The sequence below is a fragment of the Photobacterium satsumensis genome, assembly GCF_050336935.1.
In the GTDB taxonomy this organism is placed as follows: Bacteria; Pseudomonadota; Gammaproteobacteria; order Enterobacterales; family Vibrionaceae; genus Photobacterium; species Photobacterium satsumensis.
In genome coordinates this window covers 57,672-115,342 of record NZ_JAKJSK010000015.1, presented here as the reverse complement: position 1 = coordinate 115,342, position 57,671 = coordinate 57,672, and the positions used below count along the sequence as shown (strand labels likewise).

General features: G+C 51.8%; 47 protein-coding genes and 3 pseudogenes (1 of these 50 only partly in view). 14 read left to right on the top strand and 36 right to left on the bottom strand.

Annotation, left to right across the window (positions count from 1 at the left end):
* Positions 1-366: 366 nt before the first annotated feature.
* Positions 367-1,674, top strand: a complete 1,308-nt coding sequence (brnQ, locus tag L4D79_RS25315; protein WP_428655666.1) for a branched-chain amino acid transport system II carrier protein — start codon at positions 367-369, stop codon at positions 1,672-1,674.
* Positions 1,675-1,750: 76 nt separating this feature from the next.
* On the opposite strand, the gene L4D79_RS25310 is transcribed toward brnQ, so the two are convergent.
* Entirely contained in the window at positions 1,751-2,806 is a 1,056-nt protein-coding gene (locus tag L4D79_RS25310; RefSeq protein ID WP_428655664.1) for a CNNM domain-containing protein, read from the bottom strand.
* Between the two features lie 227 nt (positions 2,807-3,033).
* Here L4D79_RS25310 and hupA point away from each other — a divergent pair, with 227 nt between their 5' ends.
* Positions 3,034-3,306: a nucleoid-associated protein HU-alpha gene (gene hupA / locus L4D79_RS25305; protein WP_039458747.1), complete on the top strand. Its 273-nt coding sequence runs from the start codon at positions 3,034-3,036 to the stop codon at positions 3,304-3,306.
* A 39-nt stretch (positions 3,307-3,345) separates the two neighbouring features.
* Positions 3,346-4,047, top strand: a complete 702-nt coding sequence (locus L4D79_RS25300; protein ID WP_428655662.1) for a DUF1481 domain-containing protein — start codon at positions 3,346-3,348, stop codon at positions 4,045-4,047.
* A gap of 103 nt (positions 4,048-4,150) precedes the next feature.
* Here L4D79_RS25300 and purD read toward each other — a convergent pair whose 3' ends face one another.
* Complete coding sequence (purD, locus tag L4D79_RS25295; protein WP_428655660.1) at positions 4,151-5,443, bottom strand: phosphoribosylamine--glycine ligase; 1,293 nt, start codon at positions 5,441-5,443, stop codon at positions 4,151-4,153.
* Between the two features lie 244 nt (positions 5,444-5,687).
* Positions 5,688-7,280 (bottom strand): bifunctional phosphoribosylaminoimidazolecarboxamide formyltransferase/IMP cyclohydrolase, encoded by a 1,593-nt coding sequence (gene purH / locus L4D79_RS25290; protein ID WP_428655658.1) that lies wholly within the window; start codon positions 7,278-7,280, stop codon positions 5,688-5,690.
* Between the two features lie 210 nt (positions 7,281-7,490).
* On the opposite strand from purH, the gene zntR reads away from it, so the two are divergent.
* Both zntR and ppnP read left to right on the top strand, forming a co-directional pair.
* A complete protein-coding gene (gene zntR / locus L4D79_RS25285) occupies positions 7,491-7,961 on the top strand; it encodes a Zn(2+)-responsive transcriptional regulator (protein ID WP_428655655.1) in 471 nt (156 codons plus the stop codon).
* A gap of 93 nt (positions 7,962-8,054) precedes the next feature.
* Complete coding sequence (gene ppnP, locus L4D79_RS25280) at positions 8,055-8,336, top strand: pyrimidine/purine nucleoside phosphorylase (protein ID WP_428655653.1); 282 nt, start codon at positions 8,055-8,057, stop codon at positions 8,334-8,336.
* 61 nt (positions 8,337-8,397) lie between these two features.
* Here the strand turns inward: ppnP and L4D79_RS25275 are convergent, their stop codons facing one another.
* The 12 genes from L4D79_RS25275 to L4D79_RS25220 all read right to left on the bottom strand — a co-directional run bounded on the left by L4D79_RS25275 (position 8,398) and on the right by L4D79_RS25220 (position 20,775).
* The gene (locus L4D79_RS25275; protein ID WP_428655651.1) at positions 8,398-8,925 is read right to left on the bottom strand and encodes a fasciclin domain-containing protein; all 528 of its coding nucleotides are present in this window, start codon (positions 8,923-8,925) and stop codon (positions 8,398-8,400) included.
* Between the two features lie 206 nt (positions 8,926-9,131).
* Entirely contained in the window at positions 9,132-9,428 is a 297-nt protein-coding gene (gene fis, locus L4D79_RS25270; protein ID WP_005372656.1) for a DNA-binding transcriptional regulator Fis, read from the bottom strand.
* Between the two features lie 22 nt (positions 9,429-9,450).
* Positions 9,451-10,416: a tRNA dihydrouridine synthase DusB gene (gene dusB / locus L4D79_RS25265; RefSeq protein ID WP_428655702.1), complete on the bottom strand. Its 966-nt coding sequence runs from the start codon at positions 10,414-10,416 to the stop codon at positions 9,451-9,453.
* 149 nt (positions 10,417-10,565) lie between these two features.
* The gene (prmA, locus tag L4D79_RS25260) at positions 10,566-11,450 is read right to left on the bottom strand and encodes a 50S ribosomal protein L11 methyltransferase (protein ID WP_428655649.1); all 885 of its coding nucleotides are present in this window, start codon (positions 11,448-11,450) and stop codon (positions 10,566-10,568) included.
* 106 nt (positions 11,451-11,556) lie between these two features.
* Positions 11,557-13,014: a sodium/pantothenate symporter gene (gene panF, locus L4D79_RS25255; RefSeq protein WP_428655647.1), complete on the bottom strand. Its 1,458-nt coding sequence runs from the start codon at positions 13,012-13,014 to the stop codon at positions 11,557-11,559.
* Positions 13,007-13,288: a YhdT family protein gene (locus L4D79_RS25250; protein ID WP_428655645.1), complete on the bottom strand. Its 282-nt coding sequence runs from the start codon at positions 13,286-13,288 to the stop codon at positions 13,007-13,009. The genes panF and L4D79_RS25250 overlap by 8 nt, the downstream gene beginning before the upstream one ends.
* A 186-nt stretch (positions 13,289-13,474) precedes the next feature.
* Positions 13,475-14,818, bottom strand: a complete 1,344-nt coding sequence (gene accC, locus L4D79_RS25245; RefSeq protein WP_428655643.1) for an acetyl-CoA carboxylase biotin carboxylase subunit — start codon at positions 14,816-14,818, stop codon at positions 13,475-13,477.
* Positions 14,819-14,830: 12 nt separating this feature from the next.
* Positions 14,831-15,286, bottom strand: a complete 456-nt coding sequence (gene accB, locus L4D79_RS25240) for an acetyl-CoA carboxylase biotin carboxyl carrier protein (protein WP_428655641.1) — start codon at positions 15,284-15,286, stop codon at positions 14,831-14,833.
* Between the two features lie 19 nt (positions 15,287-15,305).
* A complete protein-coding gene (aroQ, locus tag L4D79_RS25235; protein ID WP_428655639.1) occupies positions 15,306-15,761 on the bottom strand; it encodes a type II 3-dehydroquinate dehydratase in 456 nt (151 codons plus the stop codon).
* A 349-nt stretch (positions 15,762-16,110) separates the two neighbouring features.
* Positions 16,111-18,060 carry an acetate--CoA ligase gene (gene acs / locus L4D79_RS25230; RefSeq protein WP_428655637.1) on the bottom strand — a complete coding sequence of 650 codons (1,950 nt, stop codon included), beginning with the start codon at positions 18,058-18,060 and terminating at the stop codon, positions 16,111-16,113.
* 264 nt (positions 18,061-18,324) lie between these two features.
* Positions 18,325-18,948 carry a 3'-5' exonuclease gene (locus L4D79_RS25225; RefSeq protein WP_428655700.1) on the bottom strand — a complete coding sequence of 208 codons (624 nt, stop codon included), beginning with the start codon at positions 18,946-18,948 and terminating at the stop codon, positions 18,325-18,327.
* Positions 18,949-18,972: 24 nt separating this feature from the next.
* Positions 18,973-20,775: a DUF294 nucleotidyltransferase-like domain-containing protein gene (locus tag L4D79_RS25220; protein WP_428655635.1), complete on the bottom strand. Its 1,803-nt coding sequence runs from the start codon at positions 20,773-20,775 to the stop codon at positions 18,973-18,975.
* Between the two features lie 229 nt (positions 20,776-21,004).
* Here L4D79_RS25220 and L4D79_RS25215 point away from each other — a divergent pair, with 229 nt between their 5' ends.
* From L4D79_RS25215 to L4D79_RS25205, 3 genes and pseudogenes are all read left to right on the top strand, one after another.
* The gene (locus tag L4D79_RS25215) at positions 21,005-22,189 is read left to right on the top strand and encodes a 3-phenylpropionate MFS transporter (RefSeq protein WP_428655633.1); all 1,185 of its coding nucleotides are present in this window, start codon (positions 21,005-21,007) and stop codon (positions 22,187-22,189) included.
* A gap of 140 nt (positions 22,190-22,329) precedes the next feature.
* A pseudogene (locus L4D79_RS25210) lies at positions 22,330-22,975 on the top strand (SLC5/6 family protein); the annotation flags it as partial.
* Positions 22,976-23,043: 68 nt separating this feature from the next.
* A pseudogene (locus L4D79_RS25205) lies at positions 23,044-25,797 on the top strand (hybrid sensor histidine kinase/response regulator); the annotation flags it as partial.
* 90 nt (positions 25,798-25,887) lie between these two features.
* Here L4D79_RS25205 and L4D79_RS25200 read toward each other — a convergent pair.
* The 7 genes from L4D79_RS25200 to aspA form a co-directional block, all read right to left on the bottom strand.
* Complete coding sequence (locus L4D79_RS25200) at positions 25,888-27,591, bottom strand: sodium:solute symporter family protein (protein WP_428655631.1); 1,704 nt, start codon at positions 27,589-27,591, stop codon at positions 25,888-25,890.
* A gap of 11 nt (positions 27,592-27,602) precedes the next feature.
* Complete coding sequence (locus L4D79_RS25195; RefSeq protein WP_428655628.1) at positions 27,603-27,869, bottom strand: DUF4212 domain-containing protein; 267 nt, start codon at positions 27,867-27,869, stop codon at positions 27,603-27,605.
* A 209-nt stretch (positions 27,870-28,078) separates the two neighbouring features.
* Complete coding sequence (locus L4D79_RS25190; RefSeq protein WP_428655625.1) at positions 28,079-28,714, bottom strand: response regulator; 636 nt, start codon at positions 28,712-28,714, stop codon at positions 28,079-28,081.
* A gap of 242 nt (positions 28,715-28,956) precedes the next feature.
* The gene (locus tag L4D79_RS25185; RefSeq protein ID WP_428655623.1) at positions 28,957-30,807 is read right to left on the bottom strand and encodes a protein-disulfide reductase DsbD; all 1,851 of its coding nucleotides are present in this window, start codon (positions 30,805-30,807) and stop codon (positions 28,957-28,959) included.
* A gap of 167 nt (positions 30,808-30,974) precedes the next feature.
* A complete protein-coding gene (locus L4D79_RS25180) occupies positions 30,975-31,907 on the bottom strand; it encodes a LysR family transcriptional regulator (protein ID WP_428655620.1) in 933 nt (310 codons plus the stop codon).
* Between the two features lie 516 nt (positions 31,908-32,423).
* Complete coding sequence (locus L4D79_RS25175; RefSeq protein WP_428655618.1) at positions 32,424-33,731, bottom strand: anaerobic C4-dicarboxylate transporter; 1,308 nt, start codon at positions 33,729-33,731, stop codon at positions 32,424-32,426.
* A gap of 102 nt (positions 33,732-33,833) precedes the next feature.
* Complete coding sequence (aspA, locus tag L4D79_RS25170) at positions 33,834-35,297, bottom strand: aspartate ammonia-lyase (protein WP_428655616.1); 1,464 nt, start codon at positions 35,295-35,297, stop codon at positions 33,834-33,836.
* A 459-nt stretch (positions 35,298-35,756) separates the two neighbouring features.
* Here aspA and L4D79_RS25165 point away from each other — a divergent pair, with 459 nt between their 5' ends.
* Entirely contained in the window at positions 35,757-36,308 is a 552-nt protein-coding gene (locus L4D79_RS25165) for an FxsA family protein (RefSeq protein WP_428655614.1), read from the top strand.
* Positions 36,309-36,398: 90 nt separating this feature from the next.
* On the opposite strand, the gene L4D79_RS25160 is transcribed toward L4D79_RS25165, so the two are convergent.
* Positions 36,399-37,790, bottom strand: coding sequence for an MATE family efflux transporter (locus tag L4D79_RS25160; protein WP_428655611.1), 1,392 nt, complete (start codon positions 37,788-37,790; stop codon positions 36,399-36,401).
* A gap of 207 nt (positions 37,791-37,997) precedes the next feature.
* Here L4D79_RS25160 and L4D79_RS25155 point away from each other — a divergent pair, with 207 nt between their 5' ends.
* Together L4D79_RS25155 and groL are read left to right on the top strand one after the other, a co-directional pair.
* Complete coding sequence (locus L4D79_RS25155; RefSeq protein WP_107351003.1) at positions 37,998-38,288, top strand: co-chaperone GroES; 291 nt, start codon at positions 37,998-38,000, stop codon at positions 38,286-38,288.
* Between the two features lie 41 nt (positions 38,289-38,329).
* Entirely contained in the window at positions 38,330-39,976 is a 1,647-nt protein-coding gene (gene groL, locus L4D79_RS25150; RefSeq protein WP_428655609.1) for a chaperonin GroEL, read from the top strand.
* 624 nt (positions 39,977-40,600) lie between these two features.
* Here groL and L4D79_RS25145 read toward each other — a convergent pair.
* The 3 genes and pseudogenes from L4D79_RS25145 to epmB form a co-directional block, all read right to left on the bottom strand.
* Positions 40,601-40,801, bottom strand: a pseudogene (locus L4D79_RS25145) (hypothetical protein); the annotation flags it as partial.
* Positions 40,802-40,903: 102 nt separating this feature from the next.
* Positions 40,904-41,809, bottom strand: coding sequence for a 30S ribosomal protein S6--L-glutamate ligase (gene rimK, locus L4D79_RS25140; protein WP_107351006.1), 906 nt, complete (start codon positions 41,807-41,809; stop codon positions 40,904-40,906).
* A gap of 625 nt (positions 41,810-42,434) precedes the next feature.
* On the bottom strand, positions 42,435-43,457 hold the full coding sequence (gene epmB / locus L4D79_RS25135; RefSeq protein ID WP_428655606.1) for an EF-P beta-lysylation protein EpmB: 1,023 nt from the start codon (positions 43,455-43,457) through the stop codon (positions 42,435-42,437).
* Between the two features lie 33 nt (positions 43,458-43,490).
* Between epmB and efp the strand changes: the two genes are divergently transcribed.
* Both efp and L4D79_RS25125 read left to right on the top strand, forming a co-directional pair.
* Positions 43,491-44,057 carry an elongation factor P gene (gene efp, locus L4D79_RS25130; protein WP_428655604.1) on the top strand — a complete coding sequence of 189 codons (567 nt, stop codon included), beginning with the start codon at positions 43,491-43,493 and terminating at the stop codon, positions 44,055-44,057.
* Positions 44,058-44,329: 272 nt separating this feature from the next.
* On the top strand, positions 44,330-45,646 hold the full coding sequence (locus L4D79_RS25125) for an SPFH domain-containing protein (protein WP_428655698.1): 1,317 nt from the start codon (positions 44,330-44,332) through the stop codon (positions 45,644-45,646).
* Positions 45,647-45,714: 68 nt separating this feature from the next.
* Here L4D79_RS25125 and frdD read toward each other — a convergent pair whose 3' ends face one another.
* The 5 genes from frdD to L4D79_RS25100 all read right to left on the bottom strand — a co-directional run bounded on the left by frdD (position 45,715) and on the right by L4D79_RS25100 (position 49,457).
* Positions 45,715-46,077: a fumarate reductase subunit FrdD gene (gene frdD / locus L4D79_RS25120; protein WP_428655602.1), complete on the bottom strand. Its 363-nt coding sequence runs from the start codon at positions 46,075-46,077 to the stop codon at positions 45,715-45,717.
* Between the two features lie 10 nt (positions 46,078-46,087).
* Positions 46,088-46,471 (bottom strand): fumarate reductase subunit FrdC, encoded by a 384-nt coding sequence (gene frdC / locus L4D79_RS25115; RefSeq protein ID WP_107351011.1) that lies wholly within the window; start codon positions 46,469-46,471, stop codon positions 46,088-46,090.
* 2 nt (positions 46,472-46,473) lie between these two features.
* A complete protein-coding gene (locus L4D79_RS25110; RefSeq protein ID WP_428655600.1) occupies positions 46,474-47,214 on the bottom strand; it encodes a succinate dehydrogenase/fumarate reductase iron-sulfur subunit in 741 nt (246 codons plus the stop codon).
* Entirely contained in the window at positions 47,214-49,028 is a 1,815-nt protein-coding gene (gene frdA, locus L4D79_RS25105) for a fumarate reductase (quinol) flavoprotein subunit (protein WP_428655598.1), read from the bottom strand. Before frdA ends, L4D79_RS25110 begins: the two co-directional genes overlap by 1 nt.
* A 291-nt stretch (positions 49,029-49,319) precedes the next feature.
* The gene (locus L4D79_RS25100) at positions 49,320-49,457 is read right to left on the bottom strand and encodes a hypothetical protein (protein ID WP_428655596.1); all 138 of its coding nucleotides are present in this window, start codon (positions 49,455-49,457) and stop codon (positions 49,320-49,322) included.
* Between the two features lie 206 nt (positions 49,458-49,663).
* On the opposite strand from L4D79_RS25100, the gene epmA reads away from it, so the two are divergent.
* A complete protein-coding gene (gene epmA / locus L4D79_RS25095) occupies positions 49,664-50,635 on the top strand; it encodes an elongation factor P--(R)-beta-lysine ligase (protein ID WP_428655593.1) in 972 nt (323 codons plus the stop codon).
* Between the two features lie 427 nt (positions 50,636-51,062).
* On the opposite strand, the gene L4D79_RS25090 is transcribed toward epmA, so the two are convergent.
* From L4D79_RS25090 to rsgA, 5 genes are all read right to left on the bottom strand, one after another.
* Positions 51,063-51,785, bottom strand: coding sequence for a carbonic anhydrase (locus L4D79_RS25090; protein WP_428655590.1), 723 nt, complete (start codon positions 51,783-51,785; stop codon positions 51,063-51,065).
* A gap of 238 nt (positions 51,786-52,023) precedes the next feature.
* Positions 52,024-53,907 carry a methyl-accepting chemotaxis protein gene (locus L4D79_RS25085; RefSeq protein WP_428655586.1) on the bottom strand — a complete coding sequence of 628 codons (1,884 nt, stop codon included), beginning with the start codon at positions 53,905-53,907 and terminating at the stop codon, positions 52,024-52,026.
* A 243-nt stretch (positions 53,908-54,150) separates the two neighbouring features.
* The gene (locus tag L4D79_RS25080) at positions 54,151-55,566 is read right to left on the bottom strand and encodes an SLC13 family permease (RefSeq protein ID WP_428655584.1); all 1,416 of its coding nucleotides are present in this window, start codon (positions 55,564-55,566) and stop codon (positions 54,151-54,153) included.
* A gap of 134 nt (positions 55,567-55,700) precedes the next feature.
* Positions 55,701-56,582: an archaetidylserine decarboxylase gene (asd, locus tag L4D79_RS25075; RefSeq protein WP_428655582.1), complete on the bottom strand. Its 882-nt coding sequence runs from the start codon at positions 56,580-56,582 to the stop codon at positions 55,701-55,703.
* 150 nt (positions 56,583-56,732) lie between these two features.
* A protein-coding gene (gene rsgA, locus L4D79_RS25070; RefSeq protein ID WP_428655580.1) for a small ribosomal subunit biogenesis GTPase RsgA crosses the window boundary here: on the bottom strand, positions 56,733-57,671 show its 3' portion. Its footprint extends 114 nt past the window's final position; 939 of the gene's 1,053 nt are visible here — the last part of the coding sequence; the start codon falls outside the window, past its right edge — the gene reads right to left on this strand; its stop codon occupies positions 56,733-56,735.

The following is a 57,671-nucleotide window of genomic DNA, read 5'->3' as shown; positions in this document are numbered from 1 at the left end:
TTAGGGTTGGTTTTTTATGCTGCTTATGTCTTCGGCTTTAATCTATAGCACTTATTTTATTTTTCTGCTTGTGTTGCCTGACTGCTGCCGTTTATAACAAAGGTGTCGCGGAAAACTCGAGGTTTTCCAATTTATTTACCTGTCAGTTAGGACGAGTTATGCCTGTAACAGCCATGAATAATGCTGCTTACTGCAAGGGTTTCAAAGCCGTTGCTGCTAGCCTGCTCCTCCTGCTCTCTCTGGGTCTTATCCGGGGCTGACAGGCCGTACCTAATTTTCCTGTCAGCTTGAAGCGAAGCTGACAGGTCAATATTCTCTCCCGAATTCCCCCTTAGTTTCCTTCAGCCGACGCGGTAGAGGATAACTATGTTAAGTGCACGCAATATCGCTGCTTTGGGCTTTATGACTTTCGCCATGTACCTGGGTGCTGGCAACCTGATCTTCCCTCCATTCCTAGGCTTACAGGCGGGTGAACATTTTGCTTCCGGTATGGCCGGGTTCTTGTTGACCGGGGTTGGCCTGCCAGCACTGGCGTTGGTGATGGTGGCCTTGGTCAAGGGCTCAGACAATCTGACTGCTGCACTGCCCAAGCCTGTTGCAACAAGCTTTTGGGTCATGGTCTTTATCGTGATCGGCCCGGCGTTCGTGATCCCGCGAGCGATCACTGTTGCCTACCAGTTCAGTTTCGCCCCATTCATCGGTGACGCTGCGCTGTTGCCATTCACCGCTTTTTTCTGTCTTGCCGCTATCTTGTTTGCCCTGTATCCCGGCAAGTTGATCGATACCTTGGGTAAGTGGCTGACCCCGATGCTGGTGGTGATCCTGTCGGTGCTGGCAGTGACGGCTTTCATCTCGCCGGGCGGTGAGATACTGGCGGCTTCAGGCCCCTATCAGAACAAAGCTTTTGCCGAGGGCCTGACCCAGGGCTACATGACTATGGATGCGCTGGGCTCGATTGGCTTTGGCTGGATCATTTTCCGCGCTATCCGTGAGATGGGGGTGGAGTGCCCGAAGGCCACCGCGAAATACACCTTGATAGCGGCACTGATGTATGCTGTTGCTATGGCCTTGGTGTACCTGTCATTGGCCTATATCGGTTCGACCAGTGCCAATCTGGGCTCTTCGTTCAGCAATGGCGGCGAGATCCTAACCGCCTTTACCTTGGCCCATTTCGGTACCTTGGGCAGCGTGTTGCTTGGCTCAGTAATGATATTAGCCTGTTTGACAACCGCAATTGGGGTGACGACCGCAGGCAGCGAGTTCTATAGCCGGACGTTTCAGCCGGTTACCTACAAGCGCAGTGTTTGGGTGACGATGTTGGTGGCTGGGCTGGTGGCCAATCTTGGTTTAGATCAGCTATTGGCGATCACCTTGCCGGTTGTGGTCGCGTTGCACCCGGTAGCCATAGCCCTGCTGCTGATTGCGCCTGTGCGCCGTCAGTTAACGACAAGGGCCGTGATGGCCGCTGTGGTCACAGCACTAGGTTTTGGTGGCGTGGATGCCGTACATATCCTAGGCAACATGCCGGCAGGGGCTGATGCTTGGTTGGCACAGTACTTACCGCTGTACAGCGACTACGCCGGATGGGTGATCCCCAGTGTGGCTGTTATTGCCTTGGGCTGGGTGGTGAGCCGATTGACCCGAGCAGGCACAGACGTCGCGTTGCAGCCGTAATGCCGCGAGTTTACCTCCTGGTGAGGCAGTGAAATGAAAAAGGGGCCACTAGGCCCCTTTTACTTCGACAACGTGATTACTCGTCGTCTTTGCTTTCGATAACCCCGTGGGTTTTCTTCCATTTTTCCCAGCGCTGGTAGGCCAGCTGCTGCATGTCGGTATTCTTGTCGGCTTCATCGACAATCTCTTCACCGACAAGGTGCTCGAAGATGTCTTCCATGGTCACCAGACCTTGGACGGTTCCATACTCATCCACAACCAAGACTAGCTGGGAGCGCTCTTTCATCAGCTGCTCGAAGGCTTTTGGCACGCTGGAATTGTTCATGATGACCGGCAGCGGGCGCATCAGGGTTCCTAGCTCTTTCTGGCCACGGCCAGCCTGACTTTCGGCAAACAGCTCAAGGCGGTGGACAAAGCCTAGGATGTTGTCTTTCTGCTCGCTGTAGACCAGCGGACGCGAGAACGGGCTGTCTTTATGCTGGGACAGGAACTCGTTGATCGGTTGTTCGGCATCAATCCGGAACAACACCGGACGTGGTGTCATGATCTTGGTGACACTGACATCGCGGAACTGGAGCAGGTTAGTCATGATTTTTGACTCGCCTTCAGCCAGTTCGCCGGACTCTATCGCCAGCATTGCCATTGCCGATAGCTCGTCACGGAGTTTTGGTGCTTGATGGCCGCGGGATAGGCGTCGGGTGATTTGCTCTGAGACCCAAACAAACGGTGTCAAGGCCCAGACCATCCAGCGTAGGGTCGATGCCGATGCAGGCGCTAGCTGGCGCCAGTAGGTTGCACCGATCGTTTTCGGAATGATTTCGGAGAAAAGCAAAATACCAATTGTCAGCACGCCGGAGAATACTCCCAGCCATTGGCTACCGAATACCACGGCTGCCTGAGCACCGGCCGTTGCCGCACCGATGGTGTGAGCAATGGTATTGAGGGTCAGGATCGAAGCCAGTGGGCGGTCGATATTGTCTTTTAGGGCCGCGAGGCGATCGGCCGCAGGGTGACCTTGCTGGCGCAGGGTACCAATATAGCTAGGGGAGATGCTGAGGAGAACAGCTTCCAGTACTGAACAAATAAACGAAACACCAATCGCAACAGCGATGTAAATCGTAAGGAGTATCATGCTTACCTTAGTAACAATTAACGGATAACGCCTATATTAATCGGTGTTGAAGCGAATAAATACAACTATTTCAGCCAGCATATTGGTAACATTTTGTGAACTTGCGCTCAGTTTGTGGTTAAAGAGCCCGCACCTAACCACATGAAGGCTGACAAACCTTTGCCACACGGGCTTCTTTTGAATTAGAGTTGATGCGTCTTAAGAAAAAACCTTAGAAGGGAAACCTAATGAACAAGACCCAACTGATTGACCTGATCGCTGAAAAAGCAGATCTTTCTAAAGCTCAAGCTAAAGTTGCCCTAGAATCAACTCTAGACGGTATTACTGACGCGCTTAAAGAAGGTGACCAGGTTCAACTAATCGGCTTTGGTACTTTCAAAGTGAACCACCGTGCCGCGCGTACTGGCCGTAACCCACAAACGGGTCAGGAAATCCAGATCGCTGCAGCAAACGTACCTGCTTTCGTTGCAGGTAAAGCACTGAAAGACTCAGTGAAATAATCTATACTCCGCCAGGTATCTATCTGGCGGAGTTTTTCCATGAAGCGATTACTGACTTTTCTTACCCTCTCGCTATTGGCGGGATGTGCCTCCAACCCGACAGTCCCTGAAAATAATATTACGCCAGTGTTGACTCATACCGGTGGCCAGAGCCTCGGTGATAGCACGTCAATTTATTGGTTTACCTCGCAGCAAAACCGCCCTGTTAGCCTTGCCGAACGGGTGATGTCCGGTGACTATGGTGACTACCGCACCGACTACCGCTGGCGGGATGGCAAACTTCGTGAAATCAAACGTGAAGGGACCCAGCTCGACGAGCAGCAAATCAAACCTTTCTCCCTGCATGTTCGCTACGATACCTTGGGCAATGCGGTTTTCCAGCGCTATACCTTCGGCGATGATTTGATCCCGCTGAGCGAAGATCAACTGCAGCAACTGGTCCAAGAAGCCAAGCACGGTACCAATGTGGTCAAGCAGCAGCGAAAGGATGATCAATCCTTGGTGCAAGGGTTCTGGCAGCAGGGGCTGTTCTACCGCTGCGGAGACGAGCGCCAGCTGAAAGTGAACTTCTCCCCCGAATTACCTGATTATGCGCAGCAGCAACTGCTGGAGAGCCAGCAATCCGGTTATATGGCGGTTATTGGCCAAATCCGTCGCGGTACCCTGACTGCTAAGACCTTACTGATGCTTACCGAAACCCAGCCAGCCTGCCTGACAGCGCCCGTGCTGCTGACAAACTGATACCGCCAGCCAGGCTGGTATCACGCTGGCATGGTGGATCGATAGAAATCAAAAAACGCGCCTTGGCGCGTTTTTTGATTACTTACTGGTGACGTCGCTGCGATTAGGCGTCTTGTTGCTCGCGCTCAATGGCACGGTAGCCGATGTCGTTGCGGTGGAACATACCGTTCCAGCTAACTTGTTTAGTCAGTGCGTAAGCACGCTCCTGAGCTTCAGAAACCGTATTGCCAAGTGCTGTTGCACAAAGAACACGACCACCGTTAGTTACCACATCGCCAGTGTCGTTATTTGCCGTCCCTGCGTGGAAGATCTTCTGACCTTCAACTTCGCTGGTAGGTAGGCTGATCACATCACCTTTGCCATAGCTTGCTGGGTAGCCGCCAGCAGCCAGTACCACACCGATTGAGGCGCGCGGATCCCACTTTGATTCCGCTTCATCAAGCTTCTCATCGATAGCCATCAGGCAAAGCTCAACCAGATCTGATTCCATGCGCATCATGATAGGCTGGGTTTCAGGGTCGCCAAAGCGGCAGTTATATTCAATGACTTTTGGCGTACCGTCAGCATCGATCATAAGCCCAGCGTATAGGAAACCAGTGTAAGGCGCGCCTTCGGCATCCATACCGCGTACCGTCGGGTAGATCACTTCTTCAAGGATGCGGTTGTGGATCTCAGGGGTAACCACTGGCGCTGGTGAGTAAGCCCCCATACCACCGGTGTTAGGGCCTGTATCTTTGTCGCCAACACGTTTGTGGTCTTGGCTGGTGGCCATTGGCAGAACGCTAGCGCCATCAACCATTACGATGAAGCTTGCTTCTTCACCTTCAAGGAACTCTTCGATCACCACGCGGCTGCCGGCTTCGCCAAAAGCATTGCCTGCGAGCATGTCTTTGATAGCATCTTCGGCTTCTTCAAGAGTCATTGCAACGATAACGCCTTTACCCGCAGCCAGGCCGTCAGCTTTGACAACAATTGGTGCGCCTTGCTCACGAACGTAAGCCAGCGCAGGCTCAATCTCAGTGAAGTTAGCATAAGAACCCGTTGGGATCTGATGACGGGCCAGGAAGTCTTTAGTGAATGCTTTAGAGCCTTCAAGCTGCGCGGCGGCTTGAGTTGGGCCAAAGATCGGTAGGCCAGCCTCGCGGAAAGCATCAACGACACCAATGACAAGTGGTGCTTCAGGGCCAACAATCGTTAGCTCAATGTTTTTCTCTTGAGCAAAAGCGACTAAACCAGCGATGTCTTCAACGCCGATATTGATGTTTTCTAGCTTAGGCTCAAGTGCGGTACCCGCATTACCAGGGGCAACGAAGACCGTGTCAACATTTGGGTTTTGCGCGGCTTTCCAGCCCAGCGCATGTTCACGGCCGCCGGCGCCAATAATCAATACATTCATCTTCAAAATCCTTATAGCGGCGTCAGTGACTTTATTCCTGTGTCAAAAGTGCTCATTTATACTTATACAGTTGTTATAAACAAAAGGGCGCTTTTTCCTTGAACTAAAGCCACTGACTTGCTCTAACGCATTTCAAATACTCTCGTATCTGAAATGAAAATCCGTAAATATTGTTTACTCAAAATAGTTGGTGCTGTGGCGAAAGCAGTTAACGACGCCACAGTGCCAAATATGAAGAGTAAGATTAGTGGCGGAAGTGGCGCATGCCAGTAAAGATCATCGCCATGCCGTGCTCGTCGGCAGCATCAATGACTTCTTGGTCGCGCATCGAGCCGCCTGGCTGGATAACACATTTAATGCCGGCTTCAGCGGCAGCATCAATGCCATCGCGGAACGGGAAGAAGGCATCCGATGCCATGACACAGCCTTCAACCTGAAGGCCTTCGTCAGCGGCTTTGATTCCGGCGATTTTCGCTGAGTAAACGCGGCTCATTTGGCCCGCACCCACGCCGATAGTCATGTCACCTTTCGAGTAAACAATCGCGTTTGATTTTACGTACTTAGCGACTTTCCAGCAGAACAGTGCATCTTTCAGTTCTTCTTCTGTTGGCTGGCGCTTAGAGACAACTTTCAGGTCGTCTGCAGATACCATGCCTTGGTCACGGTCTTGAACCAGCAGGCCGCCGTTAACACGCTTGACGTCAAAGCCTGTCGTCTTCGTTGACCACTCACCGCACTCTAGCAGGCGAAGGTTTTTCTTAGCGGCAACGATTTCAACGGCTTCAGCGGAAACAGAAGGTGCAATGATAACCTCAACAAATTGACGTTCTGTAATTGCTGTAGCTGTTGCTGCATCGAGTTCGCGGTTGAATGCGATGATACCGCCAAATGCTGACGTTGGGTCTGTTTTGAAAGCGCGGTCATAGGCTTCTAGGGTGTCTTTACCCAGCGCAACACCACAAGGGTTAGCGTGTTTAACGATCACACAGGCTGGTTCATCAAACTCTTTCACACACTCAAGCGCTGCATCGGTATCTGCGATGTTGTTGTATGACAGGGCCTTGCCTTGGATCTGGCGAGCTGTTGATACAGACGCTTCTTCCGGGTTGCTTTCAACGTAGAATGCGGCGGCTTGGTGGCTGTTCTCACCGTAGCGCATGTCCTGCTTCTTTTCGAACTGCTGGTTGAAGGTGCGTGGGAATTTAGACTCCTCATCGCCTTCTTTGTTGTCGCCGTAAGATGGCACCATAGTACCGAAGTAGTTGGCGATCATGCCGTCGTAGGCGGCAGTGTGTTCGAATGCAGCGATAGCCAGATCGAAGCGGGTTGCATGGTTCAGTGAACCATCGTTAGTGGCCATTTCGGTCAGTACGCGGTCGTAGTCGTGGGCATTAACAATAATGGCCACGTCTTTGTGGTTCTTGGCTGCAGAGCGCACCATGGTCGGGCCGCCAATATCGATGTTCTCGACAGCATCTTCCAATGTGCAGTCTGGGTTAGCAACCGTTGCCGCGAACGGGTACAGGTTTACCACCACCATATCGATAGGGGCAATGCCATGTTCGTTCATGACAGCATCGTCAGTGCCGCGACGGCCTAGGACACCACCATGGATTTTCGGGTGCAGGGTCTTAACGCGCCCATCCATCATTTCGGGGAAGCCCGTGTGATCGGACACTTCGGTGACCTGGATACCCTGCTCGGCAAGAAGGCGGGCTGTGCCACCTGTGGAGAGGATATCGACGCCACGATCGGCAAGCGCCTGGGCGAACTCAACAATACCAGTTTTGTCTGACACGCTAATTAGCGCACGGCGGATAGGACGAGCGTTTTCCATTGCTACCATCTCTTTATAAACACGGAGGACTATTTGCCAAAAGCCAGGAGCGATGGGCTGGCTTTTGGTAAAGACCCTCGGCTAGAATCGAAGATACAAACTGTGCTGTCGTTGGGGTGTTGTGATCAACGTGGCATATTTTACATTAATTCCACCGCTACGCAAACGTTTGCTTTTCGTTGTTTGTGGATCACTGAAGGGTAGGGCGGTATGTACTTGATTGGTCAGCTGGCTAAGCATTGTGGTGTTAGCAGCGACACGTTGCGGTTTTATGAGAAAAATGGCTTGCTGGTACCGTCTGGGCGCAGCGAGAGTGGTTACCGGCTCTATAGCGAAGATGATTTGTCGCGGATCCATTTTATCCTCCGTGCTAAGGCCATTGGTCTTAGCCTCGATGAGATCAGGGAGCTACTGGATATCCGCCTTGAAGCCAGCCAGCACAGTTGCGCTGAAGTGAAAGCGATCACTCAGGCCAAGCTGGATGAAGTGGATCGCAAGATGGCAGAGCTGGCGAGGATCCGCAACGCCCTCAAGAAAATCAACGATGCTTGTTGCGGCCATATTGATGACGATGCCAGCCATTGCTCTATCCTCGAGGCCTTGGGTGATGAAGATACCATGGCCGAGGAGAAAAGTGACAATCGGTGCTGCAGCGGGCGAGCGGCTTGTACCGGGCAATAGCCTGAAATCAGCAATGAATCGATCAATTATATTGGGCAGGCCGTCAAGTTGTGGTAGCGTCGAAGTATCACCTTGTTATTGATAGGGAAAGTCATGTTGAAAGTAAATGAGTATTTTGATGGCCAGGTAAAATCCCTGGGATTTGAGACTTCTGGCGAGCGTGCCAGCGTGGGGGTCATGGCGCCGGGGGAATATACCTTCGGTACGGCTGCTCCAGAGCGGATGAGTGTGGTTAAGGGCGCCCTGACAGTGAAGTTGCCTGGTCATATCGAGTGGGAAACTTATTATGCCGGTGATGATTTTGAAGTCCCGGGTGATTCCTCGTTTGAGGTGAAGGTTTCTGAGCCTACTGCTTACCTGTGTGATTATCTCTAGCTGACAGCGCTTCACCAGTGGTGGAGCGCTGTGCTTTTTAGCCGGAACTGTTAGCTATTGATTATTCTTTTTCTTTCTCTTTTGGGATCAGCACCGTGTCGATGACATGGATCACCCCATTGCTGGCTGGCACATCTGCCAAAATGACGTTTGCACCGTTGATGGTTACTTTTCCATCGTCATCGGTTTCAATTACAACCGTGCCGCCCTGTATCGTTTCTGGCAGCTTAAGCTTCATAACTTCTTCTGAAGAAAGCGCTCCCGGCAATACGTGGTAAGTCAGTATCGCTTGTAATTTTTCTTTGTTCTCCGGTTTCAACAATTCGGCGAGTGCGCCTTCGGGAAGCTTGGCAAACGCGTCATCTGTGGGGGCCAGCACGGTAAACGGTCCTTTCCCTTCCAATGTATCGACCAAATCAGCAGCCTTGATGGCCATCACCAGTGTTTGGAAATCGTCATTGTTGGCAGCGACCTGGACGAGATTCTTTTCCATTTCGCTTTTTTCGTGGTGGCTTGCCAAGGCAAGACCGGAAAAGAAAAGCACAATGACAGCCAAAGAGCGATTAAATGTACGGAGTATATGATTCATTGCTGCAGCCTCGTTGTGGTTATATCTAAGCATCTAACGTACGAACAAGCAGTATGGTTCACCCTACATAGTGGTAGGTCTTATTTTTGAGAAGGCAAATAATGGTATGCGTGAGTGGATGCCTCTTTCCATGTGATTGATAAACAAAAAGCCCAAACCAGTTGCCTGGTTTGGGCTTTTAACAATCAGAGATAACTGAAAGTGGCTTAGTTCATGCCGTATTTTTTCAGTTTCTTGCGAAGAGTACCGCGGTTGATACCCATCATGGTTGCCGCGCGGGTTTGGTTACCACGAGTGTACTGCATGATGGTGTCCAGTAGTGGCTGCTCAACTTCAGCAAGCACTAGCTCGTACAGATCATCGACTTCCTGACCGTTTAGTTGAGCCAGGTAGTTTTTCAGCGACGCCTTAACAGAGTCACGAAGTGGCTTCTGTGTGATTTGGTCCTGTGAAGTAACAGTAGTTACTGTCAATGCTTCGGAAGTCAGATTTTGTTCGAACATATTCTGTAAGCTCTTCTCGTATTTATGCAACGTTGTCGAAGTAGCCTTGCAGCGCATCGAGTTGCTGTTGGGCATCCTCGAGTGCGTTGAAGGTCCGGCGGAAATCACCTGCTGGGGCATGCTCTTTCAAATACCAGCCCACATGCTTGCGCGCGATACGCAAGCCCAGGTACTCGCCGTAAAAACGGTGAAGCTCCTGAATGTGGCCTAGCATGATGCTACCAACTTCATCAAATGATGGAGCCGGCAGGTGTTCGCCAGTTGTTAAGTAATGGTGGATTTCCTGGAAAATCCACGGTCGACCCTGTGCAGGGCGACCTATCATCAAGCCATCGGCACCGGTGTAATCCAGTACAAAGCGTGCCTTTTCCGGTGAGTCGATGTCACCGTTCGCAATCACCGGAATCGAGATCGCTTCTTTCACTGTCTTGATGTAATCGTATTCTGCCTCGCCTTTGTACATACAGGTTTTAGTCCGGCCGTGTAGGGCCAGGGCCTGAATGCCACATTGTTCGGCACGTTTGGCAATATCGACACAGTTTCGGTTTTCCAGATCCCAGCCGGTACGCGTTTTCAGCGTAACCGGGACATCGACCGCGTCGACGACCGTTCGAAGAATATCTTCGATCAGTTCGGGGTACTGCAGCAGGGCAGAGCCTGCCAAGCGCTTGTTGACCTTCTTGGCTGGACAGCCCATGTTGATATCGATGATTTGCGCACCGTTTTCAACGCTGAACTGAGCCGCCTCGGCCATCAGTTTGGGATCAGCGCCGGCGATTTGCACCGAGCGGATCCCTGACTCGCCTTCATGTACCATGCGGTTCTGGGACTTGGACGTTTTCCACAGGTCTGGGTTAGACGACATCATTTCGCTCACAGCCATTCCTGCCCCGTAGCGCAGGCACAATTCGCGAAAAGGCCGATCGGTCACACCTGCCATTGGCGCGACTATCAGCTGGTTGTTAAGTTGATAAGGACCGATCTTCAAACGTCTATTCCTGACTATGCCAGTAAGGGCGCGCATTTTACGCATTTTTTCCCCTTCTGAAAAGGCCAATAATTGAGCATTTAGGTTTTGATTTTCAAAACTGTACTTTTTTCAATCAATTGACTGTTTATCGAAGAGGAAAAAGTCGATTACGCTTTGTGTCCAGAGATGCGACACCACTCTTCTCGGGCCGCTATTGGGTCAAGTTCAAGCTCGTCGCCATAGTAGGTCGCGACATCTTCCGCTTGGCTTTCCAGTACACCTGAAATTGCCAGCAGGCCACCGTCTTTGACCAGGCTCTTGATAACCGGCGATAGCTCACGCAGTGGTCCGGCCAAAATATTGGCAACCACGACATCAGCCAAGATACCTTCCGGTTGGTCTTGCGGCAGATATAGCTCAAGGTTTTCGGCCACGCCATTACGCTCGGCATTGTCACGGGAAGCTTGGATAGCCTGAGGGTCGATATCGATACCGATCACCTTCTTGGCACCCAGTTTCAGGGCGGCAATTGCCAAGATGCCCGAGCCACAACCGAAGTCGATGATGGTTTTGCCAGCCAGATCCTGACCGTCTAGCCACTCAAGACAAAGCGAGGTGGTTGGGTGGGTACCGGTACCGAATGCCAGACCTGGATCCAGCATTACGTTTACCGCGTCTGGCTCAGGGACTTCACGCCAGCTTGGGCAAATCCACAGGCGACGGCCAAAGCGCATCGGGTGGAAGTTATCCATCCATTCACGTTCCCAGTCCTTGTCTTCCAACTGCTCGATTTTGTGGGCAAAATCATCGGCAATCAGCGGGCTGTTTTTTAGCATTTCCAGGACAAATTTCATGTCCGTCTCTGCATCGTACAGGCCGATCACATCCGTATCACCCCACAGGCGGGTTTCACCCGGCAATGGTTCGAATACCGGAGTGTCCTGGGCATCAAGGAAGGTAACCGAGACAGCGCCCGTCTCTTCCATCAGCATATCGCCGATAGCTTCAGCATTTTCAGCCGTCGCGTTCAGTTTGATTTGAATCCAAGGCATGGTTAATTCGCTTTTTGGTTAGCTAAATTCAAGGATGCGGAGTCTAGCATGATTTTTAGACAGTTTAAAAAAAGATAGCACCCGAAGGTGCTATCTGAAGGCGGTTTTAAACCTGTTGGAGGGTCTGCTGTGGAACCGGCCGCGCAAGGCTCCCCAAGACGAAGCTGACAAGGCCAATTGCCAAGGTTGGTACAATGGCATGGATACCGCCTAAATCGGGCTTGAGTAGCGACAGGGCGATATAACAGGCTAGTCCGCTTACCATCGAGGCGAAGGCGCCGGTGGCCGAGGCCTTTTTCCAGTACAGGCCAAGCACCAGCGGCCACAGGAACACCGCCTGCATACCGCCAAAGGCCAGCAGGTTGAGCCAGATGATCATATCCGGCGGGTTGGTGGCAGCGACGAAGACCAACAGCGAGAAAATACCCGTTACCCAAAGCGACAGTTTCGGCAGGCGGCTTTCGGCTTCCGGCCCCTGGGCGGCTTTCGGGTTGATGTAGTTAAGGTACAAGTCCTTGAGCAGGGTGGCAGAAGCCTGGATCAGCTGGGAGTCGATGGTCGACATAATAGCTGCCATCGGCCCGGCAAGGAACACGCCTGCGACCACAGGAGGCAGTACGGTCATCATCAGGGTCGGCATGATCTGATCCGGGCTGGCAATATCCGGCACGATGGCCCGGCCCAGAGCGCCGGCCAGGTGCATACCGAGCATCAGGAAGGCCACCATGGCGGTGCTGATCACCATACCTCTGTGCAAGGATCCGGTCGATTTATAGGACATGCAGCGCACTGCGGCATGGGGCAGGCCAATGACCCCGAAACACACCAGCACCCAAAAACTGAGCATAAAAGGTTGGCTGAGAAAGTTATCCGGGCCGAAAGGGGTGACCAGTGCGGGATCAATACGGTGAAGTTCACCCATCATCTCGCCGATGCTGCCGCCGGCATGGACAATACCAACCAGCAGGGCAATCGTGCCGATGATCATCATGATCCCCTGGACGGTATCGGTCATGACGACGGCGCGAAAACCACCGATGGTGGTATAGAGGCCGACGGTGACGGCAAACAGGAGTAGGCCGTGCTGGTAAGACAGCCCGGTCACGGTTTGCAGCAGGCGCGCGCCGCCGACAAACTGCACCACCATGGTACCGAAAAAGGCCAGTAGTAGTGCCAGCGAGGCGAAGATAACGACGCCGCGATGCTTATAACGGGCGTAGAGAATATCGTTCAGCGTCAGGGCGTTGTGGCGGCGGGCTTCGATGGCAAACTTCTTACCGAGTACCCCGAGGGTCAACCAAGCCGCCGGCAGCTGGATCATGGCCAGCAACACCCAGCCGAGGCCCATCTTATAGGCTGCACCCGGTCCACCGATAAATGAACTGGCGCTAGCATAGGTGGCAGCCAGGGTCATGGCCAGCACGAAACCGCCCATGCTGCGGTTGCCGACCAGGTATTCATTGAGGAAGCCGTTGCTATTGCCGCGATGGCGGCGGGTGTAAAGCGCTAGACCGAATACGGCCATCAGGTACAGCACGAGCGGGATCAGCAATTGACTATTCATCACTGGCCTCCGGTTCGATCTCGAGCGACATGTCGCGGTAGATATATTTCACCATCAGCCCACAAAGCACGGTGAACAGAATGGGGCCTATAATGCAGGCCAGTAAAAACCACAGGGGGAATCCCCAGTACAGGGTCGGCAGTGCTTCGTCTATGCCAGTCGGGGCGAAGGCATAGGCCGAGAAATACCACCAGGCGAAATAGGCCAAGGCTAGGCCGACGGCCCATTTGGCTTCTTTGTGGGCCTGGCGATAGCGCGCAGACAGCGTTTTCATGGTGTTGTTTCCGGTTGAGGTGCGGGAAAGGAGCGGTAGACGGCGGGCGTCACGCTCATTCTTCATACAAATTTAAGGGGGGTATTGTGGCAAAAGTTAGCAGGGAGCGCTAGGAAGCGAGTAAATTAGCGGTACAAAGAGATAAAAAAAGCTGCCGAAGCAGCTTTTTACTTGAAGATTTCGACCTTACTGGAGACCGAGTTTCTTCTCTAGGTAGTGGATATTGGCACCACCGTGCTGGAAGTTCTCGTCAGCCATGATTTCCTGCTGCAGCGGAACATTGGTTTTGATACCGTCGATGATCATCTCGCCCAGTGCATTTTTCATGCGGGCAATGGCCACGTCGCGGTTTTCACCGAAGGTGATCAGCTTACCGATCATTGAATCGTAGTAAGGTGGTACGCTGTAGCCAGTGTAGATGTGCGATTCCCAACGTACGCCCATGCCGCCTGGCGCATGGAAGCGGTCGATCTTACCTGGGCAAGGTAGGAAACGCACAGGATCTTCGGCGTTGATACGGCACTCAACCGCATGGCCTTTGATCTTGATATCGTCCTGGGTGAAGGACAGCGGCTGGCCTGCGGCAATGCGTAGCTGCTCTTTGATCAGGTCGATGCCGGTTACCATCTCGGTCACTGGGTGCTCAACCTGGATACGGGTGTTCATTTCGATGAAATAGAACTCGCCATTCTCGTACAGGAATTCGAACGTACCTGCACCGCGATAGCCGATTTCGATACATGCACGGGTACAGCGTTCACCGATGTACTTACGCATTTCCTCGGTGATACCCGGCGCAGGCGCTTCTTCCACTACTTTCTGGTGGCGGCGCTGCATTGAACAGTCACGTTCGCCCAGGTGGATAGCACCGCCTTGACCGTCGGCCAATACCTGTACTTCGATATGGCGTGGGTTTTCCAGGAATTTCTCCATATAAACCATATCGTTGTTGAAGGCCGCTTTCGCTTCGGCACGGGTCATCGCGATCGCTTCGATTAGATCAGCTTCACTGCGAACGACACGCATACCACGGCCACCACCGCCGCCCGATGCCTTGATGATCACCGGGTAGCCGATACGCTTGGCAAAGGCTTTGTTCTTGGCTTCGTCGTCATCGAGTGGGCCGTCAGAACCTGGAACACAAGGAACGCCGGCTTTTTTCATCGAGGTGATCGCTGACACTTTGTCGCCCATCAGGCGGATGGTGTCTGCTTTTGGGCCAACGAAAATGAAGCCTGAGCGTTCTACCTGCTCGGCAAAATCAGCATTCTCAGACAGGAAACCGTAGCCTGGATGGATCGCTACCGAGCCGGTAATTTCTGCTGCACTGATGATGCGAGGGATGTTCAGATAGCTTTCTGTACTCTTGGCTGGACCAATACAGATCGCTTCGTCAGCCAGCAATACGTGCTTGAGATCGCGGTCGGCAGTGGAGTGCACCGCAACCGTCTTGATACCGAGCTCTTTACATGCGCGCAGGATACGCAGTGCAATCTCGCCTCGGTTGGCAATAACAATTTTATCTAGCATAAAAGGCCCCGGTTACTCGATGATAACTAGCGGCTGGTCAAATTCAACGGCGTCGCCGTCTTCTGCCAGGATAGCGACGACAGTACCGGCTTTATCAGATTCGATCTGGTTCATCATCTTCATCGCTTCGACGATACACAGGGTATCACCGGCATTGACAGTCTGGCCGATTTCAACAAATGGTTTCGCATCAGGACTCGGCGCACGGTAGAAGCTACCTACCATTGGCGACAGAACCTGATGGCCAGCAGGAGCTGCTGGGGCTTCGGCGACTGGTGCTGCAGCCGGAGCAGCGGCTGGTGCAGCGGCCGGAGCGGCGACTGGTGCAGCTACAATTTGTGCTGGTGCTGCGATAGGTGCAACGGCACGACTGATGCGTACTGACTCTTCACCTTCAGAAATTTCCAGCTCAGCAATACCTGACTCTTCAACTAGCTCAATCAGTTTCTTGATTTTACGAATATCCATTTATCTTTCTCTTATTTGTTCAGTTGGCGTCTGCTTGCAGACGGCGTACCGCAGCTTGCAGGGCGAATTCATAACCATCTGGGCCCAAGCCGCAGATCACCCCGACAGCTTTGTCTGACAGGTAGGAGTGATGGCGGAATGGTTCCCGGGCATGAACATTAGACAGATGTATTTCAATGAACGGGATGCTGACCCCCAAGAGTGCGTCACGGATAGCGACACTGGTGTGGGTATAAGCTGCAGGATTGATCAGGATGAAATCAACTTTGCCATGGGCTTGGTGGATCGCATCGATAATCTCGTATTCCGCGTTCGATTGGATATGGTCTAGCGTCACGCCTAACTCGGTCGCTTTGGCAGTTAAGTGCGTCACTATCTGGGCCAGTGACTGCTGGCCGTAATGTCCCGGCTCGCGTAAACCTAATAGGTTCAGGTTCGGGCCATTGATCAGTAAAATTCGTTGAACGGTCGACATCTTGACGTTATATCACTTGTATTTGAGGTTTTACTCTAGCAACGTGAAAAAAGCTAAAAAGTTGCTTCCCTGTGTTACGTTGTTGTCTGCCAAAACATGCTTGATGTGCAATTATAGAGAATTCGCAGCAAATCGCAGCAAAATACTGGTCTAATCACCACAGTTTCTTGGTACACATGTACGCTGTTTGGCGATCGGGAGTTGAGAATGGAAAATTTAGTAGCTAGCACTATGCGCGACCTGCAAGCCAGAGACAATAGCTTGTGGCGGAGGAATTGTAACTTTTAGCACTGGATCAAAAAAGCCGCCGCAAGCAGGGCTTGGGCGGCTTTTATCGGCCCGTGAGGGCTTATAGCACTTTTTGTTTTTCTGCGATCAGCTTCTCAACCACACTTGGGTCGGCCAGGGTTGAGGTATCACCCAGTGTCGCGGTATCACCGGTGGCAATCTTACGCAGGATACGGCGCATGATTTTGCCAGAGCGAGTCTTCGGCAAGGCATCGGTCCAGTGCAAGAAGTCTGGTGTGGCAATTGGGCCAATTTCCTTGCGGACCCAGTCTTTGACTTCTTTGTGCAGTTCGGCCGATGGGATCTCACCATCGTTGAGGGTGATATAGGCGTAGATTGCCTGTCCTTTGATGTCATGCGGGACACCGACAATGGCGGCCTCGGCAATCTTATCGAAAGCGACTAGCGCTGATTCAATTTCGGCTGTCCCCATACGGTGACCCGAGATATTCAGTACGTCATCGACACGGCCAGTGATCCAATAGTAGCCGTCTTCATCACGGCGAGCACCGTCACCGGTGAAATACATGCCCTGGAATGTTGAGAAGTAGGTTTGCTCAAAGCGCTCATGATCGCCCCAGAGTGTACGCATCTGACCCGGCCAGGAATCGATCATCACCAAGTTGCCTTCGGTGGCACCATCAAGGATGTTACCCATGTTATCGACCAATGCTGGCTGGACTCCGAAGAACGGACGGGTTGCTGAACCCGGCTTAAGGGCCGTCGCGCCCGGTAGTGGGGTGATCAAAATGCCGCCTGTCTCTGTTTGCCACCAGGTATCAACGATAGGACAGCGGCTGTCGCCAATGGTGCGGTGATACCATTCCCATGCTTCTGGGTTAATGGGCTCACCGACTGACCCCATAACGCGCAATGAGGAGCGGTTTGTACCAGCAATCGCTTCATCACCTTTCGCCATTAAAGCGCGGATGGCGGTTGGAGCGGTATAAAGGATATTAACTTGGTGCTTATCAACCACTTCGCTCATGCGACTGGTTGATGGGTAGTTTGGTACACCTTCAAACAGTAGGGTAGTGGCGCCGTTTGCTAGTGGTCCATAAACCAAGTAGCTGTGGCCAGTGATCCAACCCACATCGGCGGTACACCAGTACACCTCTCCTTCTTGGTAATCAAAAACATGCTTGAATGTCATGGTCGCGTAGACCAAATACCCCCCCGTGGTATGCAGCACACCTTTAGGTTTACCTGTTGACCCCGAGGTATAAAGAATGAACAGAGGATCTTCTGCATTCATGGCCTCTGGTTCACAACGGCTTGAAGCAACAGAGGTCGCATCGTGCCACCAGACGTCACGCTCGCTGTCCCATTCAACATTGCCACCAGTACGTTTAAGTACTAGCACTTTTTCAACGCAGGTGACGCCAGGGTTTGCAAGGGCATCATCCACGTTCTTTTTCAAAGGAACCGCGCGACCAGCACGTACACCTTCGTCAGCAGTTACAACCACTTTGGCGTTAGAATCAATAATACGGCCCGCCAGTGCTTCAGGTGAGAAGCCACCAAAGACGATGGTGTGAACGGCACCGATACGGGTGCAAGCCAGCATGGCGACGGCAGCTTCAGCAACCATTGGCATGTAGAGGCAAACAACATCGCCTTTACGTACCCCTTGGCTCTTTAGTGCATTAGCAAATTTACAGACTTCTTCATGAAGCTCGCTATAGGTCAGTGTGGCATCATCAGCTGGGTCGTCACCTTCCCAAATAATCGCAGGTTGATCGCCTCGTGTGGCAAGATGACGATCAAGGCAGTTTGCTGAGACATTAAGTTCACCGTCTTCAAACCAGTTAATGTTGACATGCCCAGTATCGAAAGACGTGCTTTTTACTTTGGAAAATGGGGTGATCCAGTCGACAATCTGGCCATGTTCACGCCAGAAACCCTCTGGGTTAATTACTGATTGCTGATACATCTCGCGGTATTGTTCATCAGTAATATGGGCGTTAGCGGCAATGTCTTGATTTACTGGATACACGTGAACTTCACTCATCCTATTCTCCTTGATGTTCCGTTTTTGTCCTTACTGGACCGGACTATTCTGTATGCAGGTTTGTTTTGCTTGCGTAGTACTAACTTCCAATAGATCGATGTCGGTCTCAATTAGACTTTAGGATGAGAGCAGGGAGAATGTGGGAAAATAGCTGGTTTTGCAGTGCTGTTACAGTCAAAAACTTGCGCTTTATCGTTAATAAAACGCAATAGCAAAAGGTTGTAAGGCGTTGAATAGTCTGTTTTCTTCTCGTCACCTTGAAGCCTAGCGAGCGACTGGGTGAGGCAGATCACCGTGCTTTAGCCGAACGTAGATCATTGCTGCGGCAATGGCATCTTGCAAGGCATCGTGGCGTGGCGGCACAGGCAAGTCGAGGTGGCGGCTGATCGCCTCGAGACTGAGATCGAAGTAGGCATTGGGCAGCTGGCGTTCAAGCTGCTCGTGATAGAGGTGGCTCACTTCGACGGTTTGGTTTGGCAGCGGAAAGCCGAAGTGGCGGAGGAAATAGCGGTCGAGGATCGTTTTATCATAGCGAATATGGTAGCCGACCAATGGCCGGTTGCCGATGAAAGCCAGTAACTTTTCCAGCGCCTGCACTTCTTCCAACCCTTGGTTGAGATCTTGGTGGCGGATACGGTGGATAGCTACCGAGCCGGCATCGAGACTGGCTGGTGCGCGTAATGTCAGGTGGATCGACTGGCTGGTCAGGATGCGGTTATCTTGGATACGGGTAGCGGCAATGGTGACCAGCTCGGCACTGTGCGGATCCAGACTGGTGGTCTCGCAGTCGAGCGAGACCAGCTCCGTGCCTCGGTAGCGGGAGAATAAGTCGTGAAACTCGCTGTCCTTAAATTTGTGGCGATACCACCAGCGTTTTAGGGTATTGATCATCGGGTTGCTCCTTGGCGGCGTTTAATCGCGGATCTGGTAGTGATACCCGAGCCATTCCTTGAATTTTTTCACCACGTGCAAGCTGTGGCGGAGCAGATCGCGGTCGGTGCGGCTGAGCCGTTCGACATTGAGGTGCTGCTGCAAACCACCGGCCGGGAGATCCAGCTGCTGGCGCAGTCGCAGCTTAATGAACAGCTTCAGCGCTTCGCTGAGGTTGGACGCGGTGTCATTTTCCAGCACTTGGCGTTGGGCCAATTGTTCCAAGCGGGTAAAGGTGTTGTTGTCCTCGATCCCGTGCTCCAATGCCAGTGCCCGTACACCATGGACGATGGGAAATACCCCGCCGCGCTTGATATCGAGCCCGTCTTTGCCGGCTTTCAATTTGCCGAACAATGACAGGGGGACGCTAAAGCGCAGGGCTGGCCGGGTAAAGGTGGTCAATAATAATTCCTGCTCGGCCATTTGCTGGTGGAGCTGCTGCTTGATAGGGGCCAGCAGTTCGGGGTTTCCTGCTACCGCATGACTGTCTGCGAGGATCGCCAGATCCATCATTTCATTTTCTGTCCCCTTGCGGGCGAACTCTTTCAGGGTGTGTAACCACTCACTTTGGTGTTTGACCCATTTGGGATTGTTAACCATGACTTTACCCGGGCACAGTGGATAGCCCAGCTGGTGCAGGGTGTGGGTCAGGGCTTCCATGGTATCGCTGAGTCCCGGCCAGTCGACACCGTCTTCAATGATCAGGGCGTTGTCCTGATCGGTCTTGAGAATTTGTTCGCCGCGCCCCTCCGATCCCATCACCACGAAGCAGCAGTGGTTTTGCATCGCTTGAGGGACAATCAGCCGGAAGGCTTTCTCGATAATTTGCTCATTGACCGCTGCGATCAACTCCATCACGAAGCGGGTGTGGATACCGTTGTTGAACAGCGTTGCCACTAGCCGGGATTGGCTACTGGCGGCCAGCGAGAGTTCCTCGACCGTGGTGGCACGGGCGATACGCAGGGTCAGTACATGGGAATGGGTAGAGAACAGGCTGAGTACCTGAGTGAGATCCAGCATCCCAACCAGCTGCGTACCGTCGGTAACTGATACCCGTTTGACCTTGTGGCGGGTCATCGACAGCATGGCATTGAATAGGTAGTCACCCTTGCTGACACTGATCACTGGGCTGGTGGCGACCTCGCCGACTGACGTTGACGGGGGCAGGTTATCGAGCATCACTGCATGGAGCAGGTTGGTACGGGTAATAATGCCATACGGCTGGTTGTCACCGGCCTCGACCAAGGCGGCGTCCATGCCTTGCTGCTGTAATTTCGTGGTGGCAGCGTGCAAATCACAGCTGCGCGGCAGGATCAGGCAGGGTTGGATATTGCTGCTGTCGACCCGGGTGAGGATGAATTCAGCGAGGTTCTGCTGTCGCTGGGCCTCTTCCAGCAATTGTTGGCGGCGGGCCAGGCTGGAGTCAAAGTAGGCAGCAAACTGGCTATTGCCATGGTAGAGGTCAAGAAACAGCGGCTTGGGAACCAGGTAGCACAGGGTGTCCTCCAGTGCAGTGTAGTGGTGGCGACAGGTGGATTCGAGTTGCGATCTGACATCGAACAGATCGTCGCTGGTGTAATGGGCGTAGATTTCACTGCCATCGGCGGCACTTTCTTCGACGCTCCCTTTGATAATGATGTGCAATTGCTCGCAGGGCTTTCCGGCTTCGATCAGGGTATCCCCGTGGCGGTAATAGGCGACATCCAGCGAGTCGACCAAACGCCGCTGTTGCTCACCACTGAGGCGGTCAAAGGGGGGAAGGGAGGTATCAAAGTTATCGGACATACTGGCTCTCCGGATCTATTCGCACTGTATGCAGTGTCTGCCTGATGACGCAAAAGCTCCAGACGACTTTAGTCTACTATGCCAATTCGAGGCTCTGCTTCTGGGCGATACATTACCGGGTGGACGCGAGGTGAAATGGGGAAGGAAAAAGGACCGATAATTTCATTGGGGCTATGTTCTATTAGGGGCATAATAGCGCCTAGTTTTTTTCAGTACGATAGGACAAGGCATGTTTCGTAGTAGCCCTTACGGTTGGACCTCGCAGTACCTGCTGGGTTTTTTCTTCAATTATGGTGTTTATCTTCCGTTCTGGGCGTTGTGGTTAGCGCATTTGGGGGTCAGTGCTTCCAATATCGGTTTGTTGCTGGGGTTGGGCTTTGGTGTCCGTTGCCTGGCCAATTTGTTTATCACCCCCCGTATCCACAAAGTCGAGCATCTTATTCCTGCCCTGCGAGGCTTTGCTCTGGCGGCGTTGATCAGTTGTATTGCCTATATCTATTGTGGTGGAAGTTTGTGGGCACTAACTATCATGACAGTGATATATAACATGATGGTTGGCCCGATAGTACCGCTATCCGATGCGGTGGCGAACTACTATGCCAAAGAAGGGCATCTCGACTATGGTCGAACCCGCCTGTGGGGCTCGATTGCTTTTATTGCTGGTTCGACGGTAGTGGGTTTGCTGGCTGCTAAATATAGTCCTGATGTGATCCCCTGGGTGGCAGCTGCTGGCTTGGTCGGTGCACTGCTACTGGCAATGCGCCAGCCAACGATATTGCCGGTTTCTGAGCCGGGCAGTCATGATCAGCCGCGTCCGGCTTTGCTGCAGTTATTACGTGATCCGGAAGTGGTCCGCTTTTTGACCATTATCGCCCTATTGCAAGGGAGCCATGCGGCTTACTATAGCTTCAGTGCGATTTACTGGAAGGAAGTTGGCTACAGCGAAGATGTGATTGGTTACCTGTGGAGCTTCTCGGTGGTGGCGGAAGTGGCGGTGTTTGCCCTGAGCAAGCGCCTGTTTGCTGGCTGGTCGGTCATGGGGATGTTCCGCTTGGCTGCGGTTGGTGTACTGATCCGCTGGGGGATCACGGCCAGCATGACCGAGCTGCCTTTGCTGGTTGCTTCCCAAGCCTTGCATGGTGTGACTTTTGCCGCGGCTCACTTGGCGACTATCCGTTATATCCAAAAAGCGCAGAGTAACCAGATGGTGGCACTGCAAGCACTGTACAACGCGTTGCCGATGGGCGCCTTCATGGCGCTGATGACGGCCTTGAGCGGTTGGCTATATGGTCTGTGGGGCGCTAACATTTTCTGGTTGATGGCAGCGATGGGGATCCCGGCGCTGCTGATGAAGGTTGAGCCGAAGGCCCGTCGCCAGTTTGCTCAACAGGACGAGGCTGCCGCTAACAAATAACATGACCACGGTCTTGGTTGTAGCACGCTGCAGCGAAGAACTGTGATCCTACTGATTGGTGAGCGCCAGTGGTTTGGTTACACTGGTGCTCACAATATATTCAAATCATTTGGGTATAATCAATCAGTTGGAGATAACACATGGCACAGGGATGGATTGTCGTGCCGGTCACATTGGCCTACCTGGGGCTGTTGTTCTGGATAGCCTGGTACGGAGACCGAAAAAAACAGTGGATGGCACGCTGGCGGCCATGGATATATTGCCTGTCGATTGCCGTGTACTGTACCTCTTGGACCTTCTACGGCACAGTGGGTCAAGCCAGCCAGAATATCTGGTCCTTTCTTCCTATCTATATTGCCCCGATCTTGGTGTTCACGTTTTGCTGGCGGGTGCTGGCCAGGCTGATTTTGATCGCCAAGCGCGAACATATTACTTCCATTGCTGACTTTATTGCTGCCCGCTATGGCAAATCACAAGGGCTGGCGGTACTGGTCACCCTGATTGCCGTGGTGGGCATATTGCCGTATATCGCCCTTCAACTACGCGGGATCACCATGGGGCTGGAGCTGGTTGCGCCGGGATTGGGCCAAGATATGGCGGGGATCGGTGGAGAGAGTCGCGCTGATACCGCTTGGGTGGTGACGTTGGCGTTGGCGATCTTTACCGTGTTGTTCGGTACCCGTCATATCGACAGTACCGAGCATCATCGCGGTATGATGATGGCGGTGGCATTCGAGTCGATCATCAAATTGGTGGCGTTTTTGGTGGTTGGTGTGTTTGCTGTGGTCATGCTGTTCGATGTTCCTGACTTACAGGCGGCCAGTCGCGAATTGCTCCAGCCTGCCACCCCGCATATCGGTAGCCTGTTGATCCATACCCTGTTTACCATGGCGGCGATCATCTGCCTGCCGCGCCAATTCCATACTACGGTGGTTGAAAATGAACGGGCGCAAGATCTGCACCGGGCCCGCTGGGTGTTCCCTGGCTACCTGCTGCTAATGGGGATATTTGTTATCCCGCTGGCGCTGGCCGGTCAGGTGTGGCTTCCCCATATCACCGCCGATACCTACGTGATTAACTTGCCGCTTTTGCATGGCGCGGAAGGTATTGCCCTGTTGGCTTTTCTTGGCGGTACCTCGGCTGCAAGCGGGATGGTGATTGTGTCGACCATTGCGCTGGCCATCATGGTCTCCAATGATTTGGTGTTACCGATGCTGCTGCGGCGTTGGCGCATTTCTGGTCGTAACTACCATGCTTTTTCGGGGATGTTGCTTAATATACGCCGCGGTTTGATTTTACTTCTGTTGCTGGCGTCGTGGGGTTTCTACCAAGCACTTGGTGAGATCCCGTCGCTGTCGGCGATCGGTTTGCTGTCCTTTGCCGCTATTGCCCAGTTTTCTCCAGCCTTGCTGGGTGGGATCTACTGGCGGGAAGGCAACCGCAATGGTGTCTATGCCGGTTTGCTGGGCGGGATCGCGGTGTGGGGCGTCACCATGATGGGCCAGACCAATATGCTGGCAGGTACGGCGCAGACCAACATACTGCTGTGGCTGCTCACCCCGCCCGATTGGCCGTTACTTGGCAAGCTAACCAGTGTCGACTGGGGGATGTTACTGAGCTTATTGGTCAATATTGGCCTTTATGTCAGTGTGTCCTTACTGACGCGATCGACCCTGACAGAGCGCCTTCAGGCGGCGTCATTTGTTGGCGCTCCGCTACCGGAAAGTGGTGATAGCAGCTTGTACCAGACCCGGGTGACAGTGGCCGAGCTGGAAATGCTGGCGGCGCGGTTTGTTGGCCGCAAGCGGATCCGCCATGCCTTCCGTCAGTTTGGCGAGCAGCGGCATGAATCCCTGCTACCCCAGCAACAGGCTCCCTCAACGCTGATCCGTCATACCGAGCGGGTGCTGGCCGGGGTATTCGGGGCGTCTTCTGCCCGGCTGGTGCTGACTTCGGCTTTGCAGGGGCGAAAGATGCAGCTGGAAGAAGTGGCCACGATTGTCGATGAGGCTTCGGAGCTGTTTGATTTCAGTCGCGGCCTGTTGCAGGGGGCGATTGAACATATCAGCCAAGGGATTGCGGTGGTCGATAAACAACTGCGGCTGGTGGCGTGGAACCAGCGCTACACCGAAATGTTTACCTTTCCGCCCGGCCTGATCCAGGTCGGTAGGCCGATTGCCGATGTGATCCGCCATAACGCCGAGCTGGGGTTATGTGGCCCGGGCGATCCTGAGTGTCATGTCGCTAAACGGGTTGAGCACCTACAGCGGGGGACGGCACATACCTCTTCGCGGATCCGCCCTGACGGCCAGGTGATAGAAGTACAGGGTAATCCGATGCCTGGCGGCGGGTTTGTGATGAGTTTTACCGATATCACCGAATTCCGTAATGCCGAACAGGCACTGAAAGAAGCGAATGAAACATTGGAAGAGCGGGTCCGGCAACGGACCAGCGAACTGGAGCGCCTCAACCGCCAGTTGGTCACGGCTACCCAGCAAGCCGAATTACAGGCCCATTCAAAGGGGCGTTTCTTGGCGGCGGTCAGTCATGACTTGATGCAGCCGCTCAATGCTGCGCGGTTGTTTTCGTCATCGCTGGCGGAAGTGGCCAAAGAGGCCGAAGCTGCCAAGTTGGCCCGTCATATAGAAAGTGCGTTGGGGGCAGCGGAAGATTTGATCGGCGATTTACTGGATGTATCACGGCTTGAATCTGGCAAGCTGCAAATCAATGTCCATGCGTTCCGGATCAGCGAGGTACTCGATACCTTGGGTGCCGAATTCGGTGCCTTGGCCCGACAGCAGGGAATTACCTTTGAAGTGGTACCTTGCCATGCGGTGATAAAATCCGATCCTAAATTGTTGCGCCGGGCATTACAAAATTTCCTGACCAATGCCTTTCGCTACAACCCGCAGGGCAAGGTGGTGCTGGGTGTGCGTCGTCGTGGCAGCCAGCTACAGATTGAGGTGTGGGATAACGGCCCCGGGATCCCCGAGGAGAAGCAGGCCCATATTTTCGACGAGTTCACCCGGATTGAACGCAGCGGTGTCGATCATGGTCTCGGTTTGGGATTGGCTATTGCCCGCGGGATCAGCCGGGTACTGGGTCACTCCCTGTCATTGCGATCCTGGCCGGGCAAAGGCACGGTCTTTTCCTTTGGGGTGCAGCGGGGCATTTTGGTGGAGTCTGTTGAAAAATCGGAGTCTGCTGACAAGCCGCCAGCCCCACTGGCGGATCTGAGAGTGCTGTGTGTCGATAATGAGCCCGACATCTTGTTGGGCATGGAAACCTTACTGACCCGCTGGGGGTGTGACATTCGGTTAGCGGAAACGGTCACCGCAGCGATGAAGCAGCTCGACGATGGCTGGCAGCCTGATTTTATCTTGAGTGATTATCACCTGACTAATGGCGAGACAGGGCTGCAGGTCTTGCAACAATGTACCCTGAAACTCGGCAAATGCTTTCGTGGTGCGGTGATCAGTGCCGACAGAACTGAACAAACCAAAGCGATGATCGAAGGGCATGGCTTCAGCTTTATCAGCAAGCCGGTCAAGCCACTTAAGCTGAGGGCATTGCTCAACCAGCATCAGAAGGCGGGGGTTGGTAGCTAAGGGGAAGGGGCATTGAGAAAACAGACCGTTAGCTCAAAAAGAAACGGAGCCTGATAGGCTCCGTTTTTTTAGTTTAGTGATGAGGCTATGTTAGTGGTCGTGGGCTTCACCCGCACCTTTCGGATAACGGATGGATTCAACCATGTCTTGCACATCTTTTGGTACTTCAGCCGTGAACTTGTTCACTACAATCGATACCACGAAGTTTAGACACATACCTAGCGTACCGATGCCTTCAGGGCTGATCCCGAACCACCAGTTTTCAGGTGTGCTTGCTGCCGGGTTGATGAACTTGAAGTAGATGATGTAGCTTGCGGTGAAGGCAATACCCGTCAACATACCGGCAATCGCGCCTTCCTTGTTCATCTTCTTGTAGAAGATCCCCAAGATGATAGCAGGGAAGAAGGACGCTGCGGCTAAGCCAAAGGCAAATGCGACGACCTGTGCCACAAACCCCGGAGGGTTAATACCCAAGTAACCGGCACCGACAATCGCGACCATGGCTGCCAGGCGAGCGGCCAATAGCTCCTGCTTGTCGGTCATGTTTGGTCTGAATCCTTTCTTCAGAAGGTCATGTGAGATGGATGTAGAGATAACCAATAGTAGGCCTGCGGCTGTTGATAGTGCTGCTGCTAAGCCACCAGCTGCCAGTAGCGCGACCACCCAGTTTGGTAGTTTTGCAAGCTCAGGAGACGCCAGTACGATGATGTCACGGTTAATCGTCATCTCGTTGCGCTCATCGCCCGAGTAGAACATTTTGCCGTCGCCGTTCTTATCTTCCCAGCCGACTAGGCCGGTGCTTTCCCAGTTTTTGTACCAGCTTGGCGCATCCGCTGCTGCCACACCTTGCATGTCCGGGCCATTAATCGTCTCAATCATATTGACGCGAGCAAACGCTGCAACACCGGGTGCTGTTGTGTAAAGCAATGAGATGAACAGTAGTGCCCAGCCTGCTGAGATACGCGCATCACGGACTTTGGGTACTGTGAAGAAGCGAATGATGACATGTGGCAGACCGGCAGTACCGACCATTAGAGCTGCACAGATGAAGAAGACATCGACCATGCTCTTGTTACCTTCGGTATAGGCGGTAAACCCGAGTTCTTCGGTTAGACCGTCCAACTTATCCAAGAGGTAAACATCAGTGCCTGTGATCGTTGATCCCATGCCAATTTGTGGCAGCGGGTTACCGGTCATCATGATAGAAGTGAAGATGGCGGGTACAAGGAAGGCGAAGATGAGAACACAGAATTGAGCAACCTGCGTATAAGTGATGCCTTTCATACCACCCAGTACGGCGTAGAAGAACACAATACCCATCCCAATGATGATACCGAGATTAATATCGACCTCTAGGAAACGAGAGAATACGACGCCGACCCCACGCATCTGACCGGCAACATAGGTAAACGATACGAAGATGGCACAGAATACCGCGACCATACGTGCGGTTTTGGAGTAGTAACGCTCACCGATAAAATCAGGTACGGTAAACTGACCGAACTTACGCAGGTAAGGTGCTAAACACAGCGCAAGTAATACATAGCCCCCGGTCCAACCCATCAGGTAAACCGCACCGTCATAACCCACGAATGAGATAATACCCGCCATAGAGATAAATGATGCTGCTGACATCCAGTCCGCGGCGGTCGCCATACCATTGGCGACTGGGTGAACACCACCACCGGCGACGTAGAATTCACTGGTTGATCCAGCACGAGCCCAGATCGCGATACCGATATACAGTGCGAATGTGATACCGACGAGAATAAACGTCCACGTTTGAATTTCCATGCTCTAAACCTCTAGTCTTCCTGTACGTTATATTTTTTGTCGAGCGCATTCATGCGCGCAACGTAAACAAAGATTAAGGCGACAAAGGTGTATATCGACCCTTGTTGAGCGAACCAAAACCCGAGCTTAAAGCCACCTAACTGAAACGTATTAAGTGCTTCGACAAATAGGATGCCTGCGCCATAAGACACCGCAAACCAGATGGCCAATAAGGAGCCCATCGTTGCGAGGTTCTCTTTCCAGTAGGCTTGCGCCATTTCCTTGGATTCAAACGCCATTGTTATCTCCTTTCACGTCGTCATAAATCGCGTTAATGAAATGTTACGTAATGACAATAGCAATGAATGGTTAAGGAAACAGTGCAACTTTAGTCGAGGGGAAAACGGCAAAATCGCTGGCTTAGCAGCGATTTTGTGAAGTTGGACGGAAATTGAGGATGTTGTAAAATTGTTGCGTTAGCCGAAAGTCTAACGGGGGAAATAAAAAATTACGGGCTGATATCCATCTGCTGGAGCAGGATGACCGCCTGGGTACGGTTCTTGACCCCCAGCTTGCGGAAAATAGCCGTCATATGCGCCTTGATTGTCGCCTCTGAGACATTGAGTTCGTAGGCAATCTGCTTGTTGAGCAGGCCGTCTGACAGCATACCCAAGACCTTGTATTGCTGGGGGGTAAGGGCGGCAATCTTATCGGTCAGCTCTGTGATTTCATCATTGCCTTCTCCCAGTCCTTCTGGGTACACCGGCTCACCGTCAAGCACCTGGTTGAGCGAGCTGATCAGCGCCCGCATATCGCTGGACTTGGGAATAAAACCAAACGCCCCGTGGCTGCGTACCTGGCGGATCACGTTGTCCTCTTCGCTGGCGGAAATGACAACGATAGGCAGGTCGGGGTATTGCCTGCGGAGCTGGATCAATCCGGACATTCCGTTGGCTCCGGGCATTTTGAGATCGAGCAGGAGTAGGTCGACATCGTCCTCTTTGTCGAGCAGGGTGAGCAAGCTATCTAGCGAATCGGCTTCAAGCAGATTCGCTCCGCTGATCGCCATATGCACGGATTGAAACAGTGCATTACGGAACAGCGGGTGGTCATCGGCAATCACTATTGTGTACTGGGCGTCCATGGCAATCACATATTGTTGTTTTTAATAACGCTATCACTGCCTTAAGACTAGATCAATTTGTTAACACTCAAGATCTGAACTGGATCAGACCCGTGTGTTTCTATTGTGTAATCTGCTGCGTAATAGCGCGATAACAAGCTATCAAAACAGTGGGCAATAGCGATGTAAAAAGCCAGAAAGGAAGGAGGCATAGCGCGCGCTCCAGGTTTGGAAGCGCGCGCAGAGCTGCATTCAGAGAATGCTTAGCGGGTCAGCTTATGGTTGGCCAAATGGGCAAGGAACGGCTCGGCTTTCATAAAACCGGTCAGCCGTGCCCCCTCCATCCGGTTGCCACTGCTGTCCCAGAAATCCAGTGTCGGCAGGCCGAGCACGTCCATTGCTTGCAGCAGTTCGATATCAGCCGGTGAGCTTTGGGTGACATCAGCCTGAAGCAGAACGAAGTTACCGAGTTGCTTGGCCACGGCTGGATCGTGGAAGGTATATTTTTCGAATTCCTTGCAGGCAACGCACCAGTCGGCGTAGAAATCCAGAAGGACCGGCAGTTGCTGGGCCTTGGCTTCCTCAAGCGCCAGAGTCAGGTCATCGATATTGCTGACGCGCTTGAATTCGACACTGATTGCTTGTTCGGTAGTGTGTTGGGCGGTGGAGCCGGTCAGCAACGGATAGAATGGCTGGACCGAGATAAACAGTCCGACAATTGCCACCACAGCCAAGGTACTGCTGCGCCATGACACCGCAAGGGTATTTTTGACATGGTAAAGCCAGCCAAAGGCGGCAATACCGAGCAGTGACCACAGGTAAGGCATCAGGTATACCGGTAAGATACGCTCAAGCAAGAACAGCGGTACGGCCAACAGGACAAAGCCGAACAAGGCTTTGATATGGTTCATCCAGTTACCTGCTTTGGGGAGTAATTTATTGCCGAACATGGCCGCTAAAATCAGCGGGATCCCCATTCCGATTGCCAAAGCGTAGAGTGCCACGGCACCTGTCAGTAAGTCACCGCTCTGGGCGACATAGATCAGCGCTCCGGACAAGGGAGCCGTCGTACATGGTGAACACACCAGTCCGGAGATCGCCCCCATCGCAAACACACCGCCACTGCTGCCGCCCTGCTGTTTGTTGCTCAGGCCATTGAGCCAGGTCTGGACGCCACTCGGCAATTGCAGGGTGTAGGCACCAAACATCGACAACGCCAGCGCGACAAACAGGATACTCAGGCCGGTGAGAATATAAGGGTGCTGCAGGGCGGCCTGGAACTGCATCCCGGCGGAAGCGACCACTAAACCAAGTAGGGTATAGGTCAGGGCCATTCCCTGCACATAGATAAAGGCAAGGCGGAAGGCGCGGCCATGGCTGAGCTGGCCGTTGCCCAGCACAATACCGCTCAGGATTGGGTACATAGGTAGCACACAAGGGGTGAAGGCGAGGCCGATCCCCAGCGCAAGGAATACCAATGGGGTCCACCATTGATCGGCCAGATCGCTAGCCAGTTTGTCTTGCTCAGAGGCCGGAACATTCGTTGCTAGTATGGGTTGTGAGTAGGTACTCACATTGCTTTTGTTGTTGGTTGACTGTCGCGGTTGGCTGTCTGTTGCTGATGGCGTGGCATTGGCGGCAGCCATGACCGCACTGAGCGGGACTTGGCGTATTTCCGGTGGATAGCAGAAGCCGGCTTCGGCGCAGCCCTGGTAGCGTACAGTCAGCATATCGCTGTCGCTGGCTTGGCGGACGGGAACGGTCAGGGTTAGTGGGGCAGTATAGATATTGACCTCACCGAAGAACTCGTCTTGATAGGGTTTGCCGGCGGGAATATCGACCTTGCCCAGGGTGGCAGACTCCGAGCTGACCGAGAGTTGGTGCTGATAGAGGTAATAGCCGGGCTTGATCTGCCAGTCGAGATAAACCCGATCGCCCTGCTGGGTGAAGTTAAAACTGAAGGCTTCATCAACGGTCACGAAGGTGTTGGAAGGGCTGTTGAGCCCCGGCAGCTTCAAGGCGGAGGCGGGAAGGCTGATCACCAGCAGGCTGAGTATGGCAAACAGGGACATTTTTCGCCCTGCTGCGCACTGAATGCGTTGTAATAATGTCATTGAGTCTGGCTCGTCTATGAGTTGCCCTGCCATAACAGGTTGGCAGGAAAGGACAGCAAGTCTGGCGCAGCCAAATAGAGCGCCATGAACTAATACCAATTACATTAAATATTTAGTGCAATTGGTATAACTATACTCTGTCAGACCGAGTTAAGCAGTGTTTGGTTTCATTTGACGTTTATTGTTTGGCTGCCATTGTCGAGCGCATCACGCATGAAATCGGTGAAGATCTGGATGTGGGCTGGCACATACCCCAGGCGCTGGTAGAGCATGTATATCGGCCGTGGTGGCGAGTACCAGTTGCCCATCATGGCAGAGAGCTGGCCGGCTGCAAGGGCGTCGGCAACCACATAGTTCGGCAGGCAGGCGATCCCCAGCCCTTCGATGGTGGCTTGCTTGATGCTGTTGAGATCAGCGATGGCCATTTTTACTGGTGAGTTAATCCAGATAGTCTCCTGACTTTCCATCTTGTTGGTGAGTGCCCACTCAAATTCAGGGACACTGGCCAAGCGAGCGTGCTCGTTGAGTTCATCAGGATGATCGGGCACGCCATGGTCTGCGAGGTAGTCGGGACTGGCGACCAGTACCCGCTGGGATTCCCCTATGTTGGCAGCGGCAAAACTGGAATCCGGTTGCTGGCCAACACGAAAGACCACGTCATACTGCTCGGGGCTGTAGTCATGGTGCTGGTTGGACAGGTGAGTCAACGACAGGCTGATTTCTGGGTATAGTGCCAGAAACTGGTTAAATAGCGGCATCAACCGGTAGGTCAGCAGGCCAACTGGCGCAGAAATTCGCAGTGCCCCCTGAGGCTCACTGTGGCTGCTGTCGTGCAGCTCAGCAGTTGCGTTTTCGAGTTGTGCCAACAATGGCTGACAACGTTCGAAATAGCCTCTGCCGAGCGGGGTCAGGGACACATTACGGCTATCCCGGATCACCAATTGGCTACCGAGGGTATCTTCCAACCGCTGCAGCCGCCGGCTCAGAGTGGTGGGTGGAATATCTAATGCACTGGCGGCTGCTCTGAAACTTCCATGTTGGGCAATCGCAATCAGGGTGCGCAGGTCATCTAACTTCATACCATTTTTGCATCTCTGCATAACGCTTTTACCTCTATTACCAAGTCGCCTCAATGACTACTATTAGGGAGCAGACTTTCCTGTCTTGGTCTGCTCTGTAGCAAAAAGAGACATGAATCCGGTTGGGATGTTGGGATTGACGTCACCACCGGAATGAGCAAATACGTTGGGAATCCGTATTTGTTCTCTGTCTTCGCCCTAGGATGGGGCGGAGACTTTAAATATTTATTGTAACCTTTCATCTCGGTTCAAATCCTGAACCAAGCTTCGCATTTCATATTTTCAATGGTTTCTTCTGATAGCGCCTGTCGGGATAATTCTGCGTGCCAAAAAAATGTTTGCATTAACCAAGATAGGGTTTGTTATCCGTTAGTGCTCAAGCCTCAAGCCTCAAGCCTCAAGCCTCAAGCCTCAAGCCTCAAGCCTCAAGCCTCAAGCCTCAAGCCTCAAGCCTCAAGCCTCAAGCCTCAAACTTATCCGCTCCCATAAAAAAGGCTGCCCGAAGGCAGCCTTTCAAGGGGGAGTGTTTTTCCTGAATTACAGGATGATGCCACCAAACACGAAGCCCAGTGCCACAGAGGTAGAGATAGTTACCACACCCGGGATGAAGAATGGGTGGTTGAATACCAGGTTACCGATACGGGTTGAACCTGTGTCATCCATCTCAACCGCAGCAAGTAGCGTTGGGTACGTTGGTAGTACGAACAATGCACTTACTGCTGCGAAAGAAGCGATAGCTGTTAGCGGTGCAACACCGATAGCCAATGCCGCAGGCATCAGAGCGGTAGTGGTTGCGCCCTGTGAGTACAGCAGCATAGAAGCAAAGAACAATACCATTGCCAGCATCCATGGGTAGTCGCTCAGTAGTGAACCAGCGATTTCTTTGATGCCGTCAACGTGACCGTTAACGAACGTAGAACCAAGCCATGCTACACCTAGTACACACACACACGCAGTCATACCAGAGCGGAACGTTGGTGCCGCTGGGATTTTCGCTGCATCGATACCGGTTGTGAACACGATAGCTGCTGCCGCTGCTAGCATGAAGGTCATGATAGCTTCGTTACGGCCTAGCGCAGGGTTCTCGATTAGGCCAACAGAGCCAGAGATAGCCGCTGCGTAAGCAACAACAATCAGGATTGCAGCAAGGAAGATGAAGGTTGCTTTCTTCGCGGTTGCTGGGATCTCACGCTTGGTTGAACCTTGCAGTTTGATTAGGCCCTTTTCCAAACGCTCCTGGTAAACAGGATCGTCTTTCAGTTCACAACCTAGGAAGTTAGCAACGAATGCACCAACCATACATGCAATGAAGGTAGTTGGAATACAGATTGCTAGTAGGGTTAGGTAGCCCACTCCGAGCGGTTCAAGAATGCCAGAGAAGAAGACAACCGCTGCGGAGATAGGCGATGCGGTGATCGCGATTTGAGAAGCAACAACGGCGATAGATAGCGGACGTGAAGGTCGGATACCTTGCTCTTTTGCAACTTCAGCGATAACTGGAAGCGTAGAGAATGCAGTGTGGCCAGTACCTGCCATTAGGGTCATCAGGTATGTCACGATAGGTGCGTAAAATGTAATACGCTTCGGGTTCTTACGTAGGAAGTTTTCGGCCAGTTCAACCAGCCAATCCATACCACCGGCAACCTGCATAGCAGCAATTGCAGTGATAACAGACATGATAATAAGGATTACGTCAATTGGGATATAGCTTTGGCTTGTTGGCATGCCCAATATTAGGGAAAGCACAATAACACCGGCACCACCTGCCAGACCAATACCAATACCACCAATTCGGGCGCCCAAGAAAATGAACGCGAGAACGACTAATAGTTCTACACCAACCATATGATTGTCCTGTCTTAAAGTTAAAAAATAAAAGGGGGGAAATCTGTAGCAAAAAAAGGCGGATCCTCATCCTGAAAATCCGCCGGGCTGTTCGTGGTTACATTAGTTGTAACGCTTAGCCTTGTATTCTGGGTGCATCAAGTTCTGTACCGAGAAGATGTCGTCTAGCTGCTCTTCTGTTAGAAGGCCACGCTCTAGGACAACTTCACGAACACTCTTGCCGGTTTCAGCACAAATCTTACCAACAATGTCACCTTCGTGGTGGCCAATGAATGGGTTCAGGTAAGTGACGATACCGATAGAGTTGAACACGAAGCTTTCACATACGTCTTTGTTGACTGTGATGCCGTCGATGCATTTGTCACGTAGGTTGATACATGCATTCTTCAGGATTTCGAGAGACTCGAACAGTGCCTGACCGATCACTGGCTCCATCACGTTCAGCTGTAGCTGACCGGCTTCTGCCGCGAAAGTAATTGTTGTATCGTTACCGATGACTTTGAAGCAAACCTGGTTAACGACTTCTGGGATAACTGGGTTTACTTTTGCTGGCATGATTGAAGAGCCAGCTTGCATTTCTGGTAGGTTAAGTTCGTTAAGACCAGAGCGAGGACCTGAAGATAGAAGGCGCAGGTCGTTACAGATCTTAGACAGCTTAACGGCAGTACGCTTAAGCGCACCGTGAACCATTACGTAAGCACCACAGTCAGACGTTGCTTCGATCAAGTCTTCTGCAGGTACACACGGTAGGCCCGTTACTTCAGCTAGGCGCTGTACTGCAAGCTCTTGGTAGCCTGTTGCAGCATTCAAGCCAGTACCGATCGCCGTTGCGCCTAGGTTAACTTCTAGTAGCAGCTGAGCGGTGTACTTAAGGTTTTTGATTTCTTCTTTAATAAGAACGCCGAACGCGTGGAATTCTTGACCAACGGTCATTGGTACTGCGTCTTGAAGCTGGGTGCGGCCCATTTTCAGGACAGTAGCGAATTCTTTGTCTTTGGCATCGAAAGCACCTTTAAGGTACTCAAGTGCTTCAAGCATGCTCATGATGCTGTTGTATACCGCTACGCGGAAACCGGTAGGGTAAGCACAGTTAGTCGACTGAGACTTGTTGACGTGGTCGTTCGGGTTAACGATGTCGTACTCGCCTTTCTCTTTGCCCATAAGCTCAAGAGCAAGGTTTGCAATAACTTCGTTGGTGTTCATGTTTACAGAAGTACCGGCACCACCTTGGTAAACATCTGACGGGAACTGATCCATGCACTTACCTGTATCAAGGATCGCATCACATGCTTTAATGATGTATTCGCCAACTTCTGATGGGATAACGCCCAGCTCTTTGTTCGCCATTGCAGCCGCTTTCTTGGTGAAAACCATACCGCGAACGAACTCTGGAACGTCAGAGATTGTAGTGTTAGAGATATTGAAGTTTTCTACTGCACGTAGGGTGTGGATACCCCAGTAAGCGTCGGCTGGAACTTGGCGTTCGCCTAGTAGATCTTCTTCGATACGAGTTGCAACGTTGTTTACCATTGCTTCATTTTTTTCTAGATCAATCATCTGAGACATGACGTAGCCTTAGTGGAATCTGCTAATTAAATTCAAATATTGAGCCAATTCTGAAACTTTAGAATCCATTCCGCAGAGAGTTTGGCTAGATGATCGTACCTGACACCTATTGTCTGCTGCCGATAATACTCCCCTTTAGGGGTAAAAACATAACTCAGATCACTTTTTTAAATGGACTGAAAACATTTGCACAGGAATGAGATCTTGCTCACAAAGACTGTTAACAATTACCCCTTGGCTTATGTGTAAAAATGACCACTTATGACAAAATGTGAAAACCGTGTTTATTTATGGCGGCAGTATTATTGTAATCAATCGTTACATTGAAACCCTATAGAAAAGAGTTGAAAAATGACTGCCTGCTCCCAATATTTGTTATATACCAGTGAGATTTCTGTAATGTGATACCTATGTGTTACAGCTAAACTCCAATTACTGCCTATCAGCAAGGGGAAAACCGTGTTTCCGATATTACTGTTTATGTTTATTGTCGTGCCGATTGTTGAAATCGCCCTGTTTATACAGGTCGGCGGTTTCCTTGGCCTATGGCCGACAATGGGGCTTGTGCTGGTCACGGCGGTAGTCGGTGCGTCGCTGGTGCGTAGTCAGGGCATCGCAACCCTGATGTCGGTGCAAGGTCGTTTGCAGAAAGGGGAATTGCCTGCCCAACAAATCGTAGAAGGTGTCATGCTTGCCGTTTCTGGTGTATTGCTACTGACGCCGGGTTTTATGACCGATGCAATGGGGATGGCAGTATTGCTGCCCGGCCCGCGTGCGTGGCTGGCCAAACAACTGATGAGCCGGGTGAAGGTTCAGGGTATGTCATCAGGGGCTGGGTTCAGCGCTGGTTTTGGCCCGCAGGGCTTTGAACAACACGACCCTTTTGAACAGCAGCGTGACCCATTCCGTGATAACGCTAAGGGCCGCCAGCAGGAGGGGGACGTATTCGATGGTGAATTTGAACGTAAAGACGACAAAAAAAATGATGACGATTCGCCGCGATTACCTTAAGCATGTGAGCTTATAGAAACGACGGACATAAAAAAGGCAGCCTAGGCTGCCTTTTTTGTTAATGCTGTTCATATTTGTCGTGGCTTGTGTTTAGGCTGGCGGAGCAGCTTGCCAGCGCCGACGTAGCTTGACCGCATACAGATAGGCTGCCAACCCGCTGAGGGCATTGGCTATCGCGATCCCAACAAATAACCCTTTGGTGCCGTGCAGCTGGCTACCAAGCCAAGCGATCGGCAATAGCAAGGCAAAGAGACGGAACAGGTTCCACACCAAGGCATCCATTGGGCGGTGCATCGCATTCAGGGCGCTGATCAGTAGCATGCAAACCGCCTGCAGGCCGTAACTGACCGGAACGACCACTAGATAGTGCCACAGCTGTGACTGTACCGCTGGATCTTGGCTGAACAGGGAAGACAGCGGCCAGCTCAGCGGCACCATCATAATGAAGATCAACAGTTGGAACAGGATAGCAAAGCGCATCGCCGTAAACAGTGCGGCAAACGCGCGTTGCGGTTTATCGGCACCCAGGTTCTGCGCCATGAATGGCATCAATGCTGAACCCATTGCCATCATGACCGTGATCAGAATGGACTCGATACGCATCGCGGCCCCATAGGCGGCGACAGACGCCGTCCCCTGAACCGCCAATAGCGCCATCAGCAATGCCCCTGATAGCGGGTTAAGCGCATTGGATAAGCCAGCCGGCGTGCCAATTTGCATTATCTGTCGCCAATCGCTGGCGAGGCGAGCCAGCTGTGGCGGCGCGACCAGTTTTTCCCGCTTGATAAGGACATACAGCGAGCCAGCTAGGGCAAAAGCCCAGCTTATGCCGCTGGCAATGGCCGCCCCTTTCACCCCAAGTTCAGGAAACGGACCGATACCGAAGATCAATAAAGGATCCAATACGCCATTGATTGCACCGGCGAGGATCATGATCTTGGCGGGGGTCTTGGCATCTCCCGTTGCTCGGATGGCACTGTTACCGGCCATTGGGATCACCAGCAGAGGAATGGCCAGATACCAAATGGACATATAGTCACTGATGATCGGCAGCAAATCAGCCCGTGCGCCAATTAAACTAAACAGTGGCTCGATAGTCAGTATGCCTAGTGTCGAGGCGATCACCATCAGCAGCAGTGCCAGTATCAGGCCATGGGTGGTGAGCCTGGCAGCACTGCGGGTATCCCCGCTGCCGAGCAGACGGCCGATGCTGGTCGAGATCCCGACACTGATCCCCATGGTAATGCAGTTGATGGCAAAGGTGATCGGGAAGGTGAAGCTGACCGCCGCCAGTGCTTCGGTACCAAGCAGGGAGATAAAAAAGGTATCGACCAGATTAAACATCAAAATCGCCACCATGCCGAAGATCATCGGCACGGTTAGGCGCTTGAGGACATCTGGGATAGGCTCGGACAGCAGTCCGTGCTTATCCGGCCGGCTGGTGCCAGCTTTATTTATATCTGGCTTGTTATTATCTGCCATGGTCGTCTCGGGAAAAGAATGCCCGCTTACCCTAATGCAAAGAGTGTGATCGGGCAAAAATTCTCTGAGATATTTTGTAAAAAAAACGTCTCTGGGGCTTGGGTTCTAGAAAAACGACCCAACATGTTTATGTATCAGAAAAAGTAAGGGCTACAGGGCTTTTATCTTTTTATTAGTATGGAAATTACCAATCAGGAGAGACGACCGATGAACATTCGTCCTTTACATGACCGAGTTATCGTTGAGCGCCAAGAAGTTGAATCAAAATCTGCTGGCGGCATCGTTCTAACTGGTTCTGCAGCTGAAAAATCTACTCGCGGCGTTGTGTTGGCAGTAGGCAAAGGCCGCATTCTAGAAAACGGTACGGTACAGCCACTGGACGTTAAAGTTGGTGATACTGTGATCTTTGCAGAAGGCTACGGCACCAAGACTGAAAAGATTGACGGTAAAGAAGTCCTGATCATGTCTGAAAACGACATCATGGCAATCGTTGAATAATCCGATCACCTCGAATCAAGAATTAAGAAAGGAATACTGAAATGGCTGCTAAAGACGTTAAGTTTGGTAACGACGCACGAATTAAAATGCTAGAAGGTGTGAACGTTCTAGCTGATGCAGTAAAAGTCACGCTGGGCCCTAAAGGCCGTAATGTGGTACTGGATAAATCATTCGGTGCACCAACCATTACTAAAGATGGTGTATCGGTAGCGCGCGAAATTGAGCTGGAAGATAAATTCCAGAACATGGGCGCACAAATGGTTAAAGAAGTGGCCTCCCAAGCAAATGATGCGGCGGGTGACGGTACCACAACAGCAACAGTATTGGCTCAGTCAATTATTACTGAAGGCCTGAAGGCTGTTGCTGCGGGTATGAACCCAATGGATCTTAAGCGCGGTATCGACAAAGCGGTTGTGGCTGCGGTTGAAGAGCTAAAAGCGCTTTCTGTGCCATGTGCCGATACCAAAGCAATCGCTCAGGTAGGTACTATCTCAGCTAACTCTGACGCAACGGTGGGTAACATCATTGCTGAAGCAATGGAAAAAGTAGGCCGTGATGGTGTTATTACGGTTGAAGAAGGCCAGGCACTTCATGACGAGTTAGATGTTGTTGAAGGTATGCAGTTCGACCGCGGTTACCTGTCTCCTTACTTCATCAACAACCAGGAAGCGGGTTCAGTCGATCTGGAAAACCCATTTATCCTGCTTATCGACAAGAAAGTCTCGAACATTCGTGAGCTTCTTCCGGCACTAGAAGGTGTTGCTAAGGCTTCACGTCCACTGCTTATCATTGCAGAAGACGTAGAAGGTGAAGCGCTGGCGACGCTAGTTGTGAACAACATGCGCGGTATCGTGAAAGTTGCTGCTGTTAAAGCGCCTGGTTTTGGTGATCGCCGTAAAGCAATGCTTCAGGACATCGCGGTGCTAACTGCGGGTACGGTTATCTCTGAAGAGATTGGTCTAGAGCTAGAAAAAGTTCAGCTAGAAGATCTCGGTCAAGCGAAGCGTATTACGATCACTAAAGAAAACACCACTATCATCGATGGTATGGGTGAGGAAGAGATGATCCAGGGTCGTGTGGCCCAGATTCGCCAGCAAATCGAAGACGCAACGTCAGACTACGACAAAGAGAAACTACAAGAGCGTGTTGCTAAGCTAGCAGGCGGTGTTGCAGTGATCAAAGTTGGTGCCGCGACTGAAGTTGAAATGAAAGAGAAGAAAGACCGCGTTGAAGATGCCCTACATGCAACACGTGCAGCGGTAGAAGAAGGCGTGGTAGCGGGTGGTGGTGTTGCACTGATCCGTGCTGCTTCTAAAGTTGTTGGTCTTGAAGGTGACAACGAAGAGCAGAATGTTGGTATCCGTGTTGCACTACGCGCAATGGAATCACCAATTCGTCAAATCACCAAAAATGCGGGTGATGAAGAATCAGTTGTTGCAAACAACGTTCGTGCTGGCGAAGGTAACTACGGCTACAACGCAGCAACGGGTGAGTACGGCGATATGATCGAGATGGGTATCCTAGACCCAACGAAAGTAACGCGTTCAGCACTTCAGTTCGCAGCCTCTGTTGCTGGCCTGATGATCACAACCGAAGCGATGGTGACAGACCAACCACAGAAAGATGCGCCTGCAATGCCTGATATGGGCGGTATGGGCGGCATGGGTGGTATGGGCGGTATGATGTAATACCCCTATCTCACTGAGATAGCTGAAAAGTTGATAAACGGAGGCTCAAGCCTCCGTTTTTTTATGCCTGAGAAATAGCGCGAAGGTTGGCGAGGTAGTGTTTTTCCTATGGTAGGCTTGTTGGGGAAAAAGCTTTAAAACCTGCACGCAAAATAATTCCTTTATTATTAAGTACTTACGTTTAATATGCTGGCCTTTCTGCTCAGGTTTTGTTTTTGTTCTTCTTTTTCCTGAATATTACACAATAAGCTGTACGACCAAGGGGGGCGAGGACAGGTGAGTCAGTTATAGGGGAAAACAACAGCAAATAGGTTGTAATAGTTCACATGGTAAAAAGCATGAAAAGCTGCACGTTAAATAATTTATTTTAAATCAGTGTGTTAGCTGTGATTTTTGTGGGGGCGTTTCAATGTTCAAGGTTGGGTTTCTTTTAGTTGTAATTCTCGGTAAAAGCTGTACGGAAGGTGGCTTTTTCCCTGAACGCCTGCCGGAAAATGGCTAAAAGAGCAGAGCTGAGTTTGTCAGGGAAAAAGCCGAAAAAGCTGAACAATAATTTAGTTGTTTAAAATCAGCGTTTTATGTGTGGGTTATGGGCTTTTTAGTATAAGGTGTTAAAGGGCTCACCAAAAAGCCGCTTTTAACCAATATCGCTGTACGGTTGTTTTTTGACATGACCCGGGAAGTGTCGGCATTGTTGCTCGACAGCGAGGTGCGGATCCCGACCGGTTTGCCCCGAACCTGGCGTTCAACTCCGATAACCGTGCCACAAATAGCACATTGAAGTAGGGCGGGCCAGGCGAAGGGAGTGATATCAAGCCATAGCATGGCGAGAGCTCCTATTGTTAAGGCGGATCTGGCGGATGAAAAAAGCAGCCTTTAGGCTGCTTCTGGTTTTTCTGTTGGCTTATCGCTTTTACGACGAAGTGGTTACTGGTGAGAGTTGCGGCGGCTGTTTCGCTTACCCGCATGCTTTTCGATGTACTCGACAATCATTCCGGCAATATCTTTGCCTGTTGCACCCTCAATGCCTTCCAGCCCAGGCGATGAGTTCACTTCCATGACCAGCGGTCCACGCTTGGAGCGCAGTAAATCTACCCCGGCAACGCTCAACCCCATCGCTTTTGCTGCTGCAACCGCGGTCTTACGCTCTTCAGGGGTAATGCGGATCAATGAGGCACTACCACCACGGTGTAAGTTGGAGCGGAACTCGCCCTCTGCCCCCTGGCGTTTCATCGCGGCAATCACTTTGTCACCGATAACGAAGCATCGGATATCGGCACCGCCAGCTTCCTCGATAAATTCCTGCACCATGATATTGGCTTTCAAACCCATGAACGCCTCGATCACACTCTCAGCCGCTTTTTGTGTTTCGGCCAACACCACGCCAATGCCTTGGGTGCCTTCGAGCAACTTGATCACCAGCGGTGCGCCGCCGACCATCTTGATCAGGTCCGGCACATCATCGGGCTTGCTGGCAAAACCTGTGATCGGCATGCCCACCCCTTTGCGGCTGAGTAACTGCAGCGAACGCAGCTTGTCCCGAGAACGCGAAATCGCGATGGACGGGTTCACCGAGAACACATCCATCATTTCGAACTGACGCAATACCGAGCAGCCGTAAAATGTAATATCCGCACCTATGCGCGGAATAATGGCATCAAAGCCAGTCAGATCTTGGCCTTCGAAATGAATCGATGGCTTGACCGAGTTGATATTCATATAACAACGCAAGGCGTTGATGATCACAGCTTCATGGCCGCGCTGTTCAATGGCTTCGCGCAGGCGGCGGGTTGAGTATAGGTTTTCGTTCTGGGAGAGAATGCCAATTTTCATTGCGTTACTCATTAATAAGGTGATGGACAGTGTGCTGGGCGTGAAGTTTGGCTGCCTTCCTCGCCAGCAGATTGGAGCGCGACTATGCGCTTACTTGGTTCAAAATGCGAGCGATTTGGCGATGATCTTTTTTGATTGAGTCCATCGAAGAATTTGCTCGTATTTTGATTATATGGACCATGATGTTTCTATAAGTTTGATGGTGTTTTCTAGGTAAAAAGCATGGAAAGCTGTACGTGATTTTTAAGCGTTTAATATCAGTGGCTTATGTGCTCTTTGTTGATTGTCCCATAGTGGTCTAAATGGGCGTTCAGGTTTTGTCTGTACATGTGAGGATTTGCTGATCGCTTGGTGTGATTGGACCGTAAACAACACCTTTTTGCTTGCTATGAGCTTGGTGGGTGAAAACCTCGAAAGGCTGTACATAATTAAGTTGTTTAAAAACAGTTGGTTAGCGCCTGCTGATTGAGGGTTGGGCTTAGTGCCCATTCTGAACACCTAAAAGGTGGGTTCTTTATGTTTTGCTGTACGCTAGAGGCTGGAGGGATTACCTGCAGTGCAAAGTGGCACTGCAGAACAGGGATAAGAGAAAAGGAATGCGTTGCAGGGGAGGAGTTATTGGGCGCTATTCGAGGTGCAAATCCAGCGGGGTTTTGCTGCGGCGGCCGCCGATTTCCCGGGTCAGCTTGGGAACTAGGTAGCCCGATACATTTTCCATCAGGCCGGCCATCAGCTGGCGGGCCGTATTGTCGTCGACCATGAAGTGCGCGGCACCTTGGACCCGATCCAGTACATGGAGGTAATAGGGAAGGATGCCGGTGTCAAACAGGGCTTCGCTGAGATGGGTCAGGGCCTCGACAGAGTCATTGACACCTTTGAGCAATACGCCTTGGTTCAGCAGTGTCACATCAGCCTGTTTGAGCGCCAGCATCGCCTGAGCCAATTCCTCGTTGATTTCATTGGCATGATTGATATGGGTGACCAGCACCGTTTGCAAACGGCTCTGGGCCAGTAAATGGCATAGCTCGGCAGTAATGCGAGAGGGCATGACCACGGGTAAGCGGGAGTGGATGCGTAGCCGTTTGATATGGGGTATTGCGGCAATGGCCTCGATCAGCCAGGCCATTTCACTGTCCTTGGCCATCAGCGGATCGCCACCGGACAGGATAATTTCATTGATGTCCGGCTGGTTGGCGACATAATCCAGCGCCAGCTGCCAGTTACGCTTGCCGCCTTGGTTATCCTGGTACGGGAAATGGCGGCGGAAGCAATAGCGGCAGTTAACGGCACAGCCGCCTTTGACAATCATCAGGGCTCGGCTCTTGTACTTGTGCAGCAGGCCGGGAATGGCATTGTCCTGCTCTTCGAGTGGATCCAGAGAATATCCTGGGTGCACCTCGAATTCCTCCGCCAGAGGCAGAACCTGTCGCAATAACGGGTCATAAGGGTTGCCAACTTCCATTCTTTCGACAAAGCTCTTAGGGACACGCAGCGCAAATAATTTCCGGGCCGCCAAGCCTTCTGCCCACGGGGCGGGATCAATTTTAAGGCTATTTAGTAGCTGAATCGGATCAGAAATCGCATTAGCAAGATCATTCAGCCAGTTTTGCTCAACAGATGAGGCGTTTCGGGTTATTATGTGCGGCATTAAATACAACTCGAAGATGTTAAGAGGATAGAAATGGCGTCTTTCAGCACCAATGAATTCCGCGGCGGAATGAAAATTATGCTAGATAATGAACCATGTGTCATTATCGAAAACGAATTTGTTAAGCCGGGCAAAGGCCAGGCGTTCAACCGCGTTAAAATCCGTAAACTGCTTTCAGGCAAGGTACTGGAGAAGACTTTTAAGTCTGGTGAAAGCGTTGAAGCTGCAGACGTAGTCGATACTGAGCTTGATTACCTCTACAACGACGGTGAATTCTACCACTTCATGAACAATGAAACGTTTGAGCAAATTGCTGCAGACGTTAAAGCGGTGGGCGAAAATGCGAAGTGGTTAGTAGAAAATAACACCTGTACGCTAACACTGTGGAACGGCAACCCTATCGCCGTAACGCCACCGAACTTCGTTGAGCTTGAAGTTACCGAAACGGATCCTGGCCTGAAAGGCGATACGCAGGGTACCGGTGGTAAGCCTGCGACACTAACAACCGGTGCCGTTGTACGTGTACCTCTGTTCATCGCTATCGGCGAAGTGATCAAGGTTGATACCCGTTCAGCTGAATACGTTGGCCGTGTGAAGTAATTTACTTCCGGTGGTGAAAAAAGGTCGCTTAGGCGGCCTTTTTTGTTTTTTCGACAATGGATTTCGACCTGATTGTGACGCAGTTTTTGAAGTGTGTTTGATTCATCGAATTAGATGCACAGTTTTGCTTTTATTGATGCATTCGATTTCATACCCTAAGCCATACAGTGGAATAATAACAAGTTGGTATAGGGAATATGGATTTTAAGCCTCAGGCGCAGCAAGCGCTAAAGAAAAAAGTATCGTTACCCGTTGTTGGCGGGATACTGGGGATGGCAGCGCTCTTTGGTCTGGTCAACAATTCAGTGTTGATGACGGATGCGGGGTACACCTATGTACACCAGAATAACCTGACCGGTGAGCTGGATGTGTTTAACCAGCCCGGTATTCACTTCCGAATGCCGTTTCTGTCCAAGATCACCAAGTATGATCAAGTGATCACTGTCTCTTATGGCAATACCACCGGGGAAGATTTCTACCAGCGCCTGCCGTCGATTCAGGTTCGCTTCGCTGATACTTATGTCGGGGAGATCCCGGTGACTTTCCGCTTCAAGCTGTCACTAGACCCTGATGCGATTATCAAAATGCACCGTGAATTCCGTAATAACAGCAATCTCATTGATGCCCTGCTGGTGAAAAACGCCCGTAATGTCACGGTGATCACGGCGACCCAATATACCGGCGAAGAGTTCTTTCAGGGCGGTTTGAACCAGTTCAAATCCAAGCTGGGCGATCAGCTCCGTGACGGGATCTACATGACAGAACGACGACAGGTCGAGGTCGAGCAGATTGATCTGGCACCGGTAGGCATCAACCAGAGCAACTCCAACCAACTACAGCGTACCCAGCAGCTGGTATGGAAAACCGTGCCGATGCTCGATACGCAAGGCAACCCTAAACGTCAGGATAACCCGTTACGCCAATATGGTATTGCCGTGACGCAGGTGACGATAGGCGATCCCAAGCCCGAGGCGCAGTTGGACAAGCTGCTGACGGACAAGAAGCGCTTAGTGGCAGATCGGATCCGGGCCATTCAGGAGCAGGAAACGTCCAAGGCACAGGCGGAAACAGAGCAATTGCGCAAGGAAATCCAGCGCACCCGTGAAGTACAGGATGCCCAGCGCAACAAGGAACTGGCGATTATCTCGCAGCAAAAAGAAGTCGAAATCGCGCGCCAGATCGCCGAGCGGGAGATTGTTGAGGTCGAAAAGAAAAAACGGCTCGCTGAGGTGGACAAGGAAAAAGAGCTGGCCATCGCAGAAGCCAACTTGGCAATCCAGAAGGCAAATGCGCTGTCGGCAGAGTATGAAGCTAAGGCTATCTTGGCCAAAGGACGGGCGGAAGCGGAAATCCTGAAGGCCAAATACGATGCTTACGGGGCCAACCGGGATGTCTACCTGGCCGAGCTTAACCGCGATGTCTCGACGGCCTTGTACAACAATCTGAAGAATTACCAGATCGAGATGCCGAAAAACTACTTCGGCGGCGGCGAGGGGGGGAAAATGACCACCAACCTGGATGTGATCACTGGCTTTGGCGCGTTGGGGATCTTGGAGCAGAGCGAGAAGCTGGTCCAGCAACCCCAATAGAGGCTAAGTCAGCCGAGCAGGCATAAAAAAAGCACCGCATTGCGGTGCTTTTTTGCTTCGTATCATGATTAGATCATGAAGACGAAAATCACAGCCAGTGCAGACACAAGGAATGCTGCCGCGTAGCATGCAATTTTACCTGCTACACCGGTGTGGAATTTCAGGTCGTGCATACCATGGTGCAGGCGGTGCATCGCGTGCCACATTGGAAGTGCTAGCGTTGCGATAGTAAATAGTGCACCGATGATGCTGGTAACGAAGCCGGCAACGCGCTCGTAGCTCATTGCATCAGCGTCTAGGATACCCAGTGGGACCATGATACCCAGTACCAGTACAGTCACAGGTGTTAGCATTGCAAACCAAGTACCGCCAGCACCGAACAGACCCCACCATACTGGTTCGTCAGAACGTTTAGGATTTAGATTAACCACGTGGCTCTCCTTAAACTAGAACTAGTACGAACAGTGAGATTGCAGCAACTGCAGCCCACTGAGCCAGAACAACAACTTTCTTGTCCAGTGTTTTGCCTTTCAGTTTGATAGGCATTACCTGAGGCATCATGCTGAAGAAAGTCTGTGCGTGGAACAGGCTACCCGCCAGTGCCAGCACGTTCAGAATTACAACAACTGGGTTAGCCATGAATTCTAGCCAGCCCGCCCATGCTTCAGGGCCCTTCACCAGGCTACCTAGACCGAAAGTCAGACAGATAGTGAAGAAGATTAACGGTAAAATAGTTGCTTCACGCACCATGTAGAAGCGGTAGAAAGGGTGATCCTTCCACCAGGTGCGCTTCATTTCGCGAACGTAAGGTTTACGATTGCTCATCCTTATGCCTCCTGAGGCTTCATCATGGCGATAACGAAATCTTTAGAAGATTCCACTTTGCCTTGGTTAACCGCTGCTGCTGGATCTACGCTCTTCGGACAAACTTCAGAACAGTAGCCAACAAATGTACAGCCCCATGCACCGTTTTCACCGTTGATCAGCTTCATACGCTCATCAGCACCGTTGTCACGGCTGTCTAGGTTGTAGCGGTGCGCTAGGGTTAGTGCTGCAGGGCCGATGAACTCAGGGTTCAGGCCGAACTGAGGACATGCCGCGTAGCACAGACCACAGTTGATACAACCAGCAAACTGCTTGTACTTCGCCATTTGCGCTGGCGTCTGGTTGTTTGGACCGTCTTCAGGTTTGCGATCGTTGCCGATGATGTACGGTTTGATAGCTTCCAGGCGCTCGATGAACGGTGTCATATCGACAACCAGATCTTTCTCGATAGCAAAGTTAGACAGTGCTTCGATTTTCAGACCGTTCGGGTACTCACGCAAGAAAGTCTTACAAGCCAGTTTTGGAACCTTGTTGACCATCATGCCGCAAGAACCACAGATCGCCATACGGCAAGACCAGCGGTAAGCCAGATCTTTGTCTAGGTTATCTTTGATGTAACCCAGAGCATCAAGCACAGACATGGTTTCGTTAAACGGTACTTCGAACATTTCGAAGTATGGTTCTGCATCTTTGGCTGGGTCATAACGCAGAATTTCTACTTTTTGGATGCGGTTGTCTGACATTATGCCTGCTCCTCTTTCTTCGCTGCCGCTTCAGCTGCTTCTTTCGCTGCAGCTTCTTCTGCCGCTGCACCGTATAGACGTGCTTTTGGCTGAGACTTGGTGATTGTTACGTCGCTGTACTCGATACGAGGAGCGTCATCACCGTTGTAGAAGGCTAGCGTGTGCTTCAGGAAGTTCACGTCGTCACGTTCTGTACAACCATCGTCAAGACGTTGGTGTGCGCCACGAGATTCCTTACGCTGAATCGCAGAGTGAGCCATGGCTTCAGCAACTTCTAGGCCGTAACCGATTTCAATTGCATAAAGTAGGTCAGTGTTGAATACCTTGCCCTTGTCTTTGATGCTGATGTTCTTAAAGCGAGCGCGAAGTTCTGCTAGCTTATCAACTGTTGCTTGCATCAAATCTTCTTGGCGGTAGATACCACAACCGGCTTCCATGGAGTGACCCATTTCAGTACGGATATCCGCCCAGTTTTCGTCGCCTTCTTGAGACAGTAGGGTATCGATACGATCTTGAACCGCTTGAACCTGCTCAGTAATAGCGGCTTCGTTCCAGCCTTTGAATTCTTCAGCGCGTTTAGCCGCACCTTCACCCGCTAGGCGACCGAATACAACAAGCTCTGCAAGAGAGTTAGAACCTAGACGGTTTGCACCGTGCAGGCCAACAGATGAACACTCACCGACCGCAAATAGGCCTTTGATGCGTGTTTCGTTGTGCTTGTCAGTTTCGATACCACCCATGGTGTAGTGAACGGTTGGGCGAATTGGCACTGGCTCTTCTGCCGGATCAACATTCACGTAGGCTTTTGCAAGCTCACAGATGAACGGTAGACGCTCGTGTAGGTATTCTTTACCTAGGTGGCGCAGGTCAAGGTGTACAACATCGCCCAGTGGGTGCTTGATGGTGTTGCCTTTCTGCTGCTCGTGCCAGAATGCCTGAGAAACTTTGTCACGAGGACCCAGTTCCATGTATTTGTTCTTTGGCTGGCCGATTGGTGTCTCTGGGCCCATGCCGTAGTCTTGCAGGTAACGGTAACCATTTTTGTTCAGCATGATACCGCCTTCACCACGACAACCTTCGGTCATCAGGATACCTGTGCCAGGTAGGCCAGTTGGGTGGTACTGAACGAATTCCATGTCACGCAGAGGGACACCGTGGCGGAAGGCCATTGCCATACCGTCACCGGTTACGATACCGCCGTTGGTGTTACAGTTGTAAACGCGGCCGGCGCCACCTGTTGCAAGTACAACAGACTTCGCTTTAATGCAGATCAACTCACCTTCAGCCATGTGGATAGCCACAAGACCCTGTACTTCACCTTCTTCAACCAGTAGGTCGACAACGAAGTACTCGTCGAAACGCTTGATCTGATCGTATTTGATAGATGTTTGGAACAGTGTGTGTAGCATGTGGAAGCCGGTTTTATCCGCGGCAAACCATGTGCGCTCAACTTTCATACCACCGAAGCGGCGTACGTTCACGTCACCATTTTCTTTACGGCTCCACGGACAACCCCATTGCTCTAGCTGGGTCATCTCGCGTGTCGCGTTTTCTACGAAATATTCAACAACGTCCTGTTCACATAGCCAATCACCACCGCCAACAGTATCGTTGAAGTGGTTGTCCAAGCTATCCTCATCCTTGACGACGGCAGCGGAGCCACCCTCTGCAGCTACGGTATGAGAGCGCATTGGGTAAACTTTAGAAATAAGCGCAATTTCCAAGTCTGGGTTTGCTTCTGCAGCAGCAATGGCAGTACGAAGACCTGCACCACCTGCGCCGATTACAGCGATATCTGTGGTAATTGTTTTCACAGCTATCCTCCGGAGGTAAGACGATAAAATTTAAAAAAGTACGCCTGAGCGTACTTAACCTTGAAATCCTAGGTGCATTCTATGAAACAATATCGATAGAAAAGTTGATTTAGACGCAGCTTTTGAAACGAAATAGCCCAAAAGTATAAGGTGATTACGGGAAATGTGATTATTGTCACAATTTGTAATGTTTTATGGTTGTTAATTAATCGAAATAAAATGTGTGATTTGTTTCTGGCTCATTAAAAATGTGTTTCGATGATTATTGCTAAGTGGCTAATAAAGAACAATTTATCCAGTGAGCAAATGAGTGCCTTTATTGTGTTTGTTGTGCAAATACCCGTTGTGTGAGTTTTCTGTTAATTCTTTATTTTTTTTTGGTGCTTGAAATGCGACCAAGCTGAATGCTTGCTGATCATCTTCTTTCACATTTTTTCATAACTGGTTTGTGCTGTTGATATTCGAGAGGGCTGGAGGTGGTGAGAGGCGGGATCATCGCGCAGGAACTGCGTTTTTGGGTGTATCGTTGTTCCGGTAACCAGTATTTGGATTATCGGTCTTTCGGCAATAGGTATTTCGGGAAATTGGGGTAAAATATCGATTCATTTTCCCTCAATGTTTGATGATTACTGGCTATGACTATCCACTGGCAACCGACCGCTCCCCTTACCCAGCTAAAGCAGCGTGCTGCGATACTGGCGATGATCCGAGACTTTTTCGCTCAACGCGAGGTACTGGAAGTCGATACCCCGGCGATGAGCCAGGCTACCGTGACAGATATTCATCTTCATACCTTTCAAACGACCTTTGTCGGCCCGGGTTTTGCCGATGGCCAGCCACTTTACCTGATGACCAGTCCTGAATTTCACATGAAACGTTTGCTGGCTGCGGGGAGTGGTCCTATCTATCAGGTTTGTAAGTCTTTTCGCAATGAAGAATCGGGCCGCTTCCACAACCCAGAATTTACCATGCTGGAATGGTATCGTCCTGGTTTTGACCATCATGCCCTGATGGATGAGATGGATGCTTTACTGCAATTGATATTGGGTAACGGGGCTGCCGAGCGAATGACTTACCAGCAGGCATTTATCGATGTACTGGGTGTCTGCCCGCTGGAAGGTAGCATGGCTGAGCTTAAGGCCGTGGCGGCACATTTGGGTTTGGCCGATATCGCCGAACCCGAGCAAGATCGCGATACCTTGTTGCAGCTGCTGTTCAGTGTCGGTGTCGAGCCGAAGATTGGCCAACAGGTACCCGCTTTTGTCTACGATTTCCCGGCTTCTCAGGCGGCTCTGGCCCAGATCAATCCGCAAGATAGCCGTGTTGCTGAACGTTTCGAGGTGTATTTCAAGGGAATTGAGCTGGCTAATGGTTTCCACGAGCTGTCCGATGGGGATGAGCAGCTTTCCCGCTTCGAAGCAGATAACCTCAAGCGTCAGGATATGGGGTTAGCCCCGCAGCCGATCGACATGCATCTGATCGAGGCGCTGCGTGCTGGCTTCCCGGACTGTGCCGGTGTGGCCCTGGGTGTGGATCGCTTGATCATGCTATCGCTGGGTGTGGATCATATTGATCAGGTTAGCGCTTTTCCGATCACTATTGCCTAATGGTCGATCCTTAACATGACATTTGACCAATGAACCGCGCGGCAATTTGCCGCGCGGTTTGTTTCTGCTGGCAGAAACGGTTCATACATCTGGTGGCAGGAGGGTATCACTGCCGCGGCCATAAAGCGGGGGTAACAGCCAGTATTGCTAGTATTATCGTATCTCTCTGTCGTTATGGTGTCGTCGCGGGGTAGGATTCCAAGGCGCCTTAACCAAACAGGTAAAAGCATAATCAATCCTCCGTCCAAATGCAAATGGTTATCACTTGTAATTGGGGCGTCCCCCCCTTCTCATTGAGCCAAACCATGCGTAGCCCATGTATGTCCTTATATCTGCCGGCACATTTGTGAAAGAGGCTAGGGGGCGCTGGAGAGGGAAGGAAACAGACGGCGCCTCAGCAGAAGCGCCTGTTGTTGGTTTAGAAATATTATTCCAGCACGAGCCGAGCATTGAGGGGCTGGAGCGGGCGGGCATTGTCACCCATGACCTTGTGCAGGCTGTCGATTTGTTGTTCGGTTCCGGCTTGGGTTTCGCGCATGACAAACCAACGCACCCCTTCGCTGCATGGCGGGGTGGTCAGCGAGCCGTTGAAACGGAAATACTCTCGTTCCCTCGGTAGCAGATCCACTGGGTTCAGGGCGTCTTTGAGTGGTAGGGTTTGATCTGCTTCTGGCACGGTCGCCAGCAAGGTGTTGAACGCCTCGTTGCCTCGCGGTCCGGTATTAAACATGACTGCCACGACGGCCAGTTGCCCCTCGGCATTGGCATGGACGAAATGCACTTCGAGCGGGAACTGTTTGCCGGCGATATAGTTTTCCGATGGGGTATGGAAGTGGAACTGTTTGAGGTCGAAGGTTTGATCATCGATGATTAACTGGTTCTTGCCCTCGACATTGGCCTGCACGGTATGACCGTTATTGATCACATCACGAACCTTGCCTTGGTAATCTATCTGCAGCGGGGTTAGTTCAGCCTTGATAGTGTGCTTGATATCGATTGGGGTTTGGTTGACCCCCTCGCAGGTGACAAAGTTCTTGCCCCAGTTCTCGGCACCATGCTCCCCCTCGTAGCTCCATTCTGCCGCTTGGGCACTGGACAAGGATGCTGCCGCTATGGCGAGCAGTAATACTTTGAAAGACGGTGATTTCACTTTTGTTCCTCTCTTATTTTTCTATTCAACTAGCCAACCTTTCCAGTGTAGTGGGTGGGGCGTCGCTGTGGAGGGGAAGGTAGTGAAATTGGCAGCCATATCCAGTAATAGGGAAAAACGCAGGCAGTTCTTGAAAACCTAGTTATTGATTTTGCGAGGACTTCCCCAAAATACCCCCCAAAAAAAGCCGCCCTTGGTTGGACGGCTTTGCGGAGGGAGAACTGTTAGGCTACGAGCATCAGATCTTAAAACGTGAAACGTCACGGCACATATTGGCGGCGGTGCTGTGCATTTCCTTGGCATTTTCAGTCACCGCATCGGTTTGGACCGACAGGTGATCGGACACATCTTTGATCGCCTGGGTGTTGCGGCTGATATCTTCGCTGACGGCTCGTTGCTCTTCGGCGGCGCTGGCAATCTGGGTCGCCATATCCGAAATCTCGCTGATCGCCTGAGTGATTTGGCTCAGGCTGTCACTGGCAGCTTCGGCAAAGCCGACACTCTCATCGGCTAGGTTGGTACTTGCCTGCATGCTGTCGACCGCTTGGCGGGTATTTTTTTGCAGGGCCTCGATCATTGAGCGGATTTCCTCCGTCGAGTCATGGGTACGCTGGCTCAGGACCCTGACTTCGTCGGCGACGACGGCAAATCCACGGCCTTGCTCACCGGCCCGTGCAGCCTCGATGGCGGCATTGAGGGCCAGCAAGTTCGTTTGCTCGGCAATCCCCTGGATGGTCGACAGGATCTGGTTGATGTTCTGGGCATTGCTTTCCAACTCGTGGATCACACTGGCGGCATCTCCTACCTGTGTTGCCAGCGAGGTAATTGCACTGCGGTTTTGGCTTATTACTCCCTGACCCTGCTCACAGGAGCTGGTGGAGGCCTGCGCCGCCGCGGCAGTCATTTCGGCATGGCTGGCCACTTCGGCTGAGGTCGCTGACATCTCATGGATGGCGGTGGCGATCTGGTTGATGTCGTTTTGCTGCTCGTTCACCTTCTGGTTGGCTTGCAACGTTTGCTGGGCGGACAGCTCTGCTTGCTCGCCAAGGCGGTCTGATTGGTTAACCACGCCTTTGATCATGGTCTGAAGCTGGCCGAGGAAGCGGTTCATGTGATCGGCCAGTACGCCGATCTCATCCATGCGTTCAATATCAATGCGTTGGGTAAGATCACCTTGACCTTCGGCCAGCTGGGCGACCGAATCGCTGAGTCGTGATAGTGGGCGAAGCAAGTTGTTGATGATCAGAGTGGCGATCGCCGAAATCACAATATACAGGCCAACGGAGGCCAACAGGATGAACGTGATCTGCTCGCCGATGGAGGCAAAGGCCAGATCTTTGTCTTCCACCAAGGCCAGTGTCCAGTCTGTCCCTGCGATAGGGGTGGCATAGATAAGCTTATCCTTGCCGTCGCTATCGAGGTGGAAAGTGTGGATAGCCGGATTGGCAACCAACTGCTGGAGTAGCTGCGGTGATAAATCGTGATCCAGTTGGGTCAGCGGCTGCTGGCTCAGTGACTCATCACGGTAGGCAACGATGTTGTTGTTGCCATCGACCAAAAAGGCAAAGCCGTTGTTGTCCAGCTGTAGGTTAAGCACTTGGTTGATGATATCGGTAATGGTTAAATCGGCCGCTAGTACCCCACGGTGTTGGCCCTGAAAGGCTTTGGCAAAACTGACTACCATGCTGCCATCGAAATCCTCGTAGGGTTCGGTCAGGATCAGGCCGTTTTGGCGCATCGCATCCTGATACCAAGGGCGGGTGCGGGGATCATAGCCCTCCGGCCAATCTTCGGTCTTGTCACCGTAGGCAATGGTACCGTTATTAAAACCGGCATAGACTGACAGGAACTGCCCAGCCCGTTTGGTGAGCAGCAGTTCGCGGTCGACATTGTCCTGGTTGGCAATCAGGCTTTCGTTGGCCAGCATCATATCACTGCGTATGGCGAGCCAGTCACTGATATTGCTGCTGGTACCTTGGGCGATGTCGCGCATTTGGTTATTGATGGCGCTGGTGGTCTCCTGCTGGAGTTGGGAGATGGATATCCAGGCCTGGACGGCGCTGACGGTAGCGATAATCACGGCTATCGCCAATTGTATCTTGTGTTTGATCGTTAGATTCATTGTTATCTCTCTCGGCAGCCAGATGTTGGTTTTATATAGATGGCATTCCCGGTGTGTTTTAGCGAAGTGATGTATTCCTTGGGTAAAGCGAAAATCCCCATGGCAGAAGGTGCATGATCATCATCGATAATTCAGAGAATTAAAGTGATCGGGTTAACAGAGTTATGCTTCTAAAGTATGGGAATCGTAAGGTTGTGTGAAGGCGCCATCAGCCGCCTTCACACTTTGGGAGTTGGGGACCTGTTAGGTTAATACCAGCGCGGCGGCATAGACCACAGCGAGGCCGACCAAACCGATGATGAGGCCGGTTTTGGCCATGTCTTTGCTTTCGATAAGCCCGGTTGAGTAGGCTAGGGAGTTCGGTGGTGTCGAGACCGGCAGGATCATACCGAGCGAGGCCGAGAACGCCACCACGACCAGTACGCCTTGCAGCCCTCCCATTGACGCCAGGCTTTCCATCGATGCGGCGACTGCTGCGGCGATCGGGATCAACAAGTTGGCGGTAGCCGTGTTGGACATGAAGTTCGCCATCAGCCAACAGATGATTGACAGGGTCAGTACCACGGCAATGGGGGATAGGGCATCGTAGTCCACCGCATGGGCCAGCGCTCGGGCAAGACCGGTTTTATCCAGTGCGAGGCCAATGGCAATACCACCGGCGACCAGCCATAACACTTCCCAGTTGATTAGCTTGATTTCTTCTTTACCCATGATCCCGGTCAGGGTGAATACGGCGAGCGGAATAATAGACACCACATAGACATTCATGCCATGGAGTGAGCTGGTCATCCACAGTAAGATGGTCAGGCCAAAGGTGATATAAACCACAATGGCCTGCCAGCTTTTCTGGAACTGGCCATTGAGCTCGAGCTGCATGTGGGTTTGCTTGGATGGGAACATTTTTTGCAGCAACCACCACGCAAAGGCCAGTTGGAGAATGACAAACGGCAGGCCAATTACCATCCAACCAAGGAAGCTGATGGCGTTCTCACCCGTTAAATACTGCAAGGCAATGGCGTTGGGCGGGGTACCGATTGGGGTGGCAATACCACCGGTGTTGGCAGCGATAGGGATACACAGCACCAATGCCTTGATGCCAATATCGCCTTTGGGTACCGAAGCGACGATGGGCGCCAGCAGGGCCAGCATCATTACGGTGGTCGCGGTGTTGGACATGAACATCGAGAACACCGCGGTGATCAACATCAGGCCGAGCATGATAAATTTCGGCTGGGTGCCAAACGGTTTGAGCAGTACCCGTGCCAAGTTGTTGTCCAGTTCATACTTGGAGGCGGCAATCGCGAGGGCAAAGCCCCCCATAAACAGGATGATGATGGGTGATGAGAATGAGCCGAGGATGTCGGTGTATTTGAGCACTTCTCCCATCTCATGGCCCGCCGGTGGAGTCCGGAAGGTATGCAGCCCGCTATCGGAGATCATGATCAGTTGCGAGGTAATGATCAGGATCGAGGTAGCGAAGACAGGAACGGGCTCTAGGACCCAGAGCAGGGCCGCAAGAGCAAAGATAGCCAGAAGACGATGTTGGGAAACGGTTAATTCAGCGATAGGGATAGCATCAATCGGTAGCATCAGTATCCCGAGCGGGATCCCGAACGCGACCAGCAGCTTAACTAGCTGGGATAAAGGGATTTTTTTCATGGTATGTTGGTTTGCTTATATTATTGACTGACCCCAGCATACTATTTGGGTGTTGATATTTTCCTCGATATGGTCAATTTTTTGCATAAAAAAAGGGCCGTAAAAGGCCCTTTTTGTTCAAAAATGTTAACCGTTTAGGCTTCTGGCTGCTCGGCCGAAACACGCTTTGCGTAGGCACTGCCCATCTTGGTCGGTACACCGGCTTCCAGGCCATCAACAAACTCAATGGCATCTTTTGGGAACAGGTTGATCACGGTTGACCCCAGTTTGAAGCGGCCCATTTCATCCCCTTTCTTCAGGGTGATGGCTTGCTCGCCGTCAGCTGGGTAATTCCAGCGATGAATTTGCGGGCTGCGCGGTGGCGTAATGGTACCTGCCCATACGGTTTCAATGCTGCCAACAATCGTGGCACCAACCAGTACCTGTGCCACTGGGCCGAACTCGGTATCGAAGATGCATACCACGCGTTCATTGCGGGCAAATAAATTCGGTACATTTTTCGCGGTCAGTGGGTTAACCGAGAACAGCTCGCCTGGTACATAGACCATGTGGCGCAAGGTGCCGTCACATGGCATATGGACACGATGGTAATCTTTTGGCGATAAGTAAAGGGTCGCAAAATGGCCGTCTTGAAACTGATCGGCGAGTGCTTGGTCGCCACCCAGTAGCTCTGCAGCTTCATAGGTGTGGCCTTTGGCCTGAATAAGCTCACCGCCAGTGATTGGACCTAGTTGGCTGACACAAGCATCGGCAGGGTGACAGATGATCGCCGCATCGTCATTGATTGGGCGAGCCCCGTCTTTCAGCTCTCGGACAAAGAAGTCGTTGAATGTGTCGTAAGCCGCTGGATCTGGGTTACGGGCTTCATTCATATCAATGCCGTACTGGCGGATGAACCAGCGGATAACTGCGGTCGTTAACTTGCCGGCTTTCATTGAGGCGAGTTTGCCTGCAAGTTGAGTCAGGGTTTGCTTTGGCGCGCAGTACTGCAAGCCGATTTTGAAATTGTCGTGCACGGTATCATCCAGAAACAGTGAATTTTTCAACAAGATAGTTACGTTATTATAACGTTGGCTCGTAATAATACCTAACTTGTTGGGGAAAGTCAGTTACTTGCTGTCGAGACTGCAGCTCCCCGTCGATACGGGGAGATGCAAAACGATCAATCAATCAGGTTTGTTGCGTGAGAATTGGCGGTTAGCGACATTCTCAGACATGCTATCGATGATCTTATGGTAGCTGTCATAGCGGGCTTGGTGGATCTTGCCTTCTTCAACGGCTTCACGAATGATACAGCCCGGATCATTACCGTGTTTGCAGTCGCGGAACTTACAACCGCCCAAGTAATCGCGGAATTCGACGAATGCCTCGGTGACTTGCTCTGTTTCTAGGTGCCAAAGGCCGAATTCACGTACCCCAGGTGAGTCGATAAGATCACCGCCATCAGGGAAGTGGTACAACCGGGCAGCAGTTGTTGTATGCTGACCAAGACCGGAGTTTTCTGACACATCACCAATTTCCGCCTCAACCTCTGGCATCAGGGCGTTCACCAAGCTTGATTTGCCCACACCGGATTGACCGGCAAAAATACTGATGTGGCCTTTGAGATCATCACGCAATCCATCAAGCCCTTCGCCAGTTTCTGAGCTGACCAAACGCACTTGATAGCCAATCTCTTGGTACAAGGCGAGGGTCTCTTCAACGTGTGCTCGTTCTTCCGGCTCAAGCAGATCGACTTTATTGAGAACGATTAGCGGTGGAACGCCAACGGTTTCGGCTGCGATCAGGTAGCGGTCAATAATATTGAGCGATAGTTCGGGCAGCACGGACGATACAATGATGATTTGGTTGACATTGGCTGCCACGGCTTTAACGCCATCATAGTAGTCTGGGCGCGTAAGCATCGACTCGCGTTCATGAACGGCTTCGACGACACCGTTAATGCCTTGGAGTGCTTCAACACCCGGGCGCCAGACAACGCGGTCGCCAGACACCAGGCTTTGGATACTACGGCGCAGGTTGCAGCGGTGGATAATACCGGTTTCAGGATCTTCAACATCAGCATGCTGGCCGAAACGGGTGATCACGAGGCCTTCACGAGCAGA

Coding starts and splice junctions, on each gene's coding strand:
- brnQ (WP_428655666.1), top strand. CDS start 367: ATGTTAAGTGCACGCAATATCGCTGCTTTGGGCTTTATGACTTTCGCC.
- purH (WP_428655658.1), bottom strand. CDS start 7,280: ATGGAAAACGCTCGTCCTATCCGCCGTGCGCTAATTAGCGTGTCAGAC.
- L4D79_RS25200 (WP_428655631.1), bottom strand. CDS start 27,591: ATGGAAATTCAAACGTGGACGTTTATTCTCGTCGGTATCACATTCGCA.
- L4D79_RS25155 (WP_107351003.1), top strand. CDS start 37,998: ATGAACATTCGTCCTTTACATGACCGAGTTATCGTTGAGCGCCAAGAA.
- L4D79_RS25175 (WP_428655618.1), bottom strand. CDS start 33,731: ATGGTTGGTGTAGAACTATTAGTCGTTCTCGCGTTCATTTTCTTGGGC.
- accB (WP_428655641.1), bottom strand. CDS start 15,286: ATGGATATTCGTAAAATCAAGAAACTGATTGAGCTAGTTGAAGAGTCA.
- hupA (WP_039458747.1), top strand. CDS start 3,034: ATGAACAAGACCCAACTGATTGACCTGATCGCTGAAAAAGCAGATCTT.
- aspA (WP_428655616.1), bottom strand. CDS start 35,297: ATGTCTCAGATGATTGATCTAGAAAAAAATGAAGCAATGGTAAACAAC.
- L4D79_RS25310 (WP_428655664.1), bottom strand. CDS start 2,806: ATGATACTCCTTACGATTTACATCGCTGTTGCGATTGGTGTTTCGTTT.
- L4D79_RS25085 (WP_428655586.1), bottom strand. CDS start 53,907: ATGAATCTAACGATCAAACACAAGATACAATTGGCGATAGCCGTGATT.
- accC (WP_428655643.1), bottom strand. CDS start 14,818: ATGCTAGATAAAATTGTTATTGCCAACCGAGGCGAGATTGCACTGCGT.
- L4D79_RS25190 (WP_428655625.1), bottom strand. CDS start 28,714: ATGGACGCCCAGTACACAATAGTGATTGCCGATGACCACCCGCTGTTC.
- L4D79_RS25080 (WP_428655584.1), bottom strand. CDS start 55,566: ATGAAAAAAATCCCTTTATCCCAGCTAGTTAAGCTGCTGGTCGCGTTC.
- L4D79_RS25220 (WP_428655635.1), bottom strand. CDS start 20,775: ATGTCCGATAACTTTGATACCTCCCTTCCCCCCTTTGACCGCCTCAGT.
- prmA (WP_428655649.1), bottom strand. CDS start 11,450: ATGCCTTGGATTCAAATCAAACTGAACGCGACGGCTGAAAATGCTGAA.
- ppnP (WP_428655653.1), top strand. CDS start 8,055: ATGTTGAAAGTAAATGAGTATTTTGATGGCCAGGTAAAATCCCTGGGA.
- L4D79_RS25300 (WP_428655662.1), top strand. CDS start 3,346: ATGAAGCGATTACTGACTTTTCTTACCCTCTCGCTATTGGCGGGATGT.
- epmB (WP_428655606.1), bottom strand. CDS start 43,457: ATGCCGCACATAATAACCCGAAACGCCTCATCTGTTGAGCAAAACTGG.
- L4D79_RS25195 (WP_428655628.1), bottom strand. CDS start 27,869: ATGGCGTTTGAATCCAAGGAAATGGCGCAAGCCTACTGGAAAGAGAAC.
- acs (WP_428655637.1), bottom strand. CDS start 18,060: ATGAGTGAAGTTCACGTGTATCCAGTAAATCAAGACATTGCCGCTAAC.
- efp (WP_428655604.1), top strand. CDS start 43,491: ATGGCGTCTTTCAGCACCAATGAATTCCGCGGCGGAATGAAAATTATG.
- L4D79_RS25275 (WP_428655651.1), bottom strand. CDS start 8,925: ATGAATCATATACTCCGTACATTTAATCGCTCTTTGGCTGTCATTGTG.
- aroQ (WP_428655639.1), bottom strand. CDS start 15,761: ATGTCGACCGTTCAACGAATTTTACTGATCAATGGCCCGAACCTGAAC.
- L4D79_RS25125 (WP_428655698.1), top strand. CDS start 44,330: ATGGCAGCGCTCTTTGGTCTGGTCAACAATTCAGTGTTGATGACGGAT.
- L4D79_RS25185 (WP_428655623.1), bottom strand. CDS start 30,807: ATGACATTATTACAACGCATTCAGTGCGCAGCAGGGCGAAAAATGTCC.
- fis (WP_005372656.1), bottom strand. CDS start 9,428: ATGTTCGAACAAAATCTGACTTCCGAAGCATTGACAGTAACTACTGTT.
- L4D79_RS25250 (WP_428655645.1), bottom strand. CDS start 13,288: ATGAAAACGCTGTCTGCGCGCTATCGCCAGGCCCACAAAGAAGCCAAA.
- zntR (WP_428655655.1), top strand. CDS start 7,491: ATGTACTTGATTGGTCAGCTGGCTAAGCATTGTGGTGTTAGCAGCGAC.
- L4D79_RS25160 (WP_428655611.1), bottom strand. CDS start 37,790: ATGGCAGATAATAACAAGCCAGATATAAATAAAGCTGGCACCAGCCGG.
- L4D79_RS25215 (WP_428655633.1), top strand. CDS start 21,005: ATGTTTCGTAGTAGCCCTTACGGTTGGACCTCGCAGTACCTGCTGGGT.
- frdC (WP_107351011.1), bottom strand. CDS start 46,471: ATGAGCAATCGTAAACCTTACGTTCGCGAAATGAAGCGCACCTGGTGG.
- groL (WP_428655609.1), top strand. CDS start 38,330: ATGGCTGCTAAAGACGTTAAGTTTGGTAACGACGCACGAATTAAAATG.
- L4D79_RS25110 (WP_428655600.1), bottom strand. CDS start 47,214: ATGTCAGACAACCGCATCCAAAAAGTAGAAATTCTGCGTTATGACCCA.
- L4D79_RS25180 (WP_428655620.1), bottom strand. CDS start 31,907: ATGCAGAGATGCAAAAATGGTATGAAGTTAGATGACCTGCGCACCCTG.
- purD (WP_428655660.1), bottom strand. CDS start 5,443: ATGAATGTATTGATTATTGGCGCCGGCGGCCGTGAACATGCGCTGGGC.
- epmA (WP_428655593.1), top strand. CDS start 49,664: ATGACTATCCACTGGCAACCGACCGCTCCCCTTACCCAGCTAAAGCAG.
- rimK (WP_107351006.1), bottom strand. CDS start 41,809: ATGAAAATTGGCATTCTCTCCCAGAACGAAAACCTATACTCAACCCGC.
- panF (WP_428655647.1), bottom strand. CDS start 13,014: ATGAATAGTCAATTGCTGATCCCGCTCGTGCTGTACCTGATGGCCGTA.